The sequence below is a fragment of the Flavobacterium silvaticum genome (assembly GCF_012911565.1).
GTDB lineage: Bacteria > Bacteroidota > Bacteroidia > Flavobacteriales > Flavobacteriaceae > Flavobacterium > Flavobacterium silvaticum.
Genome location: NZ_JAAMPU010000103.1, coordinates 115,115 through 172,785, shown reverse-complemented (window position 1 = coordinate 172,785; position 57,671 = coordinate 115,115). Strand labels below are relative to the sequence as shown.

Here is a 57,671-nt window from a genome sequence, read left to right as displayed (position 1 = left end):
TTGCTGGTCACGGTTATCGTTTTTTTATTCATGGCAGATTGGCGCACGACTTTAACTGTGGCCATCGTGATTCCATTATCGCTGCTGTTCGCTTTTTTCTGCCTGCGGATGAAAGGCATGGGCGCGAATTTACTATCTCTCGGAGCAGTCGATTTCGGGATCATCATCGACGGAGCCGTGGTCATGGTCGAAGGAATTTTCGTCACACTCGATCATGTGGCCCACAAAAAAGGCATGGACAAATTCAACAAACTGGCTAAGGCGAGTATCATCAAGAAGACAGGAGCCGAGATGGGGAAAGCGATTTTCTTTTCGAAATTAATCATCATCACGGCGTTGCTGCCCATTTTCGCCTTCCAGAAAGTCGAAGGAAAAATGTTTTCGCCTCTCGCCTACACACTTGGTTTTGCGTTGCTCGGCGCTTTGATTTTCACATTGACACTGGTTCCGGTGCTGGCGCATTTGCTCCTGAACAAAAATGTAAAGGAGAAAAACAACCGATTCGTGAATTTTTGGAACCGCATCGTGGAAAAAGGTTTTGCCTCGACCTATCGGAACAAAAAACTCAGCCTCGGGATTTCGCTGACATTTATGGTGCTGACGTTTGCATCGGGCAAATTCCTCGGAACCGAATTCCTGCCACAGCTCAACGAAGGCGCGCTTTGGGTCACGGCCGAATTGCCCATGAGTTATTCCCAGCCTGAAAGTGCCAAAATTTCCAATGAACTGCGAAAGGAACTGATGAAATTTCCGGAAGTAGTAAAAGTTCTTTCCCAGGAAGGACGCTCGAACGACGGAACCGACCCGAACGGATTCAACTTCGTGCAATTCCAGGTCGATTTGAAACCGGTAAGCGAGCTCAACGGGAAATCGGTAGATGATATCATCTCGGAAATGAATGATAAACTCAAACATTATCAAGGCATCACCTATAATTATTCCCAACCGATAATAGATAACGTAGCCGAAGCAGCTGCTGGAATTAAAGCCGCAAACGCCGTAAAAATCTATGGCGACGATCTGGACAAACTCGACGAAATGGCCAATAAAGTCATCGCACAAATCAAGGACGTAGACGGAATCGAAGACGTTGGGATCATCCGGAACATTGGCCAGCCGGAAGTCAGCGTGATTCTCGACCGGGAAAAAATGGCGGCTTATGGTGTGACATTATCTGATGCACAAGCGGTTCTCGAAATGGCTTTTGGCGGAAAAACGGCGACCCAGAAATACGAAGGCGAACGCAAATTCGATGTGCGTGTGCGTTATGCGGGCGAATACCGAAAGGATGAAATGGATATGGGCAAACTTCAGGTTCCGACACTTGAAGGCGCCAAAATCCCAATCAAGGAAATCGCAGAAATCCGGAAAATTACAGGCCCGGCTTTTATATATAGGGACAACACCAAACGTTTCATTGGAGTGAAATTTTCCGTGCGCGGACGCGATTTGGGAAGCACGATCGCCGAGGCGCAAAAGAAGGTCTCAAAAGTCGAAATCCCGACGGGTTACAGCATTGGCTGGACGGGCGAATTCGAAAACCAGGTTCGGGCCACGGGCAGATTGGGCCAGGTAGTGCCGGTGAGCCTGATTGGAATTTTTGTGTTGCTATTTATCTTGTTCGGAAACATCAAGGATTCGTTGTTGGTTTTGGCGAATGTACCTTTTGCGATCATTGGCGGAATCATTGCTTTGCATGTAACGGGAATGAACTTTGGGATTTCGGCAGGCGTCGGGTTTATTGCATTGCTTGGAATCTGTATTCAGAATGGAGTCATACTGATTTCTGAATTCCATAAGAACCTGAAGGAGAAAATGACGCTTGATGCTGCCATTATGGAAGCCGTGAAAGTCCGGACGCGGCCTGTGGTCATGACGGCACTTATGGCATCGATTGGATTGTTGCCGGCCGCGATTTCTACCGGAATCGGTTCTGAATCCCAGAAACCATTGGCAATCGTGATTATCGGCGGATTGATTACGGCGACCGTTTTGACTTTGCTGGTGTTCCCGATTATTTTTTGGTTTTTCAATAAATCGAAAAGAGCCTTAGATTAAAATTGTAGCATTGTTGGTTCGTATCTTGGCCAAAAATCCGAACTAATGAAAAAACAAATCAGCTTTTTATTTTCTATTTTTTGGTGCCTGCTTTGTAGCGCCCAGGATATACAGGTTACACCAAAAGGTGTATATGCCGAAATCAATGTGGAAAAAGACAATGCGGCCGGAACAGCACTTCTTGGTGATGATGCCGTACAAAAAGAAAAAGCCGCCAAGCAAATCCTTGAAAAACCGAACGATTATAATCCAGGGGTTTTATATGCCTTATCAGATTATTTGTTTTCTGCGGATAAAAAAGACGATGCGACCTTCTGGTTCTATGTCGCACAGTTGCGGGCACGCATAGACGCTAACATTTGTGCGGAAGAATCGGCGAAACAAGCTGTTGGTGTATTGAACCAGACTTTTGGCCCGACGATAAATGAATATGCTTTTAAAGACAAGGCAAAACTGGAAACAACCGTAAATCGGGTGGTTGATTTTGTTATGAAAAATCCGGAGAATTATGACCGGCGCTGGATCAACCTCTATGGCATGGGCGCTATGATGTCTGGCATGGAAGGAGCGGAAAAAGAAACACAGGCTCCCGTATTGAGCCACCCAAAAAATGAATGGAACAGCATACGGGAAAAGACCATAAAGGACTATTATGATGGTTTTGTTTCGTTCGTAAAGAAATAAAAAACGTAAAGCTTCTGGATTTGCTGATTGCTTAGCCCCGATGCAAGCGGTTAGCCTTTTGATAAAAGCGCACTGGTTTTGCTCCCGCGCCAAAGCGACCCACGACCCGAGGCAAGGCCGAACAGTGCGAAGCAAAAGCTCTTGGCGCGGGTTGTAAAACCGGGCGATTTTGAGGAAGCTATGAGCGGGCAGCGGGATCCGAGCTCCTGCGAACTGGCATAGCAATGTGCTGCTATTAACAATAATAGAATTTTAACAATTGATACATTTTTTATGTATCGGTAGTATTTCGTCAGAACATATCTTTGGCCTGGGGAGGGGCCAATGGTGTTCCCTACAAAATCCTGAATTGCCCTCATTACATTTTTTATGTACATTTTAGCTTCGCTCAGTTCGGCTAAAGCCTCGGGTGTTAAAATAAATAGTTTATCTATCACTTAGGTTACCTCCTTTTCCCAACGAAATGAATTTGAAACCAGTACGCCAGAACCCATTTTCAAAGAACATTTCAATTTCCTCAAATTATTAATCATTAATTATTAATTATTAACTACATTTGCGCCCACATTGACCCAACCTCTGACGATATCCGTGCATGTTGCGTTGATTTTCAAACTTTTAAATATTAAGTCATGGCAGATTTAATGAAATTCGTTCAGGACGAATTTGTAGCTAAAAAAGAATTTCCTGATTTCGGGGCCGGAGATACCATCACGGTTTACTACGAAATCAAAGAAGGCGAAAAGACACGTACACAGTTTTTCAAAGGTGTCGTAATTCAACGCAGAGGTTCAGGTAACACAGAAACCTTCACTATCCGTAAAATGTCCGGCGCTGTTGGCGTTGAGCGTATTTTTCCGGTAAACCTTCCTGCATTGCAGAAAGTCGAAATCAATAAGAAAGGTCACGTGCGTCGTGCCAGAATCTTCTACTTCCGCGAACTTACCGGTAAGAAAGCGAAAATCAAAGAAGAGAAAAGACAGAGAGCATAATTTTTTGTCCTATGCATACAGAGCCTCGGAATTTCCGGGGCTTTTTTATTTTCCAAGTTTTTTTTCTGGCCGCCTGCAAGCACCGGGCTATCACTTCTAGTTGCCTTGTCCAACGGTGATTTTGCACCAAGGCAAACGGCTTCCGGTAGTCGCCGCTTCCCTTGGACAAAGCCAACCGCCGTACTTCTGCAAGCTAACCGCTCAATCCCTGGCGGACGCGCGGAATCTGCTGTAAAAAGTGTGGGATCCAAATCCGCGGGCTTGCCCTTCCACCCTAACAAGGTACGTTTACAATAATACCCAAACTACATAAATCCTACCTCATTCAAGGCGTCAACCGAACTGTTCGGAGCAAAGCAGAATAATTCTTAAAACTGATCATTTCAATTCTCTGACTCACTTCCCTATCAAATCAATAATAAATCTTCTTGATTTTACGAATTTCCCAATTTACTTATCCAAGAACTCAAAAATCAAAAAATACATCGATTTCGCATTAAAAACCTAACCCCAAAACCTCACCCTTTCCCTATATTTGTAGCCGTGCCTTGCCGACTGCACACCGGCAAGACGTACAAACAAACCACAATAACACCATCATGTCACATACTGCAAAAATCCTTTACACCATTACGGATGAAGCTCCTATGCTCGCCACCCACTCTTTCCTTCCTATTGTTCAAGCGTTTACGGCACCGGCCGGAATAGCTGTCGAAACCCGCGATATTTCACTCGCAGGCCGTATCATAGCCAACTTTGGGGAATATCTGAAAGACGACCAGAAAATCAACGACGACCTGTCGGAACTCGGGAAATTAGCAACTACGCCCGAAGCCAACATCATCAAACTGCCAAATATTTCCGCTTCAGTCCCACAATTGAAAGAAGCCATCGCAGAACTTCAAAAACAAGGTTATGCCGTCCCGAATTATCCTGAAGATGCCAAGACCGATGAAGAAAAATCCATCAAAGCCAAATACGCAAAAGTCCTTGGATCTGCTGTAAACCCGGTGCTTCGCGAAGGAAATTCAGACCGACGTGCGCCAAAAGCCGTTAAGAACTACGCTAAAAGCCATCCGCATTCGATGGGTGCCTGGTCGTCAGATTCCAAAACAGCCGTGGCCTCAATGACCGACGGTGACTTTTACGGAAGCGAAAAATCAGTTACCGTCAAAGATGCGGATACTTTTACCATTACATTCGTCGCAAAAGACGGATCCCAGAAAGAACTTAAAGCCGCATCAAAGTTGCTTCCGGGTGAAATCATTGATTCATCTGTACTAAGCCTGAGCAAACTCAAAACCTTCGTTTCAAAAGCAATCGAAGAAGCGAAAGCCAGTGGTGTTTTGTTTTCGGTTCACCTCAAAGCGACCATGATGAAGGTTTCCGACCCAATCATTTTCGGAGCAATCGTGGACGTTTTCTTTGCAGATGTGTTCGCGAAATACGCTGAAGTTTTTTCACGTCTCGGAGTCGACACCAAAAACGGTCTCGGTGACGTTTACGCCAAAATCGCAGGACAACCGGAACAGGCTGAAATCGAGGCTGCCTTAAATGCTGCTTTTGCCAACGGGCCAGCTGTGGCCATGGTGAATTCAGACAAAGGCATCACAAACCTTCACGTTCCATCGGACGTTATCGTAGATGCTTCCATGCCGGCCATGATCCGTACATCTGGCCAAATGTGGAACAAAGACAACAAACAACAGGATACGCTTGCCGTGATTCCAGACCGTTCGTACGCCGGGGTTTATGTGGCGACGATTGATGATTGCAAAAAATTCGGTGCTTTCGACCCGAAAACTATGGGTTCTGTTCCGAACGTCGGGTTGATGGCGCAAAAAGCAGAAGAATACGGATCCCACGATAAAACCTTCCAGGCCGAAGCCGACGGAACCATAAAAGTGACCAATTCAAAAGGGGAAACTTTCTTTGAACAGTCGGTCGAAAAAGGCGACATCTTCAGAATGTGCCAAACCAAAGATGCGCCAATCAAAGACTGGGTGAAACTGGCCGTGAACCGCGCGAGATTGTCTGATACACCTGCTGTTTTCTGGCTTGATGAAAACCGCGCACACGACCGCGAAATCATCAAAAAAGTAAACGAATACCTCAAGGATTTCGACACGAACGGACTCAATATCCAAATCCTGGATCCGGTTGCCGCGACAAAATTCTCCCTGGAAAGGATCCGCAAAGGAGAAGACACGATTTCTGTAACCGGAAACGTGCTTCGCGATTACCTGACCGACTTGTTCCCAATTCTTGAACTTGGCACCTCTGCCAAAATGCTTTCGATAGTTCCATTGATGAACGGCGGCGGATTGTTTGAAACCGGTGCCGGCGGATCTGCCCCGAAACACGTAGAACAATTTATTGACGAAGGCTATTTGCGTTGGGATTCACTCGGCGAATTCCTTGCCCTTGGCGTTTCATTGGAGCATTTGGGTCAGACTCAGGACAATGCAAAAGCGTTGGTACTTTCTGAAACCTTGGATCAGGCGAACGAAAAATTCCTTGAAAACGATAAATCACCGGCTCGTAAAGTCGGTCAGATCGATAACCGCGGATCGCATTTCTACCTCGCTTTATATTGGGCTCAGGCGTTGGCGGCACAGAATAAAGATGCCAATCTCAAAAACACCTTCGAACCCATCGCAAAAGCGCTGACTGAAAACGAAGCGAAAATTGATGCGGAATTGATCGGTGCACAAGGGAAGCATCAGGAAATCGGTGGTTATTACAAACCTGATTTCGCCAAAACAGATAAGGCGATGCGTCCGAGTGAGACTTTGAATTCGATTCTGTCGCAACTGAAATAAAGAATTTCATCAAATTAAGGCTGTCCTGTGTTTTCATTTCGACGACAGCAGAAATCTCAATTACAAGGGATTTCTCCCGTCGTCGAAATGACAATTATGGGCAGTTTTTTGTTTTTAACCAAGAAATAATTTTAACATTTTCGGCGGATTTTCTGCCGTGACGCTATTTTAGGAATACGTAAGTTGCGTTGGGGAGGGGCCAATGGTGTCCCTACGAAATTCCAAAATAAGATAGATGCACTTTTTCTGCCTTACCCGAGGCGCCAGCCGAACTGTATGGAGCGAAGCGGAATAAGATGTTAAATTTTCAGTCGATTCACATCCTTAACGATAAAACAATTTCAAGTCGTATACGATTTTCGGCAATATGCAGTTAAGATTGCACCAACAAACAATCACGCATGGATTTCAACCTTTTGATCTCAACCTTAATCGGTGGCGGCCTCGCACTTCTGTCATTCTTACATTTGAGCAACGCCATAGCCGTAAACCGAAAAGCCAATTTCGTCTTTGGCATATTCTCCCTGCTTTGGGCGAGTTTCTGGCTTGATGAAATGGTCGACGAGAATTTCCTGGAATCGCATTTCGGGTTGTGGTTTACGCTCAAGATGGCGCAGTTTTTTGTCGGATTGGTGTTTTATACGAGTGTCCGATATTATACCAACCCCGATTTTAAATTTTCCAGAAAAGACCTTCGGATGCTGATAGCCCCCCTAATCTTCATTGGCCTGCTGCTCAACAGATATACTTCTAGTGAACTTACTTACAACATTTTATATCTCGTGATGTTTCTTGGACATTCGCTCGCATACACCTTGCTTTCGTATGCAACGGTAATTAAGCACCAGAAAAACATAGAAACCTTTTCTTCGAATACCGAATCGATCGACCTGAAATGGATCAAATACATCACCTATTCGTTCATAGTCACGTTGCTGGTCGTGATTGTCTATAACATCTTCCGGTTGCGTCAGCCGCTCAACGTTTATATCAATTTCCATTTACTCGTCGTGGTATATCTCGTCGCATTTTATTCCGTACGTCAGAAGGAAATATTTCCGAGAGGCTTCGTGTTTGAAACCGATGAACCATTACTTCCCGATACTGGAGAAATTCCCGCAAAAAGTAAAAAGCTCATTGACGACACGAATCTGGATGACATAAAATCCCGCCTGATTTCAACCATAGAGAAACACGAACTCTATCTCGACAGTGAATTGAATCTTTTGAAACTAGCCGATAAAATGCAGCTTTCGACCCATCAGCTTTCCTTTGTCATCAACAACGGCATAGGTGAAAATTTCTTCAATTTCATCAACGGCTATCGGGTCAAAAGAGCAGAGGAATTGTTGACCGATCCAAAATTCGACTACCTCACCATTGTGGCCATAGGATTCGAATCCGGTTTCAACTCCAAGACCTCATTCAACACCACATTCAAGAAAATTACCTCGTTCACCCCGACCGAATTCAGAAGAATGCGTTCGACTTTATCGGAACTCAACTTAACAAACTGACGAACAATCAAATGCACCAAGAGAATAAGTTGTTCGATTCTATAAATCGGAACACCTAAGCGGCATGAGGCAGTACATTTGCCGCTTTCACAATCATCATCATCATCAACCCAACATTCATGAAAAACTGCCTTATCTGGCTCTTATGCCTTTTTGCCGGACAGCAAATCCTGGCGCAACAATTCACACTTTCCGGAACTATTTCAGACAGCTCGAACAACGAAACCCTCATAGGTGCAAGCGTGTATGTCGTGGAAACGAAATCCGGTACCACGACCAACGAGTACGGATTTTACTCCATCAGCCTTCCACCCGGAACGTACACCGTAAAAATCACTTACGTCGGTTTTCTCGACCAACAGCAAACGGTCACTTTGAACAGCAATACGCGTCAGAATTTCAAGGTTTCTTCCGACAGCCAGCAATTATCGGAAGTGGTGGTTTCTTCCGATAACCCAAAAACCAACATCCGCAAACCGGAAATGAGCGTCAATAAAATGACCGTTGCCGAAATTAAGCGTATGCCTGTGGTTTTGGGTGAAACCGATGTGCTTAAATCAATCCTTTCGCTTCCGGGCGTTACGAATGCGGGTGAAGGTGCTTCGGGTTTCAACGTCCGGGGCGGTGCCGCAGACCAGAACCTGATTCTGCTCGATGAAGCTACCGTTTACAATTCCTCACACCTTTTCGGGTTCTTTTCGGTGTTTAATTCAGATGCCATCAAAGACCTCAAATTGTACAAAGGCGGCATTCCAGCGAGATACGGAGGACGCGTGTCATCGGTACTTGAAATCTACCAGAAAGACGGCAACAGCAACGAATTCCATGCAAGCGGCGGCATCGGTTTGATTTCGAGCCGATTGATGGGGGAAGGCCCAATCGTAAAGGAAAAAGGATCGTTCCTTGTGGCCGCACGCGCTTCGTATGCGCATTTGTTCCTGAAGCTGACCGATAACGACAACTCCGCTTATTTCTATGACCTCAACACCAAACTGAATTACAAGCTCAACGACAATAACAATTTGTATCTGTCGGGATATTTCGGGCGTGACGTAATCGACATCAACGACAATTTCAATAATAAATACGGGAATACGGTTCTCAACTTAAGATGGAACCATTTGTTTTCAGAGAAACTTTTTTCGAACCTGTCACTCATCTACAGTGATTATTATTACGGGCTGAACCTTGATTTCATTGGCTTCAACTGGGATTCGGGAATCAAGAACTACAACATCAAATATGATTTCAAGCATTACCTGTCGGACAAATTCAAATTGTTCTACGGATTGAATGCCATTTATTACGATTTCAATCCGGGAGAAATTACGCCGTCCAACGAAACATCAGGCGTCATTGCACGTACGCTGGAACAGAAACATGCTTTCGAACCCGCCATTTACCTCGAAGCCGAACAGGAACTCGGTTCCAAATTCACCGTCAATTACGGTTTGAGATACAGCCTTTTCTACAGATTGGGCGCACAATCCTATAACCTTTATGCCAACGACCAACCCGTCGTGTACAATTCCGAACTCGGCCTATACGAAAAAGCCGACCCGATCGGAACGCGGGAATATTCAAAAGGAGAAACCATAGCCCATTTCAATAATCTCGAACCTCGCGCTTCGGTGGCTTATGAAATTACTTCGGACCAATCGGTCAAAGCGAGCTATAACCGCACGACACAATATTTGCACTTGATTTCAAATACGAGTTCGCCGACGCCTTTGGATGTTTGGGCGCCTGCCGATAATTATCTCAAGCCTCAGATACAGGACCAATATGCGCTCGGTTATTTCCGTAATTTCAAGGATGGGGCTTATTCACTTGAAACCGAAGTATTCTACAAAAAACTAAAGAACCGCGTCGATTACATCGATGGTGCCGACCTTATTGGAAATGACGCGATCGAACAGGTCGTACTTCCGGGCCGTGCGCGTGCGTATGGGCTCGAAGTCCTCGTTCGGAAAAATTCAGGCCGATTGAACGGTTGGGTTTCCTATACGCTTTCCAGATCGGAACAACAGACGCCTGGCGGAAATGCTTCCGGCCCGGGAATCAACGACGGCCAATGGTATAAAACCGGTTATGACAAATTGCACAATCTTGCCGTCACGGCATCTTATAAATACACCGAGAAGTGGAGTTTCGGGGCCAATTTTGCCTTGCAATCGGGTCAACCGGCCACGTTCCCGAATGGACAATACGAATACCAGGGCATAATCGTCCCGAATTACGGTCTGAGAAACGAAGAACGGCTTCCGGCTTATCATCACCTTGATATTTCAGCGACCTATGTGGGAAAACCTCAAAAGAAGAAGGGTTGGCAGAGCGAATGGGTTTTCAGCATCTATAATCTGTATAACCGCATGAATTCGGCGTCTATCTCTTTCCGGCAGAATGAAGATACGGGCGCGAACGAAGCGGTCCGATTGTCCATTTTCGGGATCATCCCAAGTGTAACCTACAATTTTAAATTCTAAGCCATGAACAGCATCAAATATATACTGGCAAGTCTGTTATGCGTCTCGTTATTCTCTTGCGAAGAAGTCGTCAGCGTAGATCTCGAAACCGCGCCACCTCGATTGGTCGTCGACGCAGGAATCGACTGGATCAAAGGAACCGACGGCCATCACCAGGTTGTCCGGTTAACCACAACCACCGGATATTATGACACGACAATTCCCGTAGTTTCGGGTGCGATCGTATCGATCACAAATGCTTCCGGAACTACATTCGAATTCACCGAAGATTTGGGAACCGGAAATTATGTATGCGATAATTTTGTTCCGGAACTCGAACAGACGTATGTGCTTTCGGTCGTTTACCAAAACGAAATCTTTACCGCAACAGAAACATTGCACAGTGTTCCGGATATTTCCCATGTCATACAGGATAACGACGGTGGTTTTTTAGGCGATGAAATTGAAGTCCGCTTCTTTTTCCAGGACGATGCCAATGTAGAAAACTATTACTACGTGCGTACCGAAGCGCCGGTGCTTGCCTTTCCGGAACTCGATACCTTTTCTGATGAATTCTTTAACGGAAACGAATCGTTCGGTTTCTTTTCTGACGAAGACCTCGAAGCCGGACAAACCGTTAGCTTCACATTCCATGCGGTTTCGCGACGTTATCACGAATACATCCGCAGGCTTATTGAAAATGCCGGAGGCGGTAATCCGTTTGCGACAACTGCCGCTACGGTCAGGGGAAATCTGATAAACACCACAAACGCATCCAATTACGCACTCGGATATTTCCGGGTAAGCGAAGCCGATACGCTGGATTATGTGGTAGAATAGCTACATTAGGGTTATCAAAACCCTTTTATGCAACGCCGATCGTTTCTTCAGACACTTGCATTAGGTGCAGCATCTATGTATGTTGCACCTTCTTTTGCATTTCCCGGTACAACTAAAAAATCACTTGGAATGCAACTCTACACGGTTCGGGATGCGATGTCCAAAAATCCGGCTGAAACACTCCAAAAAATCGCGAAACTTGGATTTTCCGAAGTGGAATTATACGGTTACGAAGCCGGAAAGTTATTCGGACTATCGATTCCGGAATTCAAAAAAATGCTCGCCGATGCAGGTCTCAAAGCCGTGAGTTCGCACCACATGCTCGGCCAGCAAAGCCAGGCCAAAGGAACATTGCTTTACGGATGGGAAAAAGCGGTAGAAGACATGGCAGCTTTGCAGGTTGGATTTATGGCCTGTGCGTGGCTCGATCCGTTGGAACGCAATTCAGAGATCTATCGGAAATTACCTGAAATTCTCGAAAAATGCGGTCGTATCTCTAAACCATCCGGAATACAACTGGCCTATCACAACCACGATTTTGAATTTGAAAAGCTAGGCGAATCGACGGCATACGATCATATCATCCAGAACACATCGCCCGAATTCGTTGCCATGGAACTCGATTTATACTGGATTTCAAAAGCAGGTTTGGATCCGATAGCTTATTTCGACAGCTATCCGGGTCGTTTCCAGTTATGGCATGTCAAGGATATGGCTGCCGGAACCCAAATATTTACCGAAGTCGGCAACGGAACCATAGATTTCGACAGAATCTTCAAAGCACGCGACAGAGCCGGCCTCAAACACTGGTTCATAGAACAGGACGAAAGCACGTGCGATGTTTTTGAAAGCCTTACGATGAGCCGCGACTATGTGCTCGGGAAAAATTATTAATTATTTTTATTGCTAATTATTTATTGTCTGGCTGAAGAATCTGCAAATGAAGAAAAAGCATTATTGGCTCATCGGATTGTTGGCTCTGCTGCTGTTCTTCGCCGTTCCCGTGATACACGTTTTGAAGACAAAATGGTTCGAATCTGATCAGCGGATACAAACTCCAAAAGGATATGCCAATGATGTCAGCGAGCTCAACCTGACTAAAGTCGACACGATAATTCCGGTCGCAAAAGATAAAGATGAAATTGTAAGCCAACTCAGGTCTATCTTAAAATATGCTCATAAAAACAACCTAAAAATCTCAATCGCCGGTGCACGCCACAGTATGGGCGGTCATACCATTTACCCGGATGGAATCGTGCTTAACATGCTTCCGTATAAAAATATCGAACTCGATACGGTTGCCAATGTCCTGACCATTGGTTCCGGGGCACTTTGGGAAGATGCGATTGCCTATCTCGACAAGCACGGAAAATCGGTTGCCGTGATGCAGGCATTCAGCTCGTTTTCCATAGGCGGATCGATGAGCGTCAACGGACACGGCTGGCAAAAGGAATCGCCTCCGGTTTCGTCAAGCGTCCTTTCGTTTACGCTGATGGACGCCAAAGGAGAAATCCGCAATTGCAGCCGAACCGAAAACCCGGAATTATTTAAACTGGTGCTTGGCGGTTACGGGCTTTTCGGGATTATCCTCGATGTGAAATTGCATGTGGTCGATAACATCAGTTTGCAGTACAAATATGTCAGGCTAAATGCCGATAATTATCTGAAGAACTACAGGAAATTTGTAGCCGATAACCCAAAAGTGAAGCTTGTCTTTGGCCGGTTGCGTGTTTCCGACAAGCATTTCCTCGAAGATGCGACGCTTAATTTCTTTGAAGAAGTTCCTGTTAAACCAATTCCGCTGGCCAATCAACCGGAAGATGACAACGAAACCAAACGGCTGGTTTTCCGCAGCAGCGTCAACAGCGAATATGGTAAAAGATTGCGTTGGGATTTGGAAACCGGAATGAACAAAGCAGGCAAATTCGTGAGTTTCACCAGAAATGAATTACTCAACGACCATGTCTCATTGATCGAAAACAAAGACCCGAATTCGACCGATATTTTACAGGAATACTTTATCCCCGAACGCAATCTGGATCAATTCATCGAAGACATGAAACCCATTTTGAAACGATCGAGATGCGATTTGCTCAACATTACCGTCCGTGGCGTAAAAAAGGACAGCGATTCATTTATGAATTATGCACGGGAAGATGTGTTTGGCTTTGTACTTTTGTTCAATCAGAGAAAAACCGATGAGCAGTAGAAAGACATGAAGCAACTGACAAATCAATTGGTCGATGCCGCAATCAAAAACGGCGGGACGTTCTATTTGCCTTACCGATTGCATATCGACCGCAATAAAATGCGAAAATCGTATCCGCAAGCCGATGCTTTTTTCGAACTCAAAAGAAAATACGACCCCGAAGAAATCTTCAGCAACAAATTCTATGAACATTATAAATAGATATTGCTTGTCATCAGTCGGAATAAATAATAACAATAAAAAATAATCAATAATTTGTCTTCCCACCACATAGTCCGAGACGACCAGGAACCCGCATTGATCATAGCTAACGGCGAAGCCTGCAGCATGGAATTACTCAACCAGCTTTTGGAATGGTCGCCTTTTGTAGTCGTGCTCGATTCGGCGATCGAACGTGTGGCTGCATTGAATATTAAGGTCGATGTGTTGCTGGGTGATTTCGACCACAATTTCACACCGGACGAATTTTCATCGCTCCAATTCCCCATCGAAATTATACACACACCGGATCAGGATAAAACCGATCTGGAAAAAGCCATCGATTTTCTCATCGACCGGAAATTCCCTGCGGTAAACATTGTATGGGCGACCGGAAAACGGGCCGATCACAGTATTTCTAACATGACCAATATTGTCCGTTTCCAGGATAAGATCAAGATTGTGATGCTCGACGATTATTCAAAGATTTTCCGTTGCCCGGACAAATTTGAGAAGTGGTATACGAAAGGCAGCCCAATCTCGTTGATTCCTGTGGGAAAAGCCGGCGGTATCATGACGCAAAACCTTAAATGGGAGTTGACGGATGATGAATTGATCCTCGGATACAAATCGGGGAATAGTAACGAGGTGAGCGAAGACGGACTGGTCAAAATTTCCTACACAAGCGGCGATTTGCTACTGATGGAATGTTATGATTTATAATACCGATTGCCTGCCCCCGATTGACGTGGAAAGCTTTTACATATTAAAAACCTGTGACTGGCGTGAAAGCGGGGCGACCAACGGAAGCCACGAAGGCGCGACCAGAAACGGTCTTTAATTGGAAAACTTGAAGCAAAAAGCGGGAAACCGGCCCTGAAAAACAAACTATGAAAGATCCTAAAATTACCATTGAGCGTTCAGATTTGCTTTCTGACAATCATTACATCCTCAAAAAATACAGGTTCAAATATGAATTGGGCGATATAAACGAAACCCAGACACGTGAAGTGTACGATCGCGGGAATGGCGCATCTGTATTGTTATATAACCGCGACTATAATTCGGTTATCCTGATCCGGCAATTCAGGCTTCCTACGTACCTCAACGGAAATAAATCCGGAATGCTCATAGAAGCATGCGCCGGTTTGATGGACGAAGATGATCCGGCAAAAACCGTTATCCGCGAAGCCGAAGAAGAAACCGGTTATCACATCGATAAAGTCACCAAGGCCTATGAATGCTATATGTCTCCGGGAGCCGTGACCGAAATCCTGTACTTATTCGTCGCCGAATATACTAAGGAAATGAAGCAAAGTGCCGGCGGCGGATTAGATGCCGAACACGAACACATCGATATTATTGAAATGCCGTTCGACGAGGCAATGGCAAAGATTGCTAGCGGCGAAATTTGTGATGCCAAAACTGTTATGTTACTGCAGTATTTGAAGCTCAACGGGTTGATGGATTGACCTACTGAATCCGGAATTAAACCAAGACAATGAAAATAACACACGGAAACCTGGTATTCGATTTCACTTTTTCAGAAAGTGACAACAAATATATCTGCCAGACCTTTATTGGAAAGCACGAAGTCGAGATCATAATAGATAAGGAATTGTTTGATAAGCATGGCAAAACAAAGTTAGCCGAATCTTTCACGCGTATCATTTCCCTTAATTTCGACAAGATTGTGGAAAAGACAGAAATCTGGACTAAAAACCTATACGACGAAGTCATATCATTTGAAAGTGAAGATGGTTTTTTTGAAAAATTGGTTCTCATCACACTTATTGATGTGGAAAATGGTTCCTCTTTTAAATTTGAGGCAGAGATACCTTTCTTTTCCAGAACCAATAAAGTAATGGATTTCAATCATAGTTACACGGTACGTTTCTCTTCTATCTATGACACCATTTTTATGAACGGAATCACACGCGAATAATGATAGCAGCCGTCGATACCTATTATTACGGGAACAAAGCCAGGACTGTAGCCATCGTTTTCAGGCATTGGGAGAGTGGCGATTTTGAGGGGCATTATATCGAAGAAACAGAAATATCAGCCGAATACGTTCCCGGGGAATTCTACAAAAGGGAATTGCCATGCATTTTGAGCATCCTGAAAAAAGTGGACATGGATGCGATCGAGGCGATTGTGGTTGACGGGTACGTGTTTTTGGATGACGATTCCAAGCTTGGTTTGGGCGGACATTTATACGAAAGCCTTCATCGGAAATATCCCGTCACAGGTGTGGCCAAAACGAATTTCGTATCTGTCAAAGACAAAAAAAAGGAATTGTTCCGGGGCGAAAGCAAAAACCCGCTTTACATCACAGCGATTGGAATCGATCTTGAAAATGCCACTCAAAATATATCGCATATGTCCGGCGAATACCGGAATCCGAAACTGCTGAAGCAACTTGATATGCTGACGAAACAAATCGGGTAATGACACATCCTGCCATTCGACCGCAAAACCACTATGTTGGCTACGCATTTCAAGAGGAAAGGATCGAGGGATTAATAATATGATTGTGGCTAATTATGGAACCTACACCTGAAAAAGTAAAACAAATCTTCGATCCTTATTATATAGCCGATCTTACTGTATGGGCCGAATTCTCGAAGAATCTGGAAGTCAGGATTTTTCAAAAAAACGAAATCATCAAAGAATATAACACCTCGGAAAAATACATCAACATACTTATTTCCGGCTCTGCGGCACATTTCGTACTGAATGACGCAAAGGATATTTGCATCAACCTGTTTTACGAGAAGCAGTTTTTCAGTGATTATTTGTCGCTGCTTACCCAAACGCCAACCGTAATCAAAACGGAATGTCTTGAAGATGCAGTAATCTGGTCTATCAGTCATACCGAATTGAACAAATTGTATTCAAGATCGGCTACCGGTCTTTTTATAGGAAAGGCGATTTCTGATGTGATGTTCATCCGCAAGCAATCGGAACAAATAAACCTGCTGACACTCACGCCCGGCGAACGTTATTCAAAGCTGATAAAGGAACGTCCGGAAATTTTCCAACGGACTTCCTTAAAGACAATCGCTTCTTATTTGGGAGTTACGGCCGAAAGCCTGAGCCGCATCAGGAAAAAACAATAGTATTTTTATTTCTTACCCAACGTCAAGAACTATCCCGATGCTGCCTTTTACTTTTGACAAAAATAAAAACACAAAACCATGAAATCAAAAGTGAACATTCCCTCCATTGCACTCTTTTATATCGTTGCAGTTGCATTAAGATATCTGACGAATAAAACAGAAATCCTTGACATTGTTTCAAACGACTATCTCAGGCTGATACTACACGGAATCGGGCCGGCCGTTGGTGCTATAGTGGTTTTTATAGCTTTTAAGATAAAACCCGTCATGTCACTCAAGGGAAATTATAAGAAATTGATCTATCCGTTTGTACTGTATTGGATGTTACCCATTGTACTAATTTGTGCTTCTGCCTATTTCAAAGACGGAAGTTTCCCGGTAATGACCGTGCTTTCCATTTTGATTTACGGATTATTGGAAGAAATAGGCTGGAGAGGATTTTTACAACAGGAATTGAAACCTTTGCCGCTGCTGCAAAATGTGCTCATCGTTGCCACGCTTTGGTTTTTGTGGCATTTGAATTTTGAATTCAGCACTTCCAATCTGGTCTTTTTTGGAATTTTGGTCCTGGGAAGTTGGGGAATCGGGAAAGTTGCCAATACTACTAATTCACTCATGGCTGTTTCCGCTTTTCATTCACTCAATAACTTTTTCGGGGAATTGAATACAATCAAAACGGTGATTCTCATTACGCTGCTTGCAGTTTGGATCATTGGTTTGATGTATCGGAAAAAACAAGCTGCAAAAGCCGCCGAAAGACAATTGCAGCAACAAAATCTGCTTTAAAGTCCGGAAGAGATTTGGATTTGAGGAAAAACAATTCCACTTTTGGTTTGATACAACTTGTCAATCCATCCAAACAGCTATCATGAATAAACTCATCTGGATTTTCCTCGCCCTGCTTTCAGGCGCCTTTTTGCCTATTCAGGCCGGACTCAATTCGAAACTCGGAAAAGCTGCCGAAAACCCGGTGTATGCTTCCATGTTCTCCTTCATCGTCGGAGCCGTGAGCCTGATCCTTTACATTCTTGTGACGCGCCAACAGGTTTCATGGGCCGGAATCCGCGAAGCACCGTCTTACGCCTGGATTGGCGGATTGCTCGGAGCGTTTTATGTGACGGTAATCATCCTTGCGTTTCCAAGGCTCGGACCAGGCTTGACTTTCGGATTGGTCGTTGCCGGACAAATGATCGTCTCCATGTTATTGGAACATTTCAACATTCTCGTCGCCCAACAGAACCCAATCAATTTCATGAAAGTCATTGGTGTCGCTTTGGTCATTGCGGGCGTGGTCATAATCCGAAAATTCTGATGGAGATAAACTGGCAACCTGATTTCCTGGAAAGCGATATTGTTTCGCTTGTGCCGATGGATGCAACGGACTTTGAAGCTGTCTATGTGGTCGCTTCCGATCCACTGATCTGGGAACAGCATCCGGCAAACGACCGATACAAACGCGAGGTTTTCCAAAAGTTCTTCGACGATGCGATAAACGGAAATTCATCATTTAAGATCATTGATAAAATCAGCGGCCAAATCATCGGCTCGACACGCTATTATGATTTTGATGCTGATAAAAAACAAATCGCCATCGGTTACACCTTTCTAGCTAAGGAATTCTGGGGCGGAACCTACAACCAATCGGTCAAAAAACTATTGATCGATTATGCCTTCCAATTTGTAGATGCGATAGTGTTCCATATTGCACCGATGAATTTCCGGTCGCAGCAAGGCACGATGAAAACAGGTGCGAAAAAAGTCAGGGAAATCACCAAAAACGGAAATCCGAGTTTTGAATATGCAATTCAAAAAACAGACTGGAAAAACCTGGATCAATAAGTTTTGAGCCGGTTTTCCAATTCATCCATATCCGAAATGGAAAAGTAAATGTTCGGTTTGAAATTTTTCCTGCAAAACGCAATCGCCTTTTTTGCTTTGGCTTTCTCTATTTTATTTTCCGTGCAGATATTTGCGATCCAATGCCGGAAAAACAATTCGTTTTCCGGCTGGATTACAATGGCTTTTTCCATAAAACCAATCGCTTTTTCAGGTTGTTTCAGAGCCGAATAGACTTCCGCGACATTTGCCGAATGATGCCTGAGCCCGGAAAGTTCGGTTCCGTTTAGGTACGCTTCGTAGTTTTCAGCCGCTTGTTTCCAGGACTTCATCCGATAAAAATCCCAGGCCATGTCCAAATGGGAAACTGTATGTTTTTTGCTCGCAACAGCCAGCCATTCACTATACTTTTCAACGTCCGCTCCGCGCACAATTTGTTCTTTTATGCAATCATATAAATTATCGGTATCTTCTTGCATATTGACATCGATACCATAATCTGCCTTTATTTTTTTGGAATATGAAGTCAGGTAATCTTCCAGCCTCATTCGGTCTTTCAATACGTTCTGATCAAAATCTTCAAAATTGCCATACGCCGGAAAAAGCTGCAACAATCCGTCGATTACAGCACTTTGCGGAAGGCTTACATGAGTCGCATTATACCCTTTGGCATCGAATGAAACGACAAAAGAATCGTTGTCTTTGAGCAAGGCTTCAGGTGCTTCTTCCGTCCCGAAATCCTTTTTGCCATACGCCAAAAAATAGCTCTTTCCATTATTTTCCGGCGACTTTAAAAACGCATCGATATCCGCAATGAAATTCGGCGTGCTATACATCGACATGGCGATAATACCACGGAACGGATTGTGTTTCCGAAGCATCTGGCGCGACACGAAATGAGCTGTGTTCGAATGCCCGACAAGTGAAAAATATCCTGAAACCGAATAGTCTTTTTCAAGCAGCGGCATGACTTCTTTGGTCAGGAAAAGGCTTAATTTTTCAGATCCGGGATTGAAAATATTTTCAGCAATTTCTTTGTTCATCCCAAAATTCGGATTCGTCTCAAAACCCCGGTTGTTATGGTAAACGCCAACAACAATGCATTCCGGAATGGTGTTGTTCGATGACAGGCTGTTCGATGTATCTGCAATAAGGTCAAATAACGAATAGCCGTCAAGAGCCACTATAACCGGATATTTCTTCTGGCTGTCGTAGTTTTTTGGCAACCGGATTTTCATGATCCGGTCTTCTGATGGAAAATACACCGACTTCAAATGACGGATTTCACTTGTAATGATACGCTGATCAAAAGCGATCGAATTGTGCCAGCCTTTGATTTGGTAACGAACCGTATCGGCAGGTTTGAGCAGTTTGAGATTAGATTCGTCATCAAGCGAAGTCAGTACCGCCTGAGATTCCCAACTGCCTTGCGTAAACTTGAATTCTGCCGGAAAATCCAACGGAACTGAAATCATACGTTGTGTTTTACCCGATGCTTCGAGTTTGATTTTTTTCGGATCCCAATTCCCCAGGACGTCCTGGTTTCCGGTAATGTAAACCTCATCGGCAGCATTGGGAACATCTACAATAAGGGTAACTTTATTCTGGGCCGACAGTACAATCGACATGAACGCAAACAAGACAAAAGACACAATTTTCATACGATAGATTTGGTGTAAAAATACCCGCGTTCTCTTTGGTGGAATTGTAAAATCGGGACATTATTCCGTGACACTCCAGAATAAGGATTCCGTTCCGAATTTTTCGACGTCCTTAAATAATTTCTTCGGATTGATCCCAGTGATTTTGCGGAAGCGTTTCGTGAATTCAGCCTGGTCGTAATAATCGAACGAATACGCCAATTCAGTCAGTGAGCCGGCTTTTTCCGATTCGAGGAAATGATTGAACGATTTGCGGAATTGTGCCACTTCGAGATATTCCTTAACCGAACAATTAAGGTGTTTCCGAAACCGGCGGTTCAATGTTTTTGTAGTGGTTCCGAAGGCATCCGCAAGGTTTGAAACACTGGTTTTACCATCTGATGATTCAATTGATTTTATGGTCTTTTCGAGCAATACGTCTTCAAAACCCACGAGATGCTTCAAAAAGAAAGCGTCGAGTATCCGGATGCGTTCTTCGATTCCATCTGCCGAAAAAACCGAACCGAATAAAGCAGCCTCATTCTCAAACTGATCCGGCTTGATGAAAAACCCGGATTCAATGGCTTCCGACAGCGGTACTTTTAAAAAGGCATTGATTCCCAAAGGCGAAAAAGCCACGGCAATCTTATCGAACGGCGCTTCCATTTCAGAAACCCGATACTGTGTCTGCAATCCGGCATAGATAAAACGCGGCGCATGATTTGGGCGATGAAACGCTTTAGAATATCTGCCGTCGAAAACCAATTCGGACGATTTATAGAATGTAATCGCATTGACGGTATTCGGGTAAAAGATAATTTTCCGCGATTCACCTGAAGTATGGAAATAATAGTACGGAATATACTTTCGGAGCACTTCTGAATGTGGTTTGCGTGTATCAAAAAATTCCATTTGCGACATAATTCCCGTCCGATGTTTCTTAGCCAAAATACGAATTTTCAACTGTGCCAATCAAATATTCGAAGGCCGTGGACGCATATTCATTTATCTGAAATCACAAGGAAATCAGGACTAGTTTTGGGCGACAATCAATTAAAAGTCAAGACAAATGAAACGAATGAATACAACGCTCCTGATTGCTGTTGCCTTAAGTTTTTCACAATTATCACACGCACAATTGGGCGGCCTGATCAAAAGAGGGACAAAATCCGATGAAAAAGTCGTCGCCTCAAAAACGGCTCTCGACTGGAACCAGTATCCGCAAAAGCCGGCCGTGACATTCAAAACGCTTCTCGATAATACGGAGCTTTTGACCGAAGGCGAATTACGCCCGAATTACTATCGCGCGACCTTTATCCCGAACCGCGACACCAAAGGAAACGGTGTAAGCTTCCTCACCGACTACAACCTGTGCATGATCAAGACCTACCTTGACGGGCAACTGATCAAGGAAGTCGTGTATCCGGCCGGAAATTACTTTGAAGGCGACAAACAGATTTCGTTTATGGAGGAAAAAAGCAAGAATGAAATCGAACTTACCAAACCGGGTAAATACCGTCTGGATTTTTATGCCGGCGGAACCCAATTCTATTCATTTGAATTCGATGTCAACAAAAAAACAAATGATGATGCCTATGGTAAAATCCCATTCATTTGGTATGCTTCAGGCCCTTGGGAAAAATATGGATATCTGGAAAACCAGTCGTCGGGAAGCCTGATCTTTGGGTATTACAACCGCCACCTCGATTTCAAACCAGACCCGAATAATGCTGACGTAACCGGAAAGTCGATAGAATGGACGGCGGATTTATATAAAGACGGAAAGATGATTTCCGTACCGATGAAAAAAAAGAAAGAGACTGTAAGCCTCGGCACATGGAAACCGTATTCCACTGCATTCAAAGATGCCAAAGATTACATCAAGACAAGCAGCCTGTCAGACGGAAATTACACCGTAAAAGTCCAGATAACGGGAGAAGACAAGCCATGGACCTATGATTTCGTAGTCAAAAACAAACAGATCATACCTGCCGAAAAGCAGGACAAAACCAAGAACGACCCTAAAACTGTCATCGAAGGCTGGAACAACGTTTTCTGGATCGAACGGAAATAAAACGGAGAGAGTGTATTTTTTTTGCGGCAGGCACCGGATTGCAGTTTTCCGATGCCTGTCGTTTTTTTTTGCAATTCTTAACTGTTGACCATGACCTGTTAACCGGTAACTCTCCTTATATTTAGGACATGAAATTCCAGGTCATTTCCGATTACAAACCTACTGGCGATCAGCCGCAAGCGATTGAAAAACTTTCCAATGGGATAAAGCAGGGCGAACGTTTCCAGACGCTACTCGGCGTTACGGGTTCGGGTAAGACCTTCACGATGGCGAACGTGATTGCGAACGTCGATAAACCAACCTTGGTTCTCGCCCACAACAAGACGCTGGCGGCCCAGCTCTATTCGGAATTCAAGCAGTTTTTTCCGAACAACGCCGTGGAATATTTCGTCTCTTACTACGATTATTACCAGCCTGAAGCCTTTATTCCGGTTACGGGAACCTACATAGAAAAAGATCTCGCGATCAACGAAGAATTGGAGAAGATGCGGCTCAGTACGACTTCTGCCCTGCTTTCCGGCCGTCGCGACATCATCGTGGTTTCATCGGTTTCGTGCCTATACGGTATCGGGAACCCGGTCGAGTTCCAGAAGAACGTAATCGAAATCCATAAAGGGGAAATCATTTCACGGACAAAATTGCTGCATAAACTGGTGCAGAGTCTGTATGCCAGGACAGAAGCAGATTTCAACCCGGGAAGTTTCCGCATCAAAGGCGACACGGTTGAAATTTTCCCGAGTTATGGGGATGAACCGTTCCGCATCCATTTTTTTGGGGATGAGATCGAGGAAATCGAAGCCTTCGATGCCAGAAGTTCCAAAGTCCTGGAAAAATACAACCGGCTCAATATCTATCCGGCGAATATGTTCGTCACTTCGCCTGAAGTTTTACACGGGGCGATTTGGGAGATACAACAGGATTTGGTCAAACAGGTCGATTATTTCAAGTCGATCGGAAAACATCTCGAAGCCAAACGTCTCGAGGAACGCACCAATTTCGATCTTGAAATGATCAAGGAACTCGGATATTGTTCGGGTATCGAGAACTATTCGCGTTACCTCGACCGACGCTTACCCGGAACGCGCCCCTTCTGCCTGCTTGATTATTTCCCGAACGATTTTTTAATGGTCGTCGATGAAAGCCACGTGACCATTTCACAGGTTTCGGCCATGTACGGAGGCGACCGGTCTCGAAAGGAAAACCTCGTGGAATACGGTTTCCGCTTGCCTGCCGCTATGGACAACCGTCCGCTCAAGTTCGAGGAATTCGAGTCGATGCAGAATCAGGTGGTGTATGTTTCCGCGACACCTGCCGATTACGAACTCGAAAAATCGGAAGGTATTTATGTGGAACAGATCATCCGGCCGACGGGATTGCTCGACCCGATCATCGAAGTCCGTCCGAGCAAGAACCAGATTGACGACCTTATAGAGGAAATCCAGCAACGGGTTGAACTAGACGAACGTGTTTTGGTGACGACACTTACCAAACGTATGGCCGAAGAACTGACGAAATATTTAACCAAAGTCGCCATCAGGTGCCGCTATATCCATTCCGAAGTCGATACGCTCGAACGTGTCGAGATCATGCAGGATTTACGCAAAGGGATTTTCGATGTACTGATTGGTGTCAACCTGCTTCGTGAAGGTTTGGATTTACCCGAGGTTTCACTCGTCGCGATACTCGATGCAGATAAGGAAGGTTTCCTCCGAAGCAACCGGTCGCTGACACAAACCGTCGGTCGTGCCGCGCGTAACGTCAACGGAAAAGCGATCATGTATGCCGATGTCATCACCAAATCAATGCAGGCGACAATCGACCAGACCAATTACCGGCGGGAGAAACAGCAACTTTACAATATCGCTAACAACCTCGAGCCTAAAGCGCTTAAAAAAAGCCTCGACAATGCGTTGGCAAAGAATTCCGTGGCGACAAAATATCTTGAAGAAGTTGCTAGAAAAGCCAGCGAACCCGAACCGGAATATCTGACCAAAGCCCAAACCGATAAAAAAATCAAGGATTTGAGAAAAGCTATGGAAAAGGCGGCGAAGGATCTGGATTTTATGCAGGCCGCGAAGTTTCGGGATGAGATTCGGGCGTTGCAGGAACAGGCGAATTAGTCCATTCTTCCTGATGGGTTATTTCTTTTCTCAAACTCAGAACGTATCAATGCCAATAATTCCGGATGCTTTATTTTCAATCCATTAGTCGAAATATGGATAGGCGAACCAAAAGTTTTGGCATTCGCTTCCAGGATTTTGCGTTTAAACCTGTTGCTTTCCCGAACGATATATTTCTGAGGATGGGCCAGACCTATGGTAACGAATCTTTCTTTCGATGCCATCGAGGTCCGGACATCTGTGTCATAAATCCCAACGATATCTGACCAGGGAATCAGGCCAAATTTAAAAATAGTCATCGAGTCGATGATACCGCTGTCGTTCAGGATCAGGCCCGGTTTTTTTTCAAATAGTCTGCTTGAAAAAAAATAAATACCGAAGACTCCCATCAGAAGACTGCCATACGCCCCGATATTTTTTACGATGAAATTATTGAACACAGGATTACTGACCTGAGGATCTGCAACAATCATCCAAATCCCGATTACGAAAAATATAACGCTGAAGAACAGGAATTTCGCCAGTTTCAATTTACTCAATGGAATTTCTATCTGATGCATAAAGGGTTAATTCTGCTGTTGCTTAAAAATCCCGAACACCACATTCGGGTCGAGCACCTTATATTCGGTTTCTTCCATCAGGTTCAGGATCCTGTTGGTGGCATTAGGGCTCAGCCCCATCTGGAGTGCGATGTTATGGATAGCTTCCTGTTCCTTTATATGAAGTTTCCCATCGATATGCATGAGCAGCGCCAACCGATAAAACTGGTGGATACGTTGGTGTTCCGATGGAATGACTGGCGATTCAGGCTCGCGGTGGAACATTTCGTCAAGCGTTTCTTTATCGACACCCAACTCGGCCGAAATCAACGAAAGGAACTGATACTCGCGCGGATCGAGCTGCCCATCGACCACAGAGAACGCGATCATGTCCATCAAAAGTGCGAGTTTCTCTTCGTAGTTGGTCATATTGTAGTACTTTTAGCTAAAGATATTAAATCCTGCCAAACTCTTTTATGCGTTTCCTTTTATTCCTTTTTTTGGGGCTCACCTTGATTCCTGCCCATTCACAAAGCACCGCCGGCCCAACCGTTTCTTCTTTTTCAATCGACGCGCCTCAATTGGGCGGCCAACGCAAAATTTGGGTATATGTGCCAAAGGATTATGCAGCTGGCGATAAAAAATATCCGGTGCTGTATATCCACGACGGACAGAATTTGTTCGATGCATCGACATCGTTCGCAGGTGAATGGAATGTAGATGAAACCCTCGACAGCCTCAAGCTTCCGCTTATAGTAGTCGGGATTGAAAACGGAGGCGACAAACGCATAGACGAACTGACGCCGTATCCGCATAAAAAATACGGAGGTGGCAAAGCTGACTCATACCTTGATTTTCTTGTCAACACCCTGAAGCCCAAAATCGATGCGACCTATCGGACCAAATCCGGAAAGAAATTTACGGGCATCATGGGAAGTTCGCTCGGCGGATTGGTTTCGTTCTACGCCCTGCTCAAATATCCGGATGTATTTTCTAAGGCCGGGATTTTTTCGCCCTCGTTCTGGTTCTCCCCGCAAGTGTACGAAATGATGGAAAAAGCGCCAAAGACCAAAGCGAAAATGTACTTTTTATGCGGCGACAACGAAAGCAAGGAAATGGTTCCGGATATGCGCAAAATGGTTTCAGTAGTCGCTAAGAACAGATGCGATTGCCTCAACCTGACAAAAGAAGTCGAAGTTCCGGGCGGTGAGCATAATGAGAAATTGTGGCGGGAGAATTTTGGGAGAGCCGTGAAGTGGCTGTTTTAATTCACCATTGCTCTTTTTTGTATCAGCTTCTGAATTATCGGGTATTATAGATTTAGAAAACTTATGGTTTTTGAGCTTCTGCCTGAACCGGTTTCCAGTCTTGGTTGAACCGTAGTTCTTCCGTTATCTGATATAACCGAATAAGGCCGTATGTCCCAACCGTGCCATAGTCGTGTATCTTTTTTACCTTACCATCATCGTACGTAATTTCTATGTCTACCGAGGCCGCGTCGGAATACATCACAGTATATTCTTCCCTCAGGTTTTCAAAATCCAGGTAATTGACAAGATCGATGAATCCGCCGAAATCTTTGTCTTTTATATTTGTGGTGAACACACCCCTGATCTCGCCCGAAAATTCCGGGAATTTAATCACTTTATAATTATAATTTATCGCTTCAAGGCACGCAGACTTATCGGCGTTTAGTTCCATTTTGAAAAAGGGGCATTTCCCGAAACAGGGCCAAACCTGGATCAGTATTTTTTGTATCCGGTGCTTTTTGGGGTTCGGATTGTATTCGATAAAGCCGCCGTATTTATAAACCAACTTTTTCTTTTGTATGCCGCGATCCGTCAAGCTATTTCTCTCATAAAAAAACAGGTTCAGTGCCGGTAGCCCATCTATCGCCACCAATTGCGGATACCTGCAATCATCCATAGAACCATCGGTCATCGACTTGACCCGGTATGCATCCTTGTATCCGAAAACCGTAAATAAGCTAAGGCTGTAATCTTTATAGCGGGCTACTACCAACAGATCGTTATATCCGTTATTGTCGAAATCGGCTTTTAAAAAATTTTTGTCCATGTGCGCCGAATCGGCCAGTACCGGACAATAACCTGCAGATTCATATTTCAAACGGAAATCTGAAATGCTGTCGTAGGAATATAGGTCGTATGTCGAATCGATGGACGTAACGAATTCCCGCAATTGTGCAACCGATGCAATTGAGTCGATTTTGGTTGTCGCGAGCAATTCGGCTTTAGGGCTTTTGTGGCAACCCGCGAGAAGCAATACGAAATAAAGCGGAAGGATTTTTTTGATGAGAAATATCTTTTGCATCATATCGTTGATAGATTTCGATTCGGGATTGCTTAGATCGCTTTGTGGAGATTTGATGTGTGGACATTTAAAAGTCCACAAACTAAATTGCCACAACTTCATATCAGTAACGCTTTTGCTGAAAAGACATTGCGCAGTACTTTAATTGTGTAATTAACTGACTATTTCCGATACAGCTTTATTTTCTCTCTCACAAAAGCATCCCAATCCTTCCTTTCCAAATTGAATTCCTTAAGGAACAATGCATCCACGGTTTCATATCCAAGCAATCTTTTTAACCCTGCTACACCTTCTTTTTCATCGACCATTTTACAGATGATACCCAAAACTGTAAAATCGATATGGAGCATAATGTCCTTAGGCTCTATGGTATCGAATTGGGACAGATTCGTCTCGGGATATTTTTGCAGATATTCGTCCATGCGATTGATGAACCACTGGAAATCATGGCCCAATCCGCCGGCGAGATAATAAATCAGCGCATGGTTTACAGGCGAGGTGACATACATTGGGTTGAAGTAAACGTGAAGGACTTCGTGCAGGTTGTCCTCGCCGCTTCCGGTTGAAAAAATCAATCTGTCTTCTGGATATGAAATCCCGCTTGGCGTTTGTTGTTCATCCCCGTATTTATATTCGAATCCTCTCATGGCCGACATTTCTTCTGCCGATTGCGTAAAATAATACGAGATACCGACCGGCATAAATCCCCAGGCTTTTAATATTGTGGCAAGTTGGGTCTGGAGTTGCTTTGCTTTTCGCTTATCGAACGATGTGGTTGCAGGAAAATGATAATCGATGTTCCCGAAACGTTTCTCGCGGTATTGCGATTTGTTCAAAACCAAAGGAGCAGTAAATTTAAAAGTTTCCCCACCCGACGGAATCTTTATATAATGATCCAGGATGGCATACACCGTATTGGTGGAATCTTCAGCCCTGTATGACAGAACTGATTTGATCAGCACGTGCTCACGGATTCTTTTGGCGTAGTAAATCGTAGTCTGGACACCCAATCGATAGGTCGGGTATGTATCTGATATGGCAAAGACGGCAAGATCGGGGTTCCTGAACGCGGCACACGATTCCGCCGACCAGTATTTGGCATAATCGACCGCATCGTCCTGATTGAATTGCCCGATGTAGGAAACATAGAAATCTACGGCTTTATTGACGATTGGGTCATTGGCATCGATATAGGAACGGGAAATCTGGGCAGATGCAAATCCGAAAACCAGCAGGACAAGGAATAAGAGTTTTTTCATTTTTGGATGACAGTGATGCAGCTATCGTACGCCGATTTAATTTTCACTTTTAATGATTTTCAAAATTTCATAACTGAGTGCGGCATTCAAATCTCTTTTATCTTTCTGAAGGGTGAAAACGGATATCGTCGTATTCAGTTCGGGCACATACATTACATCTGTTCCCCAGAATCCGCCGTGATAATATGCTGTCATTCCTTTGAACGAAATATTCATCAGGCCCAAACAGTAACGCGAACTTTCCTTATCGAGGACAAACCGCGACATCTTAGCAAGCAGTTCCCGATTGTTGATTATTTTACCCTCAAAAAGCTGCTGGAAAAACAAAGCTAAATCTTTGGTTGTCGAAACAATGCCGCCGCCGCCGAATAAATCCCAGGACGGATTGAGGTGATACGAATCCCAATCGTACTTGCCCCAATATTGATGGGCAAGCGGTTTACTGTAGGCCGGTGGATTTTCCAGATTTATAAACCAGGTCGATTCCAGTTTAAGTTTTGGGAAATCGATGATTTTTCGGATGGAAGAATAAAACGGTTCACCGGTCTTGCCTTCGATTATTTCCGTCAGCAACAGATAATTGATGTCTGAATAGTGATATTTTTTTCCGGCACCATCGGCAGGTTTCGGTTGTCTCGATGAGCGTTCGATCTGTTCGTCCCTCGTCCACTGATGATTCGGATTCGTATTGACCAAATCAAAGTAGGCGTCATCTACATAATCTGTAATCCCGGAAGTATGCGAAAGTAAATTTTTAATTGAAATGGCCTGTAAATCATAACCCGCTTTTTCAAAAAGTGCCTTTGACTTTTTGCTGATCAAATCCCGGATTGGCTGATTCAGCTCAAGTTCTTTCTTCTCAATAAGTTTGAGGATGGTAACCGCAACATAGGTCTTGGTATTGCTTGCCAATAAGGCCGGCTGGTCTTTATCTGTGGCGACCTTGGAATTTTTATCCGCGTAACCGACGCCCAAAGACCAGGAAATGTTTTTATCCGGAGATTCGACATGGATCAGGATGCCGACGCTTTCTGGATTCGATTTGTAAACGGAATCCAACTTGTGCCGAAATTTTGCTTCGATGGATTGTGCGATGCTACATTGTGTCAGTATCAGCAGACAAATCACCAAATAGTTCCGATTGATTGCTTTCCGCATAGTTATAAATATACTTAAAACGATATGTAAAAATAACTATCGCGTCTATCGAATTATCATTGATTTATTGTTTGACGAAATTATTAATGACAATTTATTTCCATCGATTTAACTTACGATATATACCCCGCCAGTATTCCAATACCAATCTGTCCCGTAAAGAAAACTATTCCATATCCACATCAAAGCGGATCTCAATATGTTTTTGTGAGCCATCTATGACTATAATGCCTTCAAGGCTTCCTTTAAATTTTAGGTTGTTGTGCATTTCTACATTTGTCTGGAAATCCTGACCAGCATAACAGGTAAGCTCATTTTGTTTATAGAGAAATTCTGTAATAATATTTTCTCCTTCTTGTCCCAATGGGGCAGAAAATTGAACAAGTTCATTGCTGTTGTCCGGATTTCTTGCTACAATAGCTGTATCAAAAATTCCATATTGGTTCATATGAGGAGAAAATACTTCGGCTGAAAAGATTTTTTGTGTCCCGTTGATGTTAATTGCTATAGGATTTTTTACATTATCATCTTCCGAACAGGAAATCAAAAGAAATAGACAACTGACAACTGAATAAAGAATTTTATTTTTAGTGATTTGAATCATTTATCGTATTTTTTTTGGATACTTTCATTATTAATAGTAGCCTCAGAGCTATGAATATTAATAAGGCGAATAGTCAATTACTGCTGGAATACAGGAGCATTTTTACTAATTATGGTTCTAATTGTCCAAACTCCAGAAAACAAACCGATTGATCAAGTTAAAACATCGGTTTCAGATTTATTAGTGCAAAGTTAAATTGTATGTAATTAGCATGACAAATATACAGGCTATTATTCGAAATGTCTACCCGCGATTTAAAACGAATTAATTTTTTGAAATCTTTAGGATGGAAAAAATTGGAATTTTATAATCATAATTGTATGAGATGATTTTGGTGACGACTGTCCATAGGAAAAATAGGGTCTATGAGGCAAATGCAAAATGCTTTAAGTATTTATGGCAGCAAGCTAATTAAAGTTCCGTAATGTTCTTAATCAAAGCCGGAATATCGTCATGCCCTTCATACCAAATAACTTTAAGTCCGAGTTCTCTGAAAACCCCTTCCTGAAGTTTATGGTGTAATGTTGAAAATTGCTCAAATTCATCTGTTGAAAGTGAAGTAGATGTATCAATCAATTGCCTTTGTAATAAAATATAATGTTTACAACCATCATAACGTTTTGAAAAATTGCTGAATAATCGCCTCAAATTCGGATCAATTCCAGATAACCCTATCAATACACATGTACTTTCCCTAAGAGCTTTTAACTGAACTAAATTCGACCAAGAATAGGGATCGTTTTGTAAAGTATGATATCCATCTTCTGCAAAAACCAAAATGGCGCGATCTAATTCTGAATATTTTTCCTTCTTACTGGGAACAAACCCGTGAACATGATAGATAGGTCTTTTGGTGGGAATTTCAAAATCACCTTCCCTGTAAATACTTTTATAATCTATATTTTGTTTTTCCAAATGTTGTTCGAGTAAATCATCAAAATTATAGGTAATTAATGCTTTGACGCCCAATTTACCTATTAAGGGTCTTGAAGCTGTGGCTATTGTGCTTAGCTGTCTCTGTTCGCTTAAAGGTTTTACTGTTGCATAGAGCGCTTTTCTTATTTCATCTAAAAAACCTTCATCCAAGGCTTTTCTAATATATGAAGCTGTTACTAATGGAGTACCTTCCTGAAGCTTAGTGAGTACCTTTATAATTTCTTCTTTCTGTGAACTATTTAGTTTAAACGGAACTTTACTTTCTATTATAGAAATATTGAGACTTCGCAGTAATTCATCCCAAGCCGGTAAGCCCGCATCCTTAGATACTCCGGAACCTAGAAAAAAAACAATCTCATCATTTTTAAAAGATTGGTTCAGATTATTAATCAATCCATCTCGTTCTTGCTTCCAATTAATAGATTTCGAAGCAATCTCAACGGTTGATTTCAAGACTTCTTTTCCTAAGTTATTAATAAGTTTTGTGGATTCATCAAGAAATTCAGTTGACAAATTAATTATCTCTTTAGAATCCCAAATTTTGATTGCAAAATTTTGAGGTAACTTTTTACTAAGTTCTACAAAATATTTCTTTTCTTCTGAGGTGAGTGTTGACGAAGTTATTAAAAGAACAGATCTATAGGCAGGGTAAAACTTATAGGATTCCTGAATAAAATCAAAAAGCGATTCTGAAAATGATCTCTTGAATTCGACTATTGTAGGCCCTTCCAAATCATCTATTCCATCTGCTGCCACGCCGTCGAATTCGAAATAAAACTTTTTCCCGTCATTGAATAAAATTTCCTCCTTTACATATTTTGTAAACTTTTTTCTGTCCTTTTTCAATTTTAGTTCCAATAGAGAAAGGACAAAAGTTTCAATTTCTCTGTAAGACACTTCATTTTTATTGAAATTGACAAAATTTTTGAATTTAAAATTTTCCATAGTTGCGATATCATCTTTCTCTACCACACGAAAAATTATTTGTTATTCACAAATTCATGATTTTATTGTGCGTTATGAACTAATTATTTGTTAAATATATACACATATTGTTAAACCACGCGAATATACTTATATCTTTGTCTTGTATACTCAGGGTGAGTATATCCCGTTGGCTTATACCCCCGGGCATTTTTTAATCAAAATTTTTTAATCATGAAAACAATCGTTAAAATGAATTTTAGGAAAAAGGATTTAGTCCTTGCAACATCGGTGTTTTTAAGCAGATCAAAAATTTTCTCCGCTTGGCTACAGAAAGATGATTTTTTTTCAAAGTCCCGTGATTAATCAATGCTCGAGGGTATAGGCTTTCTCCTTCGTCTACTTCCGGACGTTAAACTGGTCGATTAGGATGAGCCTATATCTTCTTTTATTTTTTTAAATTCTTCCTCTCCTTTTGCAGTAATTCTCCAATACGTTTTTTGATTTTCTTTACTCTTTTCAACTAATTTTTGCTCCAACATTTTTTCAAGTATGTTGAGTAAATATTTTCTCTTCCTTTCCTTTTTAACACTAGTCATTTCTTCAATTTCAGTGAGGGTGAAACTTTCATTTCTTGCAAGACCATTCTTTACAAAAAAATTAATCAAATTTATTAGTGCTTTCTGAAGATTAGCCATTTCCAAAAAGGAAATATTTATAGCTGGAATTGGTGTTAATGGTGGAATGATCTCATCTATTTTTGTCTTTGGAAATTCAAGTTGACTAATAGATTTAGGCGTCTTTAAACCCGCACTTTTAGCTATCAAATCTATTAGTTTTTTTTCATTATCAAAATTAGGCAATACTATTGCCTGAAGAGCATTTAACGGAATCGGCAATTCATTTTTACTTATTCCTCCTATACAAATAGGTATAACTGGAATTCCTTTAATGTAGCCAGCGCCAGATTCAAAATAAATCCATTTTCGATTTTTGCTTTGATGCGAAATGAGGACTAGCATTATAGTAGAGTCTTCTAGAGATTTTCTTATCCGTTCCAACCACTCCGATCCCAAAGGTATACTCAACCCATCGTCACTGCTTACGAACAAATCAATACCCCCCAACAAAGTATCATCTATCCATTCTTTTAGATTATTAGCGAATCCGGATTCTTCACTAATATGACTGATAAAAATTTTTGGTTTACTCATTTAATATAAATAGCTAATCAATATTTTTTTATCCCACATACAAACATAACTATTTTTTCTCAACCCAACGTCACCCCCCTACCCACCCTCCAAAACTTTCAACCGCTGCTCCAAATCCCCACGCTCAAATTCCAAAATATTCAGCGTCCGCTTCAGTTCTTCCAGCCGCATCCAATCCCGTTGCATCTCAGTCACAGCCACCGCAATAGACTTCACTGTTTCTATCTCATGTCGCTTTTTCGATGCCCGCTTTTTAAGCATCCCGACCAGATTTTCACGCGTATCATTCATCTGTTGCCGGTCTTGGGCTTTCGAGATATGATACGCCAGGATGTCACGCCGGTTTTTGTTTTCAGCCCGTTTTTTTTCGAGGTGCTTTCGCCATTGCTTTTGTTGTAATGGTGTCGGTTTTTTGAGTTGGATTGCCTGCCTCTCCATTCCTGCCTTGAGGCCAATCAGTTTTTTTGTCACAGGTTCAGGCAGGTTGCGCTTGCCGAGTTCGTACATCGTGTAAAGCGATCTGCCCACATTGAGCAGCGTGGCCATTTGTTGTTGGGATATCCCGAGTGAAATTCGGAATAAGGCATTTGGTCTGTACATGATCTGTTTTTTTTGTGGATATGCGAACTGTGGATTTTTAAAAGTCCACAATAGCAATTGCCACATCTTTTTTGTACAGATGCCAAAAACGCACAAAAGGTTGGAAGGAAAATAAATATTCTGGAAATCAGCGCTTCCGGAAATCGTGTACAAAAATTTTATTCTTTGACAAACCGGCTGTAACTGTCCCCGCATTTTATAAAATAGATGCCTTTTGAAAGACCGGAGATATCGATTTGGTCCGATTGCAATGGCAAAGTCTTTACAAGTTGTCCGTTCTGGGTTATAATGGAAACCGATTCGGGATTTTGCCGGGATTTTATTCTGAGTACATCACGCGAAGGATTCGGATACACGACAAATTTTCCGGTTTCGGTATCCATAACACTTAAATCCTCCAGATCGATGCGTGCAACCTGGTCGTAATTGCCTTCAATTGCCGTAACGAACAAACTATTATCCTTCAATACAATATCGTTTGTGCCAATAAAACCGGGAAGATTGACCAATAAACTCGAAGTTCCTGAGCCCGAGTCGACGATATTTACACCATTGCCCTGGGTTACATAAAAAACGGAATCAGCTGCTTTGACAAAGCTGTTCCCTGTACAGGGAACCACGAATTCTTTTTGATAATCCGGAGAATTGAGGTCTATCCGCGAGATCCCAGATAGTTCTTTCACATACAGGTAGTCACCGTAAATCTTCAGCCCCAATCTGGAAAAGAATGTCGTACCCGTAAGGTTGTTGGCTATTTCCACAAGTGTGGCCGGTGTAGTAGAGAAGTCAACCTTAAAGATTTGATCGACATCTCGCGTATACAATTCTTCACCCCGATGAGCCAGTCCGCCAACAGTTGATGAGCTCAACACAAGCTGGAATTGTGAATTGCTTTGGTTCCATTTGTAAATTCCGGGGTCTCCGTTCGAATTTTTAGAGATGTAAGTATCATCGCCTATCGTACATATCCCGCTGTATCCCGAACCTCCGATATAGGAGGACGTAAAAGAACTACCCGCCGAAGATATATTTTTTTTGACGATAAGCCCTGAGCCCGCAGCATAGAGATCATTGTCTTCGATGTTCAGCGCATTCAGGACATTTTCATTCGACTCCAAAAAAGTGGAAACCGTCTGGGATCTTGAGTTCAACGTCAAAAGGATTATGATGGAAATGTAAAGTTTTTTCATCTGTGCCAGGTTTATTCTATATATAGTGGATTAAGCGATATGTATCCGTTTTGAGCAATAGCTAATTCAGCCATACGACTAAAAATCCAAATATAAACGTTTTGTGCAATCTGTCAACAGATGTATAGATTGGCAGACAGTCTTTTATCCAAATAGTACCGAACCAATCCTTCTGACCAATTCAATCTATCAAAGTTGGAAGCAATACATTAACTTTGTCAAAGCCGGAAGTCTGCAGTCAAATCCAACGAAGTGCAACCCGCCGTAATACATAAAACATACAGTCTTGAACAATAACGACATCTTCAAAAAACTCCGCGTCGCCCTCCAATTGCGCGACGACCAGATCGTAGAAATAATGGAACTCGTGGACTTCAGGATGTCCAAGGGTGAAATCGGGAATATGTTCCGCAATGCAGACCATCCGAATTTCATGGAATGCGGGGACCAGGTGCTGCGCAATTTCCTTAACGGGCTGGTCATCCATTTGCGCGGAACCAAAGAGAACCCGAAAAATCCGCGTGAGGTGATCGCTGCCAATGCCGCATCGGTAAAAGCCCAGCCGAAATTGCCAAAGTCGGACGACGCGCCCAAACGACCGGCGAAACCTGCCGGATCCAAACCGGCGGCTTCATCAGCAAAACCATCGGCCAAAAAACCGTTTAAGAAATTCAACGACAAACCGAAAAGCCCCGTAGAGAACGTAAAATTCACGATCAAGAAGAAAAAATGAAACGGCTGATCCTACTCTTGCTCATTGCGCTTCCCGCGACGATCCTGGCACAGACGACATACAAAACCGTCACGGGCATCGATTATTACGAAGGCAAAAAAACCGATGCGTATATTCTGGAGCGATGCAAGGTGGACGTCTATTATCCGACCGATGCCAAACCAAAAGCCACGATCATCTGGTTCCACGGCGGCGGTTTGACAGGAGGCGAAAAAGAAATTCCGGAGGCTTTGAAGAATCAGGGATTTGCCATCGTGGGTGTCGGATACAGGCTTAGCCCAAAAGCAAAAGTCGCCGATATCATTGACGATGCCACGGCCGCGATTGCCTGGACGTTCAAGAATATTTCGAAATACAACGGAGCCGATCCGGATAAGATTTTCCTGTCGGGGCATTCGGCCGGCGGTTATCTCGATCTGATGGTCGGCCTGAATAAAAAATACCTGCAGGCGTATGGGATTGACGCGAATAAAATTGCGGGACTGATTCCGTTCAGCGCACAAACCGTGACGCACTTTACCAAAAGAAAGGAACAAAACATTCCCGATACCCAACCCACAATCGACGAATATGCGCCTTTGTTTTTCGTCCGTGCCGATGCACCGCCTTTGTTGCTCATCACTGGCGACCGCGAACTGGAAATGCTGGGCCGGTATGAGGAAAACGCTTACCTGGCGCGTATGATGAAAATCAACGGCCACAAACAGACGCGATTGCTCGAACTCGACGGATACGACCACGGTGGTATGCCCTATCCGGCTTTTCCATTGCTGATCAAAGAAGTCAACCGCCTGCTCAAACTAAACGAAGCGAACTGATCAACTTGTTTTTTCTTTACCTATAACGGTTTTGTATTCACGCCAAACGAGGATTGCCATTACGCAAAAAAGCAATGCAGACGACAGAGTCGTTCCTACATCAAGGCCGCCTTTATCGATTGGTTTGGTAAGATAATCCCCGAATGTCGCCCCAAACGGACGCGTCAGTACAAACGCACTCCAGAACAATACGACACCGGAAATTCGTGTAAAATAATGCGCCAGGACAATCAGCAGCAACAACGAACCTATCAGCATGGCACCACCTGAAAAGCCAAGTCCGGAATTGTCGGCCAAAAAATCGCCCAGGGCCGTCCCGAGCGTATTGGACACCAGGATAGCTGCCCAATAAAAACGTTCGGCCTTTACGGATCTCACGGAAGTTACCGAAAGTGATTTTTCGCTGAGCTTCCATACGCTCAATACGCAAACCAGAAGCAAAGCCAGAATGGACGCACCCGTTGCATAGCCTAATGCGAGGGTTCTGTCCATAAGATCTGAAATGGTCGTTCCAGCCGTACTTGTGGTTATGATTACGAACCAATAGATAAGCGGATTGTATCTTTTAGCCGAAATCTGGATAAAGAAGGCGACAAAAAACAAAGAGAGAAAAATCACCGAACTCAGCACATAACCAAGATCCAGCGTTTGGGCCAACAAATCTCCACCGGTTTCGCCTAAAGTGGTGGCGCATATTTTTGTTATCCAAAAGGCAATCGTGATTTCGGGTAACTTGTTCAGGACAACTTTCGACATTTTATTCTTATTTATGCAGGACAATGTCGCTATCGGATATTGAATAAATTATGAATTCACCAAACACGCCATTTAAAATCATCGCACAAACATCCCGGCTGTACCTGAGGGAATTCATTTTCAAAGATGCCCAATCTTTATTCGAATTGAATAATGATCCATTGGTTATCCAATATACAGGCGACGTCGCTTTTATTTCTTTAACAGAAGCCGCTCAGTTCATTTCAACTTATGATGCCTATCAAAAAACCGGAATGGGACGATGGGCCGTAATCCGCAAACAGGACGACGAATTCCTCGGTTGGTGCGGGCTCAAACTTGAAAATGGAAACTGCGACATTGGTTTCCGGTTTTTTAGAAAATTCTGGAATACTGGATATGCCACCGAAGCTGCATCGAAATGCCTCGAAATAGGCTTGACGGAATTAAAGATGGATGAGATAATCGGAAGGGCTTTGAAAGAAAATATAGCATCGATCAAGGTTCTGGAAAAAATCGGCCTGGCATTTTCACATGAGTTCGAAGCCCACGGAACAACGGCAGTCTGGTATTCGACAAAAACGTAATACAGCCGAAACGAAATCGTATTCGCCAATTCACAAATTTCACTTACTTTAGGGCTGCTAATTTAAAATCACACGTATGAATCCATCGGCCATCACCGTTTCTGCAACCGTTGACGCATCACTGGAAAAAACCTGGGACTACTGGACAAAACCGGAACATATTGTAAACTGGGCATTCGCGTCAGATGACTGGCATTGCCCAAAAGCGACGAACGACGCGACGACCGGCGGGAAATTTTCATCGACCATGGCCGCCAAAGACGGTTCCATGAGTTTCGATTTCGAAGGTATTTACGATGAAGTCATCGACCACAAAAAAATCACGTATACCATAGCCGACGGCCGCAAAGTCGAAATTCTTTTTGAAGGGCAAAACGGAAAGACGCTTGTAACCGAAACCTTCGATCCGGAAAGCATGAATCCGATTGAGATGCAGCGCGGCGGCTGGCAGGCGATACTCGATAACTTTAAGAAATATACTGAAGGGAATTGAAAATAAAGTCGGGATGAAAAAGCTGTCGGCATTTTTGACACTGGCTTGCGTACACGCCCTGATTAGTTGTCAGGATGAAAAACAAGCTCTTCCCGGAATTTATAAAACGCACAAGCCCAACATTTTTTACCAAGGCATACCGGTATTTTGCTTACGACGGATGGATTGTCGGCACAACCCTTAAGCTCAATACGGACTCGACCTATGAACTGAAAAGTTGCTCTATGATCGTAAACGGAAACTGGACTGTAGAAGGTGATTCGCTGATTTTGACCGAGGTCCACAAAAGGTTCCGTATCGACAGCCTGAACCGAAGTGACAAATGGAAAAAATACCTGAACCCCAATAAAAGGAAAGAAACGTTTGAAATCGACGGCAACTCCATTGAGACCGTCTATAAAATGTCACATGGAGGAAAATCGCTTGTAAAACTGATAAAGTCAGAATAAAAAATCCAAAAATCTAAAATTCCAAAAATCTAAAAATCCAAAAAATGTCAGCAATCATTCCTTACCTCAACTTCGACGGCGATTGTGAAGCCGCGTTCCTATTCTATCAATCCGTTTTAGGCGGAGAAATTCCTTATCTGGGGCGATTCGGCGACATGCCTCCTTCCGAACAGGGTAAAGTCGCCAATGACGACGCCAACAAAATCATGCATATGTCCCTGGTATCTGATGACGGAATGACCATTTTAGGTTCCGATTGCCCGTCCGACTATCTGGCGCATTTTTCAAAAGGCAACAACGTTTCCCTTTCGATTAATGCCGAAAGCCGTGATGAAGCCAAACGGATCTTTGACGGGCTTTCTGCCGGCGGACACATCAACATGCCGCTTGAAGATACGTTCTGGGGCGCGTACTTTGGCATGTGGACCGATAAGTTCGGCATCAACTGGATGGTAAATTACGACGATCCTGCCAAGATGCAGCAACATCCATAAAAAAATCCCGGTTCACAGCCGGGATTTTTTATTTAAACAACGTCAATACTTGACGTAATTCATCGTTCCGGGGTTTCCGGTTATGGTCGCCTTGTCGTCACCGAACGAAACGAACGTCCATTCCGTCGTTTTCCCGTTTATGGAAACCGTCAGCTTTTTGTTATCGGGAGAAAGCGACCAGGTTCCGGTCTCTACTTTCGCACCTGCGACATGCATATAAGTTCCGTCTTCTTTGAACTTGTTGAACACATTTTCAGATTTGTGCATGGCCTTTACGTCAAGCGCTTTTCCAGATGCGTCCGTTCCGCTGACCAGGCGCCATTGCCCTACTATTTCTTTAGCTGATTGTGCCGATGCCGAAGCCGCGATAAAGAACAACGCTATGGCACAAAATGACATTAGTTTTTTCATTCCGTTGAATTTAATGATTCTGTTTACCTAAATGTAGCGAAAAAAATCGCAGGACAAAAAAGCGGAAGCGACCGAATTCAGTGAATATCGGCCAACCAGAAATTTTTAACATCTTTTACTGAACCCGAGGCGCAGCCGAACTGTACGGAGCAAAGCGCAGTAAAAAAATATACCTCGCCAAATCCGGAAATCCGTAGGGAGCCCCATTGACACCTACCCGGTCCAAACCTACCGATTTACCCCACACACCCAGTACATAAAAAATGTATCGCTTGTTAAAAAAAATCCCGGACTTTTTCAAGACCGGGATTATTATTAATTTACTGCGCTTTGCTCCGTACAGTTCGGCTGCGCCTCGGGTGTTAATCGTTCCTTAAGCAAGCACCGCCTTAACCTGATCAGCAGCTTCCTGGAACAGGACAGCAGAATGGATCGGCATTCCTGAATTATCGATCAATTCCTTGGCGATTTCCGCATTGGTTCCCTGAAGACGGACAATGATTGGCACTTTGATAGCGTCTCCCATGTTTTTGTACGCATCCACGACACCCTGGGCAACGCGGTCGCAACGAACGATTCCACCGAAAATATTGATCAGGATCGCTTTTACGTTCGGGTCTTTCAAAATGATACGGAAAGCGGTCTCGACACGTTTCGCATCTGCGGTTCCACCTACGTCAAGGAAGTTCGCTGGCTCGTAACCGGCATATTTGATCAAATCCATCGTAGCCATCGCAAGTCCGGCTCCGTTTACCATACAACCTACGGTTCCGTCAAGGTCGACATAATTCAAACCGGCAGCTTTCGCTTCCACTTCGATTGGGTTTTCTTCGCGGATGTCGCGCATCTCAGCGTATTTCGGGTGACGGTACAAAGCGTTATCGTCAAGATTCACTTTCGCATCTACCGCGATGATTTTATTATCGGATGTTTTCAGAACCGGGTTGATTTCGAACATCGTTGCATCACAACCTACATAAGCGGCATACAAAGCGGTAACAAAAGCCACCATTTCCTTGAACGCGTTTCCGCTCAAACCAAGGTTGAAAGCGATTCGGCGTGCCTGGAAACCTTGCAGGCCTACAGATGGATCTACCTCTTCCGTGAAAATCAAATGCGGTGTGTGCTCGGCAACTTCTTCGATATCCATACCGCCTTCGGTAGAATACATGATCATGTTGCGGCCTTTTCCGCGGTTCAGCAAAACGGACATATAGAATTCAGAGGTCTCGCTCTCGCCCGGATAATACACATCTTCGGCAATAAGCACTTTGTTCACTTTCTTACCTTCGGGTGGCGTTTGAGGCGTAATCAACTGCATCCCGATGATCTGTTCCGCGATTTCCTCAACCTGCTGTAAATTCTTGGCAAGCTTAACGCCTCCGCCTTTTCCGCGTCCGCCGGCGTGGACCTGTGCTTTGATCACATGCCATCCGGTTCCGGTCTCAGCAGTCAGTTGCTTGGCCATGGCCACAGCTTCCTGAGCGTTGTTGGCCACGTGGCCGCGTTGTACTTTTACTCCGTAACTCGCCAGGATTTCTTTGCCCTGATATTCGTGTATGTCCATTCGATGTGGTTTTTATTGTAAAAAGTAGTGCAAAAATAAGGGTTTCACCCCAATTATTAATTATTACTTATTAATTATTAATTAAGAAGCATGTTCCCGTTGCCCGTTGCAAGCTGCCTTGCTGTGCCACGTTTTTCCGACGCCAAAAAGGAGCTTCTGTTAGTCCCTCTTTTTGTCGGGAAAAATTGAGCCACAGCCGCAACAGGCTTTCACTACATCGGGGCTAGGGTTTGGTAAAAGCTGAAACAATGGTCATATCACATGTAAATCAGTTACTTTTAACAGTCAATCGGTAATCATTAATCTTTTATCATTAATCTCTGATGGCTAACTCCATTTCCACTCCAAATCTGAATTGCGCGTTACATTGAACCGCTTTTCAATGGTCCGTAATTCCACCTCGAAAGTTTCCGGATTAGCTAATTTCCGTTTTGGTACCACCAGACTTTCGCCGGTTTTCAGTTTAAGAAAAAAATGAGCTGCGGTTTCATTGATCGTCTCCAGATTGGTGTAATAGATTTTAGAATCTCCTGTTTCATCTGTGGAATAAATAAAATCTTCATCAAAATCCAGCCTGGTAAGTATCCCAACTTTATTCATATGGGTATCGCGGACAAACTTTTCGTAGTGCCTTTTATAATAATAGCCCAGGTAAAAAGGATAAAGCGCAATCAGCAGAAAACCAAATCCAAGTGAAAACACTAGGTATCCGGTTTCTTTGTTCCAATTGATCAGCAAATTGAGGATCACTACCGAAAAGGCAAAAACAACCCAGTTCTTTCGTCTCTGATTTATTACGCGTCTACTTTTCGATCCGGTATATAATTGATACTGAATAAAGTCGTCGATTTCTAAACTATATCTAAGGGTCATTTTTGAATATTTTGATCCGGGGCCAATAATACAACAATTCTTCACATGCAATATCAGGCAAGCGTATGCTGCTTTTTTCAGGATTGTTTTGATGGAATACTTGGCAAATTAGGATAAGCGTTTCAGGAAGATTTTAATTATGGATACTTGTTTTGGCTTCGGGCAAGCTGAGGGAAATCTGATCTGGAGGCGACGAGGTGGAAATCATGTTTTGAAATAAAAACAAACCTTCGGGGTCTTTCAGATCTTCCAGAATTTAAAAATCCGCAAGGTTTATTAAACCTGGAAGGTCTAAAATAAGCAAGTCCGACAATATTCAATTACATGAAATCTGTAAAAATCTTAAAATGTATCGCAATCCAATCTGATTTTTAGTACGCGAAATTTACCGATATTGCAACCTCTAATGCAACTCCAGACAGAATCAAACCGATGAAAAAACTTCTTGCACTTCTTACAATAGTATTCCTAATTTCAGGCTGTAGTGACGATGGAAAAGCGTATCCAGACACTCTTACAGGTGAGTGGAGCCTGGTAAAAGTCATGGAAAATACAGATGCAGGTGAAATTATAGAAATCCCCGAAGACGACATTCTCTGGACCTTCGATACACAAACCAATCAGCTGACGATTGTCAATACATCTGTCGAATATCCCGGATTACCTGTAGCTGAAGGTTCCTATACCTATACGCTTTACGACAATCCGGTACAGACGGAAACTGGCTGGAACTATAAAATAGACATCGATGGCGTAACCGGTTTCTTCTACGATCTTTCCGGAATACACCTGCAACTTTCCGACGGACAGGCAAACGGATACCACTATGATCTTATCAGGCCCATCTCTGTTGAATAAGGCCGTTTCACGCCTGTCTGAAAACACGATCCTTTTTGGCTTCGTAGTCTTCAAGTTCCTTTTCCAGTACAGGCTTTCCAATCCGGTTTATGAATTGCACCGGGATGAATTTTTGCACCTCGATCAGGGAAATCACCTGACGTGGGGCTATATTTCGATTCCTCCGGCTACGGCATTCCAGTCGCGGATTATATATCTGCTGGGAAATTCGGAATTCTGGGTGCGGTTCTTTCCGGCGCTTTGGGGTGCTTTGACCGTTGTAATTGTCTGGAAAACGGTAAAGATATTGGGAGGCAATCTGTATGCGATGCTACTCGCCTCCACTTGCGTGACCCTTTCGGTATTATTGCGTGTAAACGGATTGTTCCAACCCAATTCGCTTGAAATTTTGTGTTGGACGACGCTGTATTTTGGGCTGATTGCTTATGTGAAATCTGAGAGGCAGAAGTGGCTGTTCTTTTGTGCCGTCGTTTTTGCGATTGGGTTTCTGAATAAATACACGATACTGCTTCCGGCTGCAGGTTTAGGCATCGGAATGTTGCTGACTTCCCAAAGAAAGATTTTTCTGCAAAAGGAAATCTGGCTTACCGCATTACTCGCATTCGTGCTGATACTCCCGAATCTATTCTGGCAATACCAAAACAATTTCCCCGTAATCTGGCACATGAAGGAATTGTCGCGGACGCAACTGGAAAACGTCAGTCGACTCGGGTTTCTTAAAGCCCAGCCTTTGTTTTTCCCTGGCGGTATAATCGTATTGATTTGCGCTTTGGTTTCATTTTGGAAATTCAGGCCATTCCGCCTCTATCGTTTCCTGTTCTGGGCATTTGTCATTTGTATCGGATTGTTCGTACTGATGAAGGCTAAAGGATATTACGCCATTGGCCTGTATCCGATATTGCTTGCTTTCGGATCGGTCTATATTTCAGGTTGGAAGAAATCGACAACCGTGAATGTTGTACGCTTTGGCCTTATGTCATTACCCTTATTCCTTTTTATCCCGCTGTACAACGTCGCTTTTCCAAACCGCAATCCGGAATACATCAAGGCAAATCCCGAAACATATAAAAAACTCGGCCTGCTCAAATGGGAAGATGGTAAAGACCATGCCCTTCCTCAGGATTTCGCCGATATGCTCGGATGGAAGGAACTCGCAGCCAAGGTTGACAGCACGTATCAACATATGCCCGAACCTGGCAATACACTTGTACTTTGCGACAATTACGGACAGGCCGGTGCCATAAACCACTACGGAAAATCCGGTCTTAAAGCCGTTACGTTCAATGCCGATTACATCAACTGGTTTGAACTCGGCAAACCTTATGTGAACCTCATCCGGGTCAAGGAAGCCGAATCCTCAGATACAGAATTAAAACAGACGGCTCCGTATTTCAGGTTCTCAAAAATCGACGGGAAGATAGAGAATCAGAACGCGCGTGAATACGGAACTACAATATTTGAGTTTTCAGAAGCCAAAGTAGACATACGAAAACGGATTAAAGACGAAATTGATCTTTCCAAAAAGGCACTTCAATGAATCGAGCATTTTGCTTCTGAATCCATTCCACCTGACTTCATTATTAATTAGCTCCGCTCAGTTCGGCTAAAAACCCTCGGGTGTTAATCGTTACTTATTAATTATCCCTAAATTCGCGCAAAAATTAAGAACATGCAACCTAAAGACCTTCTTCAGCTCGCCGACGAGTTCGGCTGCCCGCTCTATGTGTACGACGCCTCAAAGATCGAAGCCCAGTATAAACGCTTGACGGAGGCTTTTTCCAAGGTTGGCGAACTGCGCATCCATTATGCCGTAAAGGCGTTGTCGAATGTCTCGATCCTTAAATTGCTCAAAAACCTCGGATCGCGTCTCGACACGGTTTCTATACAGGAAGTCCAATTGGGCCTTTACGCGGGTTTTCCGGCAGATAAAATAATCTACACGCCAAACGGTGTTTCGTTCGAGGAGATTGAAATGGCGGCGAAATTGGGCGTTCAAATCAATATAGATAATTTATCTGTCCTTGAGCATTTCGGGGCAAAACATCCGAAAGTTCCAGTCTGCATCCGAATCAATCCACACGTTATGGCTGGCGGAAATTCGAATATTTCTGTCGGTCACATCGATTCCAAATTCGGGATTTCGATACACCAGATGCCGCACATCCTTCGCATCGTCGAAAATACCGGCATGCACATCAACGGCATCCATATGCACACGGGTTCCGATATTCTCGATGTGGAAGTTTTCCTTTATGCTGCCGAGATCTTATTTGAAGCGGCAATCCATTTCAAAGAACTCGATTTCCTTGATTTCGGTTCCGGATTCAAAGTGCCGTACAAAAAGGATGATATCGAAACAAATGTGGAAGAATTCGGCAAAAAATTATCAAAGCGTTTCAATGAGTTCTGTAAAGAATACGGTCGCCCGTTGGCATTGGCGTTTGAGCCCGGAAAATTCCTGGTTTCGGAAGCCGGATATTTCCTGACCAAAGTCAACGTAGTAAAGCAAACGACTTCTACTGTTTTTGCCGGCGTAGACAGCGGATTCAACCACCTCATCCGCCCGATGTTGTACGGATCTCAGCATTCCATCGAAAACATTTCAAACCCAAAAGGGAAAGAACGCTTTTATACCGTCGTCGGGTACATTTGTGAAACCGATACGTTCGCCAACAACCGCCGCATCGCCGAGATACATGAAGGTGATGTTTTGGCATTCCGCAACGCCGGAGCCTATTGCTTCTCGATGTCGTCCAATTACAATTCTCGTTTCAAACCTGCCGAAGTACTTTGGAAAGACGGAAAAGGTATTCTGATACGTGAACGCGAGACTTTTGAGGATTTGTTGCGCAACCAGGTTGAAGTGGAAATGTAATATTGGTTATTATTATTTTTTATTGTTTATTGATAAAACAAAAAGGCCATCAGTTACGATGGCCTTTCTTTTTAGCAATAAGTTGCTTATCTCTTGATCAGCTTTTTGGAAAACTGGCCTTCTTCTGTCTGTACGTTGATTACGTAAACCCCACGTGTATACCCTGAAGTATTGATGTCGAGGTTGAAGCTTTTTGCAAATTCAGAACGGTTGAACTGGTTCACTCTCCTGCCTGCCATATCATAGATCCCGACAGAAATTGCACTAGGATTGTTGAGTTCCAAAGCCAACGTCACATAGCCGGACGCCGGGTTCGGGAACAATTGCATGGAACCTGGAGCCGGTCTGTCCGTACCATCTACAACGCCAAGGTCGTCTACCATGAGGAATTCTTCCATGATATGGTTCAGGTAGGTATTATCCAACTGTCCGTGACCTGAAATCTGGCTTGAGAACGTACCGCCGACGTTATCCGCAGCACCTACAAAAACGTCCATAGGTGTATGGTTTCCTGGCGTTCCGCCTGCATTTTGCCCGTTACCGTTCGTCAATGGATTTGAGGCGTATGCGACTACGATGCGGCGTCCGTCGACTGAAACAGAAGGCCAAGGTTCTTCTGATCTTCCCTGGAACACAGAAGTCGTGTAGTTCGGATACCAACCGTTAGGGCTAGTCGTCCCAAAATCGATATCACCGCGTTGCACACCTGCAGGGTTTGCATTGGTTGTTGCTGTAGCAGGACCACTTGAAGCCGCATTGTTACCGTTCTGTTTTGGCCCAAGGGCATAGGTTCTTACATAAGTTCCGTTGTTCTGTGCATTGGCAGAATCGTGAAGACCGACGATGGCCGTTCCACCGCATTCGTGGTCAGAGCTACTGAAGATCAATGTCTCCGAATCTGTCTCATTGAGTAATTTGCGCGCTTGTGCAATAGAATAATCGAAAGCCAATACTTCTTTGATCAGGTAATCAGACCCGAAAACATCTGTATGACGCGGAGTCGTTGGCGTTACAGCGTAAATGGCTTCCCCGCCTCCGACATAAGAAGGTTTATCTGAATCGACTGTATAGATATTTCCGGTATCACCTGTAACTACAGTAATACCACCGCTGTTGGCATGCTCCAGGTGGTCGATACGTCCGCCTTCTACCAAAAGGAAGAAACCTTTGGCGCCGCCTTTGGCTTTCAAAACCTCGATTGCCATTTGTGTCATTTCCGGCAACGATGGTTCCCATGAAGCGTTCATCTGGCGATCCTGTTCGTAATTCACGTGTGAAGCATTGAACAAACCGATCAGTTTCGCATCGTTGTCCGGTGTAAACTGAGACAGGTCAAGGTTCAACAAGGCATCGCGGCTGTTTACGTTCACATAACCTCTTGTGGCGGCGATATCGATCAGGTTGACCATATCGGTACGTTTTCCGGTGATGGTTACCGGGTTTCCGCTTCCGTTGAGGATTTGGTTTCCGGCCGCATCAACTACGTTCTGCACATAAGCGTTCGGAAGGAAATGACGTGCGCCACCGCCCATCAACACATCGATCTCAACGCCTATTTTCGGTGCAGGAAGTTCCCAGTCGCGGGCTGCATCATAAGGAGCGATCGTAGATGAAGCGTTGTTGTAGATTTCCTCGTACTGAGCTTCGGTAGACGAAATATATTGTGAAGCGATATAATCTTCAAGGTCGCGGAACCAGATGTGTGACCCGAAAGTCGCTGGCGTCGCGTGAGTGATACGGGTTGTCGTGATCAATCCGACGGCATAACCTGCCTTCTTGGCTTTTTCAAGGATGGTTTCCACAGATTCGCCTGCGCCTACATTGAACGAAATGGCTTCGTTATCCAGTTTACCGTTTACACCGGCAGCGTAAGCAGATGCACCCGGTCCTGAATCCGTAATCCAGGAATTGCGGCTGTGTGTCGTCAAAGACCCTTGGTAATCCAGCTTGTCAAGAGACAGGATGTGGAAACCGGCATCGTCCGTAAAACGTTTGCCATCAGTTCCCTGGCCCAATGCCATTCGCGCCGCTACTTTGGCCGAGGTTCCGAAACCGTCGCCGATAAACATGATCATCTGTTTAGGCTGACCTGTTTCCTGCGCAAATACTGATCCCATGACCAGCAATGCCGCTACTGAAAATAATTTTTTTATCATGATACTAATTGGTTGTTTGAGGCAAAATTGGCCGATTAATGTATCCTGGCTGAAAACTCCCGGTTAAGGTTCGGTCAATAAAAACCACCTCATTTTACCTCAGTCTTTTCTTTAGGTTAACTCTGCTTAACATGGTTGCAAGCCGAAACAGGAATGATTTCTTTTGCTCAAAACTTAGAATCATGACAAGGCCTACCTTAATTACAACCGCACTTTTTTTGTTTGTTTTTTGTGTTTTAAAAGCACAGAATCCGTATACCGCAATCCTTTTTGATTCAAAAAAGACGTATGTCGTGCGGGACAACGAATTGCTTGAGGGTGCAAAGAAAAACACGCTCAATCCTATCCTGGATTTCGGTCAGAAAGCAAACACGTCACTTATAAAAGGAAACGAACTTTGGATAGGTACGAATAAAGGTGTCCGGATTTATGATCTTACAAATCTGTCGTTGCTCAGAACCGAATTTGCAGATATACCGATTGCCGGCCTTACGCAGGATGCCGAAGGAAAAATATGGGTTGCCACAACCTATAAAGGCCTTTACAAACAAAACGATGCCAACGGTTTCGACGCCAAGATGAACGCGATGACCAATTACTGTGTGCTTTCGACTCCGGACAAGAATGTGTATCTGGGAACGAACATCGGGTTATACCAGATTCCAATTTCCGATGAAGCCAAAACCGTACGTTATGCCGAAGAAGCCCATAGCGGACACGGCCTGCCCGATAACCTTGTCGAAAACCTATATGCCGATGCCTCGTCCAACCTTTGGGTTATGATGCCCGATAATGTCTCATTTAAGAAATACGACAATTCGTTCGGTGAAATACCCACGTTTTCATTCGTCGGCAACAAGGAAAACCAGATTTATAAAGTGCTTGGGCTGACAGGGGAAAATTATCTTTTCGTTACCTCGAACGGGATTCTGTTGTTGCCATCGGGTTCTTTGAAACACCATGGACACGGCGATGAAGTTTTCAGCGAGCACGATACGAATGCGGTCATGCTTGACAATACCGCGATTTCAAAACCGGAAAACCTGTCGGGCGAACCGATATTGTATGCTGAGAAAAACGCAGCTAAAATCTACTTCTATACGTTAAAAGGCATATGGTCTGTAAAAGAGAAAAAGCTGTTTAAATTCCTGAAGAAGCAGGCGGCAAAAAAATAGGCTGATTTTACTATGCATATTATCGGACAGCAAATCGTACTACAGGTTCGACACCGGCTGTATCGATTTTAATAAGATAGCTTCCGACTGAAAGTGAAGAAATGTCCATAGACCCTGCATCTATGCGAAAATGTCCCATGTTACGGCCTGTCTGATCAAAAACCGAAACTGTTTTACCTGAAAGTGCCCCTGCGTTCCGGAAATAAATACGGTTTTGTGCCGGCACCGGATAGACAGCAATAGCAGCATCGTTTACAGCATCGTTTACAGCATCGACAGTTCCGAGCAAACAAGTCCCGGCAGCATCGAACAGGCTGAATACACGCACGACATCTTCAATCACATCATCGTCTTCATCGCTTTCTGCATCGCGGCACAACCACGCATATGACAGATTCGCATCATTACATTTGGGAGTCATGGCAAAACCTTCTATGTTGTTGTTATCACCCGTGGGATCAGGCAGGTGATATTCGGCTACGGTGTTGAATTTGGCCTGTCCGGAAATTGTCGTAAAAGACAAATCGGTCACTTCGAGATAATTGTCATCTATGTTATGCAGGATGTAAAGCAGGTTGGTCGAGGCATCGAAAGTCAGCTCACACGATTCTTCGCGTGAAGTCTTGTATTTTCCAACATAGGCAAAGTCATTGTTGACAGACGGATTCAGATCGAAAACCCAAACATAACCCTGAGTTTCATTGGCCACGAACATCAATCCGCCCATTCCCTTGACCGAAGTATATGGGCTACCTGACACCGAACTTTTGAAATTCAGTTGCTGGAGTGCGCTGTCCGGAATAAAGACAATGCCTTCCGGCCCATAGTTCCCCGTGTCGTTCATTGGAGACGGATCGTTGAGCAGATTCCAGTGACGTACTTCGGAAACCGATGAAAAATTTGCCGTATGGGTATATTTCCGGATTTTGAAACCTCCTTCGTCAATTACATACACGGCATTTTCAGAAAGGTCAGCCTGGGTAATTCCTTCGATGTCGCCATCGATGTTTTTATTGCAGATTTGAGTAAAAGTTCCGTCCGATGCATCGAGGTGCAAAACCCGCAATTTTCCATTATTCTGGACCAGATACAAGCGATTATTTTGGGAATTCCAGTGCATCCCACTTAAATCGGTCAAATCTGAAGCACTCATTTGTGCGGTGAGATTTTCGGCAGACGACCAACTTTGTGAAGGCCACGCCAATTGTGCAGATAATGAAATACTTAACAAACACCCAGTCAGGGTCAACAATCGGATCATAAGTAGTTTTCGGCCCTTAAATCCAAGCCTGTGCGCGAATTTAAAAGTTTAACAAACCGATTCCATTACCTACGAAAAACTTAACCGAAACACAATATTAAAAAAGCCACCTTTGGGGTGGCTTTTCCTTTCTAACTGCAATTATTAACAACTTATTTTAGTATGATGAACTCGCAACGGCGGTTGATCGAGTGTTCCTGTTCGGTACATGGACGTTCCTCTCCACATTTGATAAGCGGCATTTCTTCGCCGTAACCGTGAGATTTCATGCGTTTGCGATTGATCCCTTTCTGAACCAGATATTCAAGTGTAGCTGCCGCGCGTTTGTTGGACAGCAACTTATTGTACATATTCGAGGCACGTGAATCGGTATGCGCACCGACTTCGATTTCCATCTCCGGATATTTGACCATTAAGTCGTAAAGCACATTGAGGATTTCGGCTGCCTCTGGTTTGATATCCCACTTGTTCAGGTCGAAATAAATGTTTTCGAGCATGATCTGGACTTTTCCATCCTGGCGCTTGGTGATGATTTCTTCGGCATCGTCATAACATTCAACAAAAAGTTCAATGGTATAACGAAGCTTACCTTGCTCGTTCGTGGTGAATTCTTCGGAATGCGGAATATAGAAATCGCGTACGGCTTCGATCCGGTATTTCTTGTTCGGTTCGGTGTTGAAGACATAATCGCCTTGTGCCCCGACGACCATCGAACCTATGAGCTTATCGTTTTCGTCGTAAAGCGTGACCGTGGTTCCGGGAAGTAGTTCCGATGTATTCTTGTCGCGCACATCGCCTTCAACCACATGGCTGTCGGCGTTTTCCTTGCGGATGAAACTGTATAGATTGTCCGATCCTTTTCTGTTTGATGACAGATAACCTTTGTTCTTTGCCTCGTCCACAACGTACCCGAAATCGTCCATGCCACTGTTGATGGTTTCACCAAGGTCAAGCGGTTTGGCGAACTGTCCGTCGTAATTCTGGCTTACGAAAATATCTAAGCCACCTAATCCCTGATGTCCGTCCGACGCAAAATACAACAGGTTTCCTTCCGGATTGATGAACGGGAATTGCTCGCGGTGTTTCGAGTTGACCGTATTTCCAAGATTGGCTGGTGTTCCAAAAGTCCCATCTTCGTTCACATCGACCACATACATATCGAATGAACCCTGTCCGCCGGGCATATCGCTCGAAAAGTACATCTTTTTGCCGTCTTTGGTCAGCGTGGGATGTTCGCACGAAAACGTTTCGCCGTTGAATGGAAGTGCTATGATGTTTTCCCATTTTCCATTTACGAATTCGGCACGCATCAACTTTACAGGCGCGAATTTTTCATCTTCCACCTTTACCTGTTTGTCAGCTGTGCGGCTGAAATACATGTATTTGCCATCGGGTGAAAACGCGGCCGACGATTCGTGTGCCTTTGTGTTGATTTCCTTGGGAAACGGCTGCACCTTAGTCAGTTGTTCCTTATCGTCTACAACGGCTTCAAATAAATCGAGGTACGGATGGTCGTTCCAGTTGTATTCACCGGTCGCAGGATTTCTATAAGAGGCAAACGCGACTTTATCGCCGTAGAACGACAACCCGAAATCGCCGTTGCCCGAATTCTTGGCCATCGGTTGGATTTCATAATTGTACGGCACATTATTTTTCAAATTCTTGATGAAGGCCGGACTATCGACGGGATATTTGAGGTACAACGCCATGACAGAATCGGCGCGTTTGTAATTATCCGTTCCCATAAGTGCATGGGCGAACTTGAAATAGTATTCGGCCGAAGTGGAATCTTTTTTATCCAGGAACATGGCACCATAGACGCGGACTGCATCTTTCATCATGAAATTGTTGTAGTAACAATCACCGAGGTTCTGGAGTGTTTGCCTGTCCGGTTTGTCCAGGGCTTCATACATCGTAGCCGCCTTAAGATAAGACTTCCTTTCAAACAAGGCGTCGGCTTTGCGCTTGCTGCCTCCGGATTTTTGTGCCGATGCAGACAATGCGACCGCTAAAATCGCTATGATACCGTATATGTTTCTGAGTCGCATCATCTTAGAAGAATCTTGGCGATTTATCATATCCTTTGCCCGAAAGTCCCGATGTATCGAGGTCGAACAATAAAAATATCTCGTGTGTCCCTGAGTTGTAATTGCCCAGGTTCGTCAGTGTATAATCATAGGAATAACCGATGCGAAGGTTCGGCGTGATGTAGAAAGCAGCCAATCCGCTGACGGAATCATCGAGGCGATAACCTGCACCCAATTCGAATTTGTCAAAAAACAAGGCGTTCAACGTGACATCCAAAGCCATTGGTGCACCTTTGACGCCTTTTGCCATGAAAGCCGGTTTTAAACGGGTATTATCGGATAACCGGAACACATAACCACCGGTGAAAAAATAATGGATTTCTTCGACCCCGATTGTTGCGATGGCATCGGTATGTTCGATATGTTTGGTGCGAAGCAAGTTAGGTACCGACGCACCGAGGTAATAATTCTCGCCAAAATAGTAAGCACCGACACCTACGTTCGGAAATGTACGGCTGATGTTATTGGCAAATGCCGGATCCGGATTCGCATCGCTGTACTGGAAACCGTTGAAGTTCGCATTGAAGAATGTCGCGCCACCTTTGACCCCGAATGATAACTTACGGTTTTCGCCGACGGGAATCACATAGGCGAGATCGACATAGATATTGTTCTCTTTTACTACATCGCCAATCTCATCGGCTACGAATGAGACACCAGCTTCAAGTCTTTTTCCGACAGGTGAATGCGCGAATGCCGTGAAGGTTTTTGGTGCACCCACGGCTCCGACCCATTGCGTCCGGTACAAACCTCCAAGATTGATCACACCTTCATCATCTGTCGCATACGCCGGATTGATCACACTCATATTGTACATGTAATGCGTGAACTGCGGATCCTGTTGTGCGTGCATCAGTCCTGTAACCAGAAGGAGAATACCTGTTATATGTCGTAAAAAAACCTTCATCTTATCTGCTTAAATAAAGCCTGCCTTGTTGCGGCTTGCGCGTGCCGTCATTGAACTCCAGGATGTAGAAATACACGCCTACCGGTACCACGCCGTCGCCTACTTTGAGTCCGCCCTGGGTTGTAGTCCCGTTCCAGTTCGGCGTATTGTTATTGCCTTTGTACAGGATATTTCCGTAGCGGTTGTATATCTCTAGCTTGTAATTCGGATATAATGTCCCGATGTTTAGGATGACGAATTCGTCGTTGATGCCGTCGCCATTCGGTGAGAAACCGTCCGGAATCAGTAACTCATCGCAATGTGTCAAATCTACGGTCACGGCCAATCTTACAGGACTTTCACAACCTGAACCGTTATTAAGGACCGCATAATAGGTAGTGTCCTGAACCAATATATCACTATTCGAATAGGCTGTACCTCCTGTCGGTGCATTGTAGAAAATCACGGTTCCGCTGCCCTGGATATTGGCGCTTAAATCTGCAACGGTCGGATTATCCGTAAAACAGAATTCATCGCCGTTTTCAGAAAGCACAGGTGTTTGTGCCTCGCTGACCTCGAACGATCCCGAAAGCGAAATGGTACTTCCCGGGCCGCATGATCCGCCGTCTGAAACGATATCCTGAATCACAATGCCAACCTGTCCGAGAGCCGGAAGATCCGAAGCCGGAATGGCAAAAGATCCGTCACCACCGGTAAAATCTACCGTCGCCGTTCCTGAAGCTATGGAAGCACCGGATAATTGGTAGGTTATGATATAAGATCCGTCAACAAGGGCAGTTGCATTTGAGATGATGATTTCACCGTCTGTTCCAAAACAGACATCAGCTGCAGTCAATTGCGCACCTGTCAGATCGGGAATCGGGAATATCTCGAAATTGGCCAGTATAGAACCCGAAGTATTCGTACATCCCGCCCCATTATTGATCGAATTCAATGTAATGGTATACGTTCCTGCCGATGTAAATGCCGAAGCCGGAATCGTGAAAGTCGCCGAGCCACCGGCCACGGCAATCGGGCCGGAACTTCCCGCTGATGGCGTCAATCCCGGAATATCGTATCCGAAACTGTACGTTCCGTCGACAATTGCAGTCGCTCCACTGATAGATACGACAACCGCATTTCCAAGACAGACAGATGTAGCCGTGGCAGTCGCACCCGTAAATTCAGGTGAAGGCACCACTGTAAAACTCACCGAGACATTGGTCAATTGACTGGAACAATTCGTCGCTGTATTGGCAATCTGGGTAAAGATGATATTGGTAAGTCCAAGGTTCAGTATGGATCCCGAAGGAATGACAAAACTTCCCGCACCCGAACTGATTGTAACCGGCTGGGAAAGACCTGTAGCGAGGTTCGTTCCGGTAAGGTCGTATGTGATATTGTATGATCCATCGGCCAGACCGGATAGATTGACCGTAACTCCGGATCCGGCGCAAACCGGTGTTGAAACCGTGATATTTGCATTTGTAAGAACCGGATTGGCGTTGATGTTCAATTGAACAGGCTCTGCATCAGATCCGCAACTATTCGTAACGGTGTAATTAAATGTGTATGTTCCCTGTGTAAATGTATTCAGTACAAGTGGGTTCGCAACCGGAGTTCCGCCTGTAGTGGTCCATGTTCCTCCAGTTTGATTTCCGCCGATGAGGATCGACAGATCGAAAGTGCCTTCTGAAATACACACCGACTGGATTCCGGCAAATGTTCCCGCATTCGGTTGAGGCTCCACAATTACAGTAACTACCGAAGTATCGAACAAACATGGGGAAACGCCGCCGCCAACTGTATAGGTGAAATGATATGTCCCGACGCCAACGGCCGAAGGATTGAAAATAGTTCCGCTTAACGCACCCGTTCCGTCAGTATCGGCAAAAGTCCCTGAACCTTGTGTTCCGTCGAGCCCAGTCGTCAAATCGAGCGATGTTGTAGTAAGACAGGTATTCAATGTTCCATCGGCACCTGCAACCGGAGCCGCAACGACAGTAACCGTAACAGTAGCTATCGAAGTATCGCAGAATCCACCACCGACAGTGTATGTGTAAACTCCTGCTGCATCAACCATCGGGTTGAATACGCCAGTTCCGCTTGCCAATGCAGGCGACCACGTTCCGCCTGCCTGAGGTGTTCCTCCAAGGAAGGTAATCAAATCGGCTGGATCGTAATTCGTACAGAATAAGGTCGATCCGTCTTCACCTGCATCAGGTACTGGATTGACCGTAACGGTAACCGTTGCCGTATCATTATCACACGGATTGGTTCCGGCGAATGTGTAGGTATAAACTCCTGCCGCATCTACAGCCGGATTGAAAACTCCTGTTCCACTGGCCAATGCAGGGGACCACGTTCCTCCAACCTGAGGTGTTCCGGTCAATGAATCGAATAAATCCTGTGACGGGCTATTGACACAAATGGTCAATGTTCCGTCTTGTCCGGCATCCGGCCCTGGAGTTATGGTTACTGACACGACAGCCGAATCATTCGGACAAGGTGCCGTTCCCAATACGGTGTAAGTATAATTCGCGGCAGCATCTACAGCCGGATTGAAGATTCCCGTTCCACTGGCCAAGGCAGGCGACCACGTTCCTCCGGTTTGGGCATCGGTTCCTAAAAGGGCGAATAAATCTATCGGATCCTGATTGGAACAGATATTTGCAGCAGCATCGTTTCCGGCATTCGCAGCCGGAACAATCGTAACCGTTACCGAAGCAGTATCCGGTTCACAAACCGAATTCCCCGGAACCGTATAAACGTATGTTCCCGCAGCGTCAACGGCCGGATTGAAAACTCCGGTACCGCTGGCCAAAGCCGGTAACCACGTTCCTCCCGTTTGTGCATCCGCACCAAGCAACAGGAATAAGTCCTGGGAAGTCGCAGCTGAACATATCTCAAAAGAAGCCACATCGTTCCCTGCATTTGGTGCAGGGGTGACATTGAAAGAAAGACTGGTTCCGATATTCTGGGTACAGGTAGCGCCACCGGTTGTTGAAACGCTTACAAGTGTTATGACCGTGTTTGCTGTCAATACCAGGCTGATGGTACCTATTCCCGATGCATCAAGTGAAACAGTTCCGCTTGTTCCGGGAACCATCATATAGGTTACAGACGCATCTGGTGTTCCCGTAAAGGTTACGGTTGCAGTCTGACCTTCACAAATATTCGATGGGCCGGATATACTCATAGAAGCCGTAGGCAATTCAAAAACCGTAACGGTCGCAGTCTGCGTGAGCGGTTGAGGACAGGCCGGAGCCGTCGGGTTACTGACACTGACCAAAGTGAAAACGGTCGTAACCGTATAATTGTCGGTTATGGTTGCGGTTCCGGAAGCATTTAGGGTGATTGTCTGGTTTCCGCCACCGTTAATTGTATAAGTCACGATTGCATTCGGAGTTCCGGTAAAAGTGATAGTGGCATCGTCTCCCGAACAAATCGTTACATCTGAAGCAATGGTTGCGACAGCCGGAGGAATTACGGTAATGGTGACCTCAGCTGTAACATTTTCAGTACAACCAGGGCTTCCGGCAGATGTCACGCTAACCAAAGCAATAATAGTTGTTACCGTGTATGTATTCGATAGTGATGCAAAACCAGATGCATTCAACACCAAACTTTCCGCAGAACCATTTACGGTATAATTTACGGTCGCACCAGGTGTTCCGTTGAACGCGACTATGGCGACATCTCCGGAACAAATTGTCGTATCAGCAGCAATCGTTACGAACGGAGGTTCCGCGATCGAAATAGTAACTGTCCCCGTTATAGGCTGCGAACAGGCAGGTGTTCCGGACAATGTGGCGCTGACGAGTTGAAAAATGGTTTCAACTGTATAATTTCCTGTTACCGATGCGTTTCCGGAGGCATCA

General features: G+C 44.3%; 52 protein-coding genes (2 of these 52 running past the window's edge). 31 read left to right on the top strand and 21 right to left on the bottom strand.

Annotated features, from left to right (window positions below; genetic code table 11):
• From G6047_RS07845 to G6047_RS07765, 18 genes are all read left to right on the top strand, one after another.
• Nucleotides 1-2,058, top strand: partial view of an efflux RND transporter permease subunit gene (locus G6047_RS07845; protein ID WP_169527046.1) — the 3' portion only. 1,035 nt of this gene lie to the left of the window's left edge; only the last 2,058 of its 3,093 coding nucleotides appear in the window; the start codon falls outside the window, past its left edge; it ends in the stop codon at nucleotides 2,056-2,058.
• Nucleotides 2,059-2,103: 45 nt separating this feature from the next.
• A complete protein-coding gene (locus tag G6047_RS07840; RefSeq protein ID WP_169527045.1) occupies nucleotides 2,104-2,742 on the top strand; it encodes a hypothetical protein in 639 nt (212 codons plus the stop codon).
• A gap of 632 nt (nucleotides 2,743-3,374) precedes the next feature.
• A complete protein-coding gene (rplS, locus tag G6047_RS07835) occupies nucleotides 3,375-3,734 on the top strand; it encodes a 50S ribosomal protein L19 (protein ID WP_169527044.1) in 360 nt (119 codons plus the stop codon).
• 599 nt (nucleotides 3,735-4,333) lie between these two features.
• Nucleotides 4,334-6,556 carry an NADP-dependent isocitrate dehydrogenase gene (locus tag G6047_RS07830; RefSeq protein WP_169527043.1) on the top strand — a complete coding sequence of 741 codons (2,223 nt, stop codon included), beginning with the start codon at nucleotides 4,334-4,336 and terminating at the stop codon, nucleotides 6,554-6,556.
• Between the two features lie 401 nt (nucleotides 6,557-6,957).
• Nucleotides 6,958-8,073 (top strand): helix-turn-helix domain-containing protein, encoded by a 1,116-nt coding sequence (locus G6047_RS07825; protein ID WP_169527042.1) that lies wholly within the window; start codon nucleotides 6,958-6,960, stop codon nucleotides 8,071-8,073.
• Nucleotides 8,074-8,192: 119 nt separating this feature from the next.
• Nucleotides 8,193-10,559 carry a TonB-dependent receptor gene (locus G6047_RS07820; RefSeq protein WP_169527041.1) on the top strand — a complete coding sequence of 789 codons (2,367 nt, stop codon included), beginning with the start codon at nucleotides 8,193-8,195 and terminating at the stop codon, nucleotides 10,557-10,559.
• Between the two features lie 3 nt (nucleotides 10,560-10,562).
• Nucleotides 10,563-11,378: a DUF4249 family protein gene (locus tag G6047_RS07815; RefSeq protein ID WP_169527040.1), complete on the top strand. Its 816-nt coding sequence runs from the start codon at nucleotides 10,563-10,565 to the stop codon at nucleotides 11,376-11,378.
• Nucleotides 11,379-11,405: 27 nt separating this feature from the next.
• Entirely contained in the window at nucleotides 11,406-12,272 is an 867-nt protein-coding gene (locus G6047_RS07810) for a sugar phosphate isomerase/epimerase family protein (protein WP_169527039.1), read from the top strand.
• Nucleotides 12,273-12,318: 46 nt separating this feature from the next.
• Nucleotides 12,319-13,587, top strand: a complete 1,269-nt coding sequence (locus G6047_RS07805) for an FAD-binding oxidoreductase (RefSeq protein ID WP_211165405.1) — start codon at nucleotides 12,319-12,321, stop codon at nucleotides 13,585-13,587.
• Nucleotides 13,588-13,593: 6 nt separating this feature from the next.
• Nucleotides 13,594-13,788: a hypothetical protein gene (locus G6047_RS16715; RefSeq protein ID WP_211165404.1), complete on the top strand. Its 195-nt coding sequence runs from the start codon at nucleotides 13,594-13,596 to the stop codon at nucleotides 13,786-13,788.
• A gap of 54 nt (nucleotides 13,789-13,842) precedes the next feature.
• Complete coding sequence (locus tag G6047_RS07800) at nucleotides 13,843-14,508, top strand: thiamine diphosphokinase (protein WP_169527038.1); 666 nt, start codon at nucleotides 13,843-13,845, stop codon at nucleotides 14,506-14,508.
• A 167-nt stretch (nucleotides 14,509-14,675) separates the two neighbouring features.
• The gene (locus tag G6047_RS07795) at nucleotides 14,676-15,257 is read left to right on the top strand and encodes an NUDIX domain-containing protein (protein ID WP_169527037.1); all 582 of its coding nucleotides are present in this window, start codon (nucleotides 14,676-14,678) and stop codon (nucleotides 15,255-15,257) included.
• Between the two features lie 29 nt (nucleotides 15,258-15,286).
• The gene (locus G6047_RS07790) at nucleotides 15,287-15,730 is read left to right on the top strand and encodes a hypothetical protein (protein WP_169527036.1); all 444 of its coding nucleotides are present in this window, start codon (nucleotides 15,287-15,289) and stop codon (nucleotides 15,728-15,730) included.
• Nucleotides 15,730-16,236: an endonuclease V gene (locus G6047_RS07785; RefSeq protein ID WP_169527035.1), complete on the top strand. Its 507-nt coding sequence runs from the start codon at nucleotides 15,730-15,732 to the stop codon at nucleotides 16,234-16,236. Before G6047_RS07790 ends, G6047_RS07785 begins: the two co-directional genes overlap by 1 nt.
• A gap of 95 nt (nucleotides 16,237-16,331) precedes the next feature.
• Nucleotides 16,332-16,907 (top strand): Crp/Fnr family transcriptional regulator, encoded by a 576-nt coding sequence (locus tag G6047_RS07780; RefSeq protein ID WP_211165403.1) that lies wholly within the window; start codon nucleotides 16,332-16,334, stop codon nucleotides 16,905-16,907.
• A gap of 78 nt (nucleotides 16,908-16,985) precedes the next feature.
• Nucleotides 16,986-17,693, top strand: a complete 708-nt coding sequence (locus tag G6047_RS07775; RefSeq protein WP_169527034.1) for a CPBP family intramembrane glutamic endopeptidase — start codon at nucleotides 16,986-16,988, stop codon at nucleotides 17,691-17,693.
• An 82-nt stretch (nucleotides 17,694-17,775) separates the two neighbouring features.
• Complete coding sequence (locus tag G6047_RS07770) at nucleotides 17,776-18,219, top strand: DMT family transporter (RefSeq protein ID WP_169527032.1); 444 nt, start codon at nucleotides 17,776-17,778, stop codon at nucleotides 18,217-18,219.
• Nucleotides 18,219-18,746, top strand: coding sequence for a GNAT family N-acetyltransferase (locus G6047_RS07765; RefSeq protein ID WP_169527030.1), 528 nt, complete (start codon nucleotides 18,219-18,221; stop codon nucleotides 18,744-18,746). Before G6047_RS07770 ends, G6047_RS07765 begins: the two co-directional genes overlap by 1 nt.
• Here the strand turns inward: G6047_RS07765 and G6047_RS07760 are convergent.
• Together G6047_RS07760 and G6047_RS07755 are read right to left on the bottom strand one after the other, a co-directional pair.
• Complete coding sequence (locus tag G6047_RS07760; RefSeq protein ID WP_169527029.1) at nucleotides 18,740-20,404, bottom strand: alpha/beta hydrolase-fold protein; 1,665 nt, start codon at nucleotides 20,402-20,404, stop codon at nucleotides 18,740-18,742. The two genes, G6047_RS07765 and G6047_RS07760, sit on opposite strands and share 7 nt — an antisense overlap.
• 60 nt (nucleotides 20,405-20,464) lie before the next feature.
• Nucleotides 20,465-21,295: a helix-turn-helix domain-containing protein gene (locus G6047_RS07755; RefSeq protein ID WP_169527027.1), complete on the bottom strand. Its 831-nt coding sequence runs from the start codon at nucleotides 21,293-21,295 to the stop codon at nucleotides 20,465-20,467.
• Between the two features lie 166 nt (nucleotides 21,296-21,461).
• Here G6047_RS07755 and G6047_RS07750 point away from each other — a divergent pair, with 166 nt between their 5' ends.
• Together G6047_RS07750 and uvrB are read left to right on the top strand one after the other, a co-directional pair.
• Entirely contained in the window at nucleotides 21,462-22,457 is a 996-nt protein-coding gene (locus tag G6047_RS07750) for a hypothetical protein (RefSeq protein ID WP_169527025.1), read from the top strand.
• 128 nt (nucleotides 22,458-22,585) lie between these two features.
• Nucleotides 22,586-24,577, top strand: coding sequence for an excinuclease ABC subunit UvrB (gene uvrB / locus G6047_RS07745; protein WP_169527023.1), 1,992 nt, complete (start codon nucleotides 22,586-22,588; stop codon nucleotides 24,575-24,577).
• On the opposite strand, the gene G6047_RS07740 is transcribed toward uvrB, so the two are convergent.
• Nucleotides 24,574-25,137, bottom strand: a complete 564-nt coding sequence (locus G6047_RS07740) for an STM3941 family protein (protein WP_169527021.1) — start codon at nucleotides 25,135-25,137, stop codon at nucleotides 24,574-24,576. The genes uvrB and G6047_RS07740 overlap by 4 nt on opposite strands.
• A 6-nt stretch (nucleotides 25,138-25,143) precedes the next feature.
• Nucleotides 25,144-25,545: a tellurite resistance TerB family protein gene (locus tag G6047_RS07735; RefSeq protein WP_169527019.1), complete on the bottom strand. Its 402-nt coding sequence runs from the start codon at nucleotides 25,543-25,545 to the stop codon at nucleotides 25,144-25,146.
• A 47-nt stretch (nucleotides 25,546-25,592) separates the two neighbouring features.
• Between G6047_RS07735 and G6047_RS07730 the strand changes: the two genes are divergently transcribed.
• Nucleotides 25,593-26,384, top strand: a complete 792-nt coding sequence (locus tag G6047_RS07730; protein ID WP_169527017.1) for an alpha/beta hydrolase — start codon at nucleotides 25,593-25,595, stop codon at nucleotides 26,382-26,384.
• Nucleotides 26,385-26,445: 61 nt separating this feature from the next.
• Here the strand turns inward: G6047_RS07730 and G6047_RS07725 are convergent, their stop codons facing one another.
• The 8 genes from G6047_RS07725 to G6047_RS07690 form a co-directional block, all read right to left on the bottom strand.
• Nucleotides 26,446-27,450 (bottom strand): DUF6438 domain-containing protein, encoded by a 1,005-nt coding sequence (locus G6047_RS07725; RefSeq protein ID WP_169527015.1) that lies wholly within the window; start codon nucleotides 27,448-27,450, stop codon nucleotides 26,446-26,448.
• A gap of 158 nt (nucleotides 27,451-27,608) precedes the next feature.
• Nucleotides 27,609-28,706 (bottom strand): hypothetical protein, encoded by a 1,098-nt coding sequence (locus G6047_RS07720; RefSeq protein ID WP_169527013.1) that lies wholly within the window; start codon nucleotides 28,704-28,706, stop codon nucleotides 27,609-27,611.
• Nucleotides 28,707-28,742: 36 nt separating this feature from the next.
• Nucleotides 28,743-29,864, bottom strand: coding sequence for a serine hydrolase domain-containing protein (locus G6047_RS07715; protein WP_169527011.1), 1,122 nt, complete (start codon nucleotides 29,862-29,864; stop codon nucleotides 28,743-28,745).
• Nucleotides 29,865-30,030: 166 nt separating this feature from the next.
• Nucleotides 30,031-30,468, bottom strand: coding sequence for a hypothetical protein (locus G6047_RS07710; protein WP_169527010.1), 438 nt, complete (start codon nucleotides 30,466-30,468; stop codon nucleotides 30,031-30,033).
• 411 nt (nucleotides 30,469-30,879) lie between these two features.
• The gene (locus G6047_RS07705) at nucleotides 30,880-32,376 is read right to left on the bottom strand and encodes an SIR2 family protein (RefSeq protein WP_169527008.1); all 1,497 of its coding nucleotides are present in this window, start codon (nucleotides 32,374-32,376) and stop codon (nucleotides 30,880-30,882) included.
• Nucleotides 32,377-32,753: 377 nt separating this feature from the next.
• Complete coding sequence (locus tag G6047_RS07700) at nucleotides 32,754-33,542, bottom strand: toll/interleukin-1 receptor domain-containing protein (RefSeq protein WP_169527006.1); 789 nt, start codon at nucleotides 33,540-33,542, stop codon at nucleotides 32,754-32,756.
• Between the two features lie 78 nt (nucleotides 33,543-33,620).
• The gene (locus G6047_RS07695) at nucleotides 33,621-34,142 is read right to left on the bottom strand and encodes a helix-turn-helix domain-containing protein (RefSeq protein ID WP_169527004.1); all 522 of its coding nucleotides are present in this window, start codon (nucleotides 34,140-34,142) and stop codon (nucleotides 33,621-33,623) included.
• A 158-nt stretch (nucleotides 34,143-34,300) separates the two neighbouring features.
• Entirely contained in the window at nucleotides 34,301-35,332 is a 1,032-nt protein-coding gene (locus G6047_RS07690) for a T9SS type A sorting domain-containing protein (RefSeq protein WP_169527002.1), read from the bottom strand.
• A gap of 286 nt (nucleotides 35,333-35,618) precedes the next feature.
• Between G6047_RS07690 and G6047_RS07685 the strand changes: the two genes are divergently transcribed.
• Both G6047_RS07685 and G6047_RS07680 read left to right on the top strand, forming a co-directional pair.
• Entirely contained in the window at nucleotides 35,619-36,065 is a 447-nt protein-coding gene (locus tag G6047_RS07685; protein WP_169527000.1) for a DUF1456 family protein, read from the top strand.
• On the top strand, nucleotides 36,062-36,883 hold the full coding sequence (locus tag G6047_RS07680; protein ID WP_169526999.1) for an alpha/beta hydrolase: 822 nt from the start codon (nucleotides 36,062-36,064) through the stop codon (nucleotides 36,881-36,883). The genes G6047_RS07685 and G6047_RS07680 overlap by 4 nt, the downstream gene beginning before the upstream one ends.
• Here G6047_RS07680 and G6047_RS07675 read toward each other — a convergent pair whose 3' ends face one another.
• Nucleotides 36,884-37,639 (bottom strand): COG4705 family protein, encoded by a 756-nt coding sequence (locus tag G6047_RS07675; RefSeq protein ID WP_211165402.1) that lies wholly within the window; start codon nucleotides 37,637-37,639, stop codon nucleotides 36,884-36,886.
• Between the two features lie 50 nt (nucleotides 37,640-37,689).
• On the opposite strand from G6047_RS07675, the gene G6047_RS07670 reads away from it, so the two are divergent.
• The 4 genes from G6047_RS07670 (at nucleotide 37,690) to G6047_RS07655 (ending at nucleotide 39,641) form a co-directional block, all read left to right on the top strand.
• Nucleotides 37,690-38,205, top strand: coding sequence for a GNAT family N-acetyltransferase (locus G6047_RS07670; protein ID WP_169526997.1), 516 nt, complete (start codon nucleotides 37,690-37,692; stop codon nucleotides 38,203-38,205).
• A gap of 76 nt (nucleotides 38,206-38,281) precedes the next feature.
• Nucleotides 38,282-38,698 (top strand): SRPBCC family protein, encoded by a 417-nt coding sequence (locus G6047_RS07665; RefSeq protein ID WP_169526995.1) that lies wholly within the window; start codon nucleotides 38,282-38,284, stop codon nucleotides 38,696-38,698.
• Between the two features lie 74 nt (nucleotides 38,699-38,772).
• Complete coding sequence (locus tag G6047_RS07660) at nucleotides 38,773-39,147, top strand: hypothetical protein (RefSeq protein ID WP_169526993.1); 375 nt, start codon at nucleotides 38,773-38,775, stop codon at nucleotides 39,145-39,147.
• 44 nt (nucleotides 39,148-39,191) lie between these two features.
• Entirely contained in the window at nucleotides 39,192-39,641 is a 450-nt protein-coding gene (locus G6047_RS07655; RefSeq protein WP_169526991.1) for a VOC family protein, read from the top strand.
• A gap of 42 nt (nucleotides 39,642-39,683) precedes the next feature.
• On the opposite strand, the gene G6047_RS07650 is transcribed toward G6047_RS07655, so the two are convergent.
• The 3 genes from G6047_RS07650 to G6047_RS07640 form a co-directional block, all read right to left on the bottom strand.
• Nucleotides 39,684-40,052 (bottom strand): lipocalin-like domain-containing protein, encoded by a 369-nt coding sequence (locus tag G6047_RS07650; RefSeq protein ID WP_169526989.1) that lies wholly within the window; start codon nucleotides 40,050-40,052, stop codon nucleotides 39,684-39,686.
• Nucleotides 40,053-40,425: 373 nt separating this feature from the next.
• Nucleotides 40,426-41,619 carry an ADP-forming succinate--CoA ligase subunit beta gene (gene sucC / locus G6047_RS07645; protein WP_169526988.1) on the bottom strand — a complete coding sequence of 398 codons (1,194 nt, stop codon included), beginning with the start codon at nucleotides 41,617-41,619 and terminating at the stop codon, nucleotides 40,426-40,428.
• A 327-nt stretch (nucleotides 41,620-41,946) separates the two neighbouring features.
• The gene (locus G6047_RS07640; protein ID WP_169526986.1) at nucleotides 41,947-42,492 is read right to left on the bottom strand and encodes a YcxB family protein; all 546 of its coding nucleotides are present in this window, start codon (nucleotides 42,490-42,492) and stop codon (nucleotides 41,947-41,949) included.
• Between the two features lie 432 nt (nucleotides 42,493-42,924).
• Here G6047_RS07640 and G6047_RS07635 point away from each other — a divergent pair, with 432 nt between their 5' ends.
• The 3 genes from G6047_RS07635 (at nucleotide 42,925) to lysA (ending at nucleotide 46,225) form a co-directional block, all read left to right on the top strand.
• Complete coding sequence (locus G6047_RS07635) at nucleotides 42,925-43,350, top strand: membrane lipoprotein lipid attachment site-containing protein (protein WP_169526984.1); 426 nt, start codon at nucleotides 42,925-42,927, stop codon at nucleotides 43,348-43,350.
• Nucleotides 43,319-44,887, top strand: a complete 1,569-nt coding sequence (locus G6047_RS07630) for a glycosyltransferase family 39 protein (RefSeq protein WP_169526982.1) — start codon at nucleotides 43,319-43,321, stop codon at nucleotides 44,885-44,887. Before G6047_RS07635 ends, G6047_RS07630 begins: the two co-directional genes overlap by 32 nt.
• 132 nt (nucleotides 44,888-45,019) lie before the next feature.
• The gene (lysA, locus tag G6047_RS07625; RefSeq protein ID WP_169526980.1) at nucleotides 45,020-46,225 is read left to right on the top strand and encodes a diaminopimelate decarboxylase; all 1,206 of its coding nucleotides are present in this window, start codon (nucleotides 45,020-45,022) and stop codon (nucleotides 46,223-46,225) included.
• A gap of 86 nt (nucleotides 46,226-46,311) precedes the next feature.
• On the opposite strand, the gene G6047_RS16905 is transcribed toward lysA, so the two are convergent.
• Nucleotides 46,312-48,381, bottom strand: coding sequence for an alkaline phosphatase (locus tag G6047_RS16905; protein WP_169526978.1), 2,070 nt, complete (start codon nucleotides 48,379-48,381; stop codon nucleotides 46,312-46,314).
• 182 nt (nucleotides 48,382-48,563) lie between these two features.
• On the opposite strand from G6047_RS16905, the gene G6047_RS07615 reads away from it, so the two are divergent.
• Entirely contained in the window at nucleotides 48,564-49,556 is a 993-nt protein-coding gene (locus G6047_RS07615) for a hypothetical protein (protein WP_169526976.1), read from the top strand.
• A gap of 19 nt (nucleotides 49,557-49,575) precedes the next feature.
• On the opposite strand, the gene G6047_RS07610 is transcribed toward G6047_RS07615, so the two are convergent.
• From G6047_RS07610 to G6047_RS07595, 4 genes are all read right to left on the bottom strand, one after another.
• Nucleotides 49,576-50,817, bottom strand: a complete 1,242-nt coding sequence (locus G6047_RS07610) for a T9SS type A sorting domain-containing protein (RefSeq protein WP_169526974.1) — start codon at nucleotides 50,815-50,817, stop codon at nucleotides 49,576-49,578.
• Between the two features lie 152 nt (nucleotides 50,818-50,969).
• A complete protein-coding gene (locus tag G6047_RS07605) occupies nucleotides 50,970-52,868 on the bottom strand; it encodes an OmpA family protein (protein WP_169526972.1) in 1,899 nt (632 codons plus the stop codon).
• Nucleotide 52,869: 1 nt separating this feature from the next.
• Entirely contained in the window at nucleotides 52,870-53,811 is a 942-nt protein-coding gene (locus G6047_RS07600) for a PorP/SprF family type IX secretion system membrane protein (RefSeq protein ID WP_169526970.1), read from the bottom strand.
• A 1-nt stretch (nucleotide 53,812) separates the two neighbouring features.
• Nucleotides 53,813-57,671, bottom strand: partial view of a gliding motility-associated C-terminal domain-containing protein gene (locus tag G6047_RS07595; protein WP_169526969.1) — the 3' portion only. The gene runs 3,287 nt beyond the window's last position; only the last 3,859 of its 7,146 coding nucleotides appear in the window; its start codon lies beyond the right edge, outside the window; its stop codon occupies nucleotides 53,813-53,815.

Excerpts from the sequence above, each read along its gene's own strand:
- G6047_RS07810 (WP_169527039.1), top strand. The coding sequence starts at position 11,406 with ATGCAACGCCGATCGTTTCTTCAGACACTTGCATTAGGTGCAGCATCT.
- G6047_RS07750 (WP_169527025.1), top strand. The coding sequence starts at position 21,462 with ATGAATACAACGCTCCTGATTGCTGTTGCCTTAAGTTTTTCACAATTA.
- G6047_RS07635 (WP_169526984.1), top strand. The coding sequence starts at position 42,925 with ATGAAAAAACTTCTTGCACTTCTTACAATAGTATTCCTAATTTCAGGC.
- G6047_RS07795 (WP_169527037.1), top strand. The coding sequence starts at position 14,676 with ATGAAAGATCCTAAAATTACCATTGAGCGTTCAGATTTGCTTTCTGAC.
- G6047_RS07610 (WP_169526974.1), bottom strand. The coding sequence starts at position 50,817 with ATGATCCGATTGTTGACCCTGACTGGGTGTTTGTTAAGTATTTCATTA.
- G6047_RS07725 (WP_169527015.1), bottom strand. The coding sequence starts at position 27,450 with ATGATGCAAAAGATATTTCTCATCAAAAAAATCCTTCCGCTTTATTTC.
- G6047_RS07765 (WP_169527030.1), top strand. The coding sequence starts at position 18,219 with ATGGAGATAAACTGGCAACCTGATTTCCTGGAAAGCGATATTGTTTCG.
- G6047_RS07600 (WP_169526970.1), bottom strand. The coding sequence starts at position 53,811 with ATGAAGGTTTTTTTACGACATATAACAGGTATTCTCCTTCTGGTTACA.
- G6047_RS07715 (WP_169527011.1), bottom strand. The coding sequence starts at position 29,864 with ATGCGGAAAGCAATCAATCGGAACTATTTGGTGATTTGTCTGCTGATA.
- G6047_RS07740 (WP_169527021.1), bottom strand. The coding sequence starts at position 25,137 with ATGCATCAGATAGAAATTCCATTGAGTAAATTGAAACTGGCGAAATTC.
- G6047_RS07690 (WP_169527002.1), bottom strand. The coding sequence starts at position 35,332 with ATGAAAAAACTTTACATTTCCATCATAATCCTTTTGACGTTGAACTCA.
- G6047_RS07640 (WP_169526986.1), bottom strand. The coding sequence starts at position 42,492 with ATGACCCTTAGATATAGTTTAGAAATCGACGACTTTATTCAGTATCAA.
- sucC (WP_169526988.1), bottom strand. The coding sequence starts at position 41,619 with ATGGACATACACGAATATCAGGGCAAAGAAATCCTGGCGAGTTACGGA.
- G6047_RS07605 (WP_169526972.1), bottom strand. The coding sequence starts at position 52,868 with ATGATGCGACTCAGAAACATATACGGTATCATAGCGATTTTAGCGGTC.
- G6047_RS07630 (WP_169526982.1), top strand. The coding sequence starts at position 43,319 with ATGATCTTATCAGGCCCATCTCTGTTGAATAAGGCCGTTTCACGCCTG.
- G6047_RS07680 (WP_169526999.1), top strand. The coding sequence starts at position 36,062 with ATGAAACGGCTGATCCTACTCTTGCTCATTGCGCTTCCCGCGACGATC.
- G6047_RS07655 (WP_169526991.1), top strand. The coding sequence starts at position 39,192 with ATGTCAGCAATCATTCCTTACCTCAACTTCGACGGCGATTGTGAAGCC.
- G6047_RS07755 (WP_169527027.1), bottom strand. The coding sequence starts at position 21,295 with ATGGAATTTTTTGATACACGCAAACCACATTCAGAAGTGCTCCGAAAG.
- G6047_RS07660 (WP_169526993.1), top strand. The coding sequence starts at position 38,773 with ATGAAAAACAAGCTCTTCCCGGAATTTATAAAACGCACAAGCCCAACA.
- G6047_RS07820 (WP_169527041.1), top strand. The coding sequence starts at position 8,193 with ATGAAAAACTGCCTTATCTGGCTCTTATGCCTTTTTGCCGGACAGCAA.
- G6047_RS07780 (WP_211165403.1), top strand. The coding sequence starts at position 16,332 with ATGGAACCTACACCTGAAAAAGTAAAACAAATCTTCGATCCTTATTAT.
- G6047_RS07710 (WP_169527010.1), bottom strand. The coding sequence starts at position 30,468 with ATGATTCAAATCACTAAAAATAAAATTCTTTATTCAGTTGTCAGTTGT.
- G6047_RS07615 (WP_169526976.1), top strand. The coding sequence starts at position 48,564 with ATGACAAGGCCTACCTTAATTACAACCGCACTTTTTTTGTTTGTTTTT.
- G6047_RS16905 (WP_169526978.1), bottom strand. The coding sequence starts at position 48,381 with ATGATAAAAAAATTATTTTCAGTAGCGGCATTGCTGGTCATGGGATCA.
- G6047_RS16715 (WP_211165404.1), top strand. The coding sequence starts at position 13,594 with ATGAAGCAACTGACAAATCAATTGGTCGATGCCGCAATCAAAAACGGC.
- G6047_RS07815 (WP_169527040.1), top strand. The coding sequence starts at position 10,563 with ATGAACAGCATCAAATATATACTGGCAAGTCTGTTATGCGTCTCGTTA.
- G6047_RS07825 (WP_169527042.1), top strand. The coding sequence starts at position 6,958 with ATGGATTTCAACCTTTTGATCTCAACCTTAATCGGTGGCGGCCTCGCA.
- G6047_RS07670 (WP_169526997.1), top strand. The coding sequence starts at position 37,690 with ATGAATTCACCAAACACGCCATTTAAAATCATCGCACAAACATCCCGG.
- lysA (WP_169526980.1), top strand. The coding sequence starts at position 45,020 with ATGCAACCTAAAGACCTTCTTCAGCTCGCCGACGAGTTCGGCTGCCCG.
- G6047_RS07790 (WP_169527036.1), top strand. The coding sequence starts at position 15,287 with ATGAAAATAACACACGGAAACCTGGTATTCGATTTCACTTTTTCAGAA.
- G6047_RS07650 (WP_169526989.1), bottom strand. The coding sequence starts at position 40,052 with ATGAAAAAACTAATGTCATTTTGTGCCATAGCGTTGTTCTTTATCGCG.
- G6047_RS07730 (WP_169527017.1), top strand. The coding sequence starts at position 25,593 with ATGCGTTTCCTTTTATTCCTTTTTTTGGGGCTCACCTTGATTCCTGCC.
- G6047_RS07775 (WP_169527034.1), top strand. The coding sequence starts at position 16,986 with ATGAAATCAAAAGTGAACATTCCCTCCATTGCACTCTTTTATATCGTT.
- uvrB (WP_169527023.1), top strand. The coding sequence starts at position 22,586 with ATGAAATTCCAGGTCATTTCCGATTACAAACCTACTGGCGATCAGCCG.
- G6047_RS07805 (WP_211165405.1), top strand. The coding sequence starts at position 12,319 with ATGAAGAAAAAGCATTATTGGCTCATCGGATTGTTGGCTCTGCTGCTG.
- G6047_RS07770 (WP_169527032.1), top strand. The coding sequence starts at position 17,776 with ATGAATAAACTCATCTGGATTTTCCTCGCCCTGCTTTCAGGCGCCTTT.
- rplS (WP_169527044.1), top strand. The coding sequence starts at position 3,375 with ATGGCAGATTTAATGAAATTCGTTCAGGACGAATTTGTAGCTAAAAAA.
- G6047_RS07840 (WP_169527045.1), top strand. The coding sequence starts at position 2,104 with ATGAAAAAACAAATCAGCTTTTTATTTTCTATTTTTTGGTGCCTGCTT.
- G6047_RS07760 (WP_169527029.1), bottom strand. The coding sequence starts at position 20,404 with ATGAAAATTGTGTCTTTTGTCTTGTTTGCGTTCATGTCGATTGTACTG.
- G6047_RS07695 (WP_169527004.1), bottom strand. The coding sequence starts at position 34,142 with ATGTACAGACCAAATGCCTTATTCCGAATTTCACTCGGGATATCCCAA.
- G6047_RS07700 (WP_169527006.1), bottom strand. The coding sequence starts at position 33,542 with ATGAGTAAACCAAAAATTTTTATCAGTCATATTAGTGAAGAATCCGGA.
- G6047_RS07735 (WP_169527019.1), bottom strand. The coding sequence starts at position 25,545 with ATGACCAACTACGAAGAGAAACTCGCACTTTTGATGGACATGATCGCG.
- G6047_RS07720 (WP_169527013.1), bottom strand. The coding sequence starts at position 28,706 with ATGAAAAAACTCTTATTCCTTGTCCTGCTGGTTTTCGGATTTGCATCT.
- G6047_RS07675 (WP_211165402.1), bottom strand. The coding sequence starts at position 37,639 with ATGTCGAAAGTTGTCCTGAACAAGTTACCCGAAATCACGATTGCCTTT.
- G6047_RS07785 (WP_169527035.1), top strand. The coding sequence starts at position 15,730 with ATGATAGCAGCCGTCGATACCTATTATTACGGGAACAAAGCCAGGACT.
- G6047_RS07665 (WP_169526995.1), top strand. The coding sequence starts at position 38,282 with ATGAATCCATCGGCCATCACCGTTTCTGCAACCGTTGACGCATCACTG.
- G6047_RS07830 (WP_169527043.1), top strand. The coding sequence starts at position 4,334 with ATGTCACATACTGCAAAAATCCTTTACACCATTACGGATGAAGCTCCT.